Here is a 57,671-nt window from a genome sequence, read left to right as displayed (position 1 = left end):
CCTGTGGCAGGATCCCAAAGATCGCCATTGGAAAAGCTGCAACGGCAACAAGGATAAAGCCCTGTGCAGCTGCCGGAATCTTAAGCGCACTTCCCATTAAAGCAGTATAACCAAAACAACATGCAAAGATCATAAATGCCAGCAGCACTAATTTTTTCTTGCCTAACCGTTTTGTAAGCAGGTTGACCGGCACATAGAATACCAGTGATAATGCTGTCATTGCCACGAAAAAGATCGTAGACATATTTTCCGGCAGTTTTAAAAGAGAAGTTACAAAAAACGGCAGTCCTGTCTGGAACATCGTAAGACCGATCCAGTAAAAGATATCAGAAGCCACAAACAGTCGGAACTCCCTGTTTTTAAATGTCTTTATCAGGGAAGAAAATGCAGTCCCCTCTGCCGGCTGTGAATGTACGTAGTCTTTTTCCCTGATCGCAAAAACCGGAATCTGCATACAGATGAATGCGATCACTGCGAGTCCCGCAAAGGTGATCCGCATAGCTAAGATACGTCCAAATTGCGGTTCTAACATTCCCCAGATAACCGGTGCCACATATGCAAATGCCGTTCCTACGATAAATGTCAGTGAGATCGCAGTACTGATGGAAAGACGTTCCTGCTGGTTATGTCCTAATTCCGGTATCAATGCATTAAACGGTGTGCAGTATGCAGTGATCGCTAAATAGTAACACAAGATAAAGATCAAAAGCCATGTCACATTCCATGCGCTGATATGACCTACCGGTGCACAAAATACCATAACCGTTGATACTGCTAACGGTAACGATGACCATTTTAAAAATGGTATCCGTCGTCCTGATGCAGACTTGCACCGATCTGATAATGATGCGATCCACGGATCTGTTACTGCATCAAATATCCGTCCTAATGCGGTGATCGCCCCAATGATCGTAAATACAGATAACAATACCCTCCCCTGTGGAATGAATATCGTCTGTCCGGCTGCCTGTGCTGCCTCGTCCGGCTGGTAAAAATATACCAGCCAGTTCGAAATAAGACCTGAAAGCATTGCCCATCCTAACTGCCCCATCGCTAACAGCCATATCCTGCCTTTCGATAATGATTTCATATAAATCCCTCCTGATAATTATACATGATAGTTTCACTATCTTTGTGATAGTTGTACTATCATTATAGTTTGCAGGTGCATTTTATGCAAGTAAATAAGCGTCATCATTTCTCACAAAAATGATAACGCTTATTTGGCTATATTGCAGTGATATTTATTTCTTTATTTTTATTTTGACAGATTTGCTCCATGCACTGTAAAGTTTGCTGTTACCCGATGCTGCATATGCCCGCACACGGACATAATAGGTTTTCTTTTTCTTCAAACCTCTTATTATTTTTAATGACGATCCCCTTGATACATTGACCGTCTTTTTACTCTTGGTAAATTTCTTATTCTGTGCATACTGGATCTGATAACCGGATATCTTCTGCTGTCTGGACCAGGATACCTTGATCTTCCTGCCCCATAAATTAGAAACCTTTACCCTGGTTACTTTTGTGGGTTTCTGTACAGCCTGTGTACTGCTGTTTTTATTACTGCTTGAACTATTTCCGGTTTTATTCTTATTCGATGTGCTGCCGGTCTGGCTTTTATTCTGCGATGAACTGCTGCCCCACCATGACGGCTCCCGATATGGAGGTTCTTCATCTGCCGGCAGGATCGTATATGAAACGGTTTGTGTTCCCATAAAATAATCTTTACCTGTGACATCTACATAAGCAGTTCCCTCTGTATAATAATCTCTAAAATCGAAAGTATAGTCCTCTCCGTATACTAATTTTTTCCCATTATAATATACAGATACTTTCGGTGTGTAAGGCTGCATATGATTACTGTTGATGCATTTAAAGGTATACTGTGACAATCTGATATCAAAATCCTCTGCATAAACAGGTCCGCTATATTCATAATCATCAAGCCTGTTCAGATCAAGTGAATAAAATAACAGTGATTTATTATTTGCAGTTACATACCAGAGTAAACGATTATCCGATGTCACGATCGGCTTGCAGTCAGACAGTCTTGCCTTGATCCGATGGATTTTTCCCTCGATTGTTCCATCCGGTGTCATTTTTGCAATCCTTGTTGTATAAACCTCACTGCCACGTTCTGTGTAAAGTTCTTCCCACAGAATATAATATCCATCTGCCACTTTTACAATATGCGGCGTTCTGACTGTAATACCATCTTCTTTTGTATAATTGGTCAGGAACTTAAATTGAGGGGCAGTTTCCCAGTTTGTATCCTGCGTAATGACAAATATATTTCTATGGGTGGTTTCATCATTAGCATTTGTTACTGCTGCATCCTGAACCACAGAATTCCCAATCACAAGCAGTGTATCCCCCATCAATTCAAAGCCACCCAAAGATACACCTGTATAGGCTTGACCATAACCACCAATCATCTGCATAAGAAAAACCCTGTCATTGCTCATCCACCATGTATGCTCATCCTCCGGCTGTTTGTAAACAGAATTTCTCGCCACGACAACAGCCCTCGGAGCTCCATCACCTAAATCTAACCGATATATATAATCCCCATCCGTAAGGATATATTGATCAAGAGAATGGGAAACCCAGTCACCGCCTGCTGCATTCATCACACATTCCATACTTTCTTCATCGACTGCATAGGTAAGATTCGCCTGATGGTGTTTCACCATACCCGGATCCTTCGACTGATCCCAGTAGAGCAGACGCGAGGTATGGATATACAGAATGCCTTCATTCTCTGTCATACGCACAGCACCATTTTCAAAAGGATCATATACACCCAAGGTTAAATTTCCGGCGGTGATACTGCACTGCCCGAGTTTATTCCATTCATCATCATATTTTACAACACGTACTACTTCTTTTTTATCATCTTCCCCATAGTTAGGCTGTCCATATACGATATAACGAGCATTTTCTCCTTTGTAATAGCCACCAAACTTTTTTAATTCAAAATCAATCGTTTTCGTAGAAAGCAGCTTATAATCTACACTGTATGTTTCAATATAAACTTTATCATCAGCTGCCTCAATACGACGATAGCCGCCTTCTTCGGTTTCTTCTAAATAAGATATGATACCATGCGTCCATTTTTTATATGCATATTTTGATATGTTGGTTGATTTCAGCCCTTCTGTTACAGAAACCCTAAAACTTCTGTCTATCGGCGGTGTCCTTATCGTCCCGGAATCCGACGTTGCTGCCTAACCGAGTGGCTTCTCTGTCTGTGCGTACACGCTGATATCAGTAAAACATGTAAGTGTTACCGCAAGTGCTAGAAATATGCTGATATATTGTCTGATTTTCTTCATACCTTTCCTCCTTGTAATCTGCAGATAGTGTCTGTCAAATCAACTGCCTCTCTTTTCAACGAAATCTTAATTTCTTGAGCAAAAAAGCGTTACCTTGTAAATAAACAGCATCATTGAACCACCACAGCACAATCATCCGTATAAAATGATCAACACCTATGGATATTATACTGTATTTTATTCAATACATTCAATACCCAACATAAATAAATGTTATTACTCAAACTTCACATGTTACTGTACACACCTACGGTGCTACAGTAACGATTACAGCCCATTTCAAATGCATCTTCGATGCATGGGGCTGTAATCCGGCACAATTTCATGATTGGCACATAGCTTGACAGCAGGTGTCAAGCTTGCGTCTGTACAGTAACCTTCACATATTACAGTTCGCGCATCAGCTTGTAACGAAGAAACCGATGGTATAGACTTATTTCAGTCAAACCATCGATTTTTCTTACCTAAATATTTCAGCTGCTCTGTCGAATATATTTATATTTTCATCTCGTCGCATCATAATCAGCATGCTCATGCATTGACAGAGATAATCGATACTTGACCTTTTACGCCCTCATGCCCTTGGATATATTGAGTTTTCCACCTGTCTGTTCAGATAAAAACCTGCGGCTTTTATCAATGGATGTACAACAGTCATTGTTCTTGCTGCGCATCTGTCATCTTTCGTTCGATCAGTAAAAATACACTGGTAAATATAATTCCCTTCATCATAGTCGTTGTCGTAAGCGCCCACCATATTCCCAGAATTCCTAACGCACTGCTGCTTAAAATGATTGCAAGCGGAATGCGAAGCGATGTAAAGGCAATACTGATTCCACTACACAGACGCGTCCTTCCAAGTCCTGATAACGCACCTACCGTCATCATCTCCACACATAAAAACGCTTCACTGAATCCGACAATGATCAAATAATCAACCGCTGTTGCAATCGCTTGCTTCTCATGGAAAAACACTCTTGCGATCGGTGTCGGAACACACACAAACACAAGGGTGATCAAAAGTCCCCATATCCCAACAGTCCATAAAGATACCCGATATCCCTGCTTCACACGTTCGGTTTTACCTGCGCCATAGTTCTGACCGATAAAAGCATTCATGGCTGCGCCAAATCCTTCCGCCGTATTCCATGAGATTGATTCGATCTGACCGCCTACCCGCTGCGTGGCAATCGCCTCCGGACCAAAGCCGGCCACCATACGCGTCAATATCATGGAAATAAAGCAATACGCCATACCCTGAAGCGCCGTGGGAATTCCGATTTTACAGATTCCCTCCACATATTCCAGCGGAATTTTTACGAACAAACGGAGTCCTTTCAGCACATTTTCCTTCTTCTGCACGAAAATTCCCAGCAGCATGATCCCGGTAACAATTACCTGCGCTAAAACAGTTGCCATCGCTGCTCCTGCCGCCCCAAATCTTGGAAATGCTCCCGGTCCCAGAATCAAAACCGGATCTAGGATCATATTCGCCGCTAAACCAAAAAGATTTGCGACAAACGGCGTCTTGGAATCTCCCTGTGCCGTATATATTCCGGTTAACGTTACGGACAAAAACGAAAAAACGATAAATCCGCACGCAATCCTGATGTAATCCAATGCGGCACTCAATGTTTCCGCATCCTCCAGCCGGAAAAATCCTACCAGCGGATTGGCAGACAGCGCCACAATGATTCCATAAGCCAGTCCCATCAATAATGCCAATTGCATCGCTGTCTGTGCGAATCCATGCGCCTTTTGCCTCTCTCCGCGTCCGATACACTGTGCGACCTGTACCTGACCGCCCATCCTTGCCATCGAGGCAAGTCCCTGTGAGAGCCATGTAAACATACCTCCAACGCCTACTCCGGCAACCGCCTTGGCGCCAAGCAGCCCGATCCATGCCATGTCTGTAATATTATATAATGTTCCCAAAAACGACGATGCCATAATCGGTATCGCAAGTTTCGTTAACGTCTTTAAGATTGGTCCTCTTGTTAAATTTCCTTCCATTTAGTCCTTATTATTTCCTTTTTTCTTCGTTTTCTTGATATGAAAGCCTGTCTGCCCGTTGTTTCGATATAATGGATTGCATCTTCATTTCATACATCTTTGCCGACAAATTTCTTATTTTCTGCATCATAAACAAAATCTGTCACTCTATATTTTGCAGTACGCACATTCTTGAGAATAGTATGCAGCTACTCCTGTTGATCGATAAACACATCCGCCGCTGGTACTCCGATTTGAACCATCTCACCAAACAGTACATAGGATTCCCCTCCACAGACCGCCTGTATCAGAAAATTGACTTTGTCATCCATTGCCAGTTCCCCGTCTATTAGCTTATCCTTCGGCACAAAAGTCTAAACTGTCCATGCCACCAGCTTATCAAAAGCCAGAATCAGATATTCAAAACAAATCATATCCAAAATTATAATCTTCCCTTCTGCCTTATCTGCTGTTGATTTCAACATACGATACTTGTTACGAATATCCTGATTATCAACCACATAATCAAATGCAATATAATACCTGAATCCGTGAAGTTCATCCTTTAAGCGAACTAACCTGCCAAGGGCAAGTTGGTTTCATGATAAAAACATACTTCAATGTCTATTTTCAGTACCAATGTCGTGACAACTGAGCCACTATACCATTTTAGTACCACAAGGCAAAAAACTAGCTTGCAAATGCCCATTTTACTAGGCTTTGCGAGCTTTTGAAAATTATTCAAACGTAAGTAGGTAATAACCAGTACCTTGATTTTTGAAAAAGCCCCATAAATGGCTTGTTTACGCCATTTATGAAGCTCTGTTTACTACTCAAACTCGCAAAGTCTGGTTTGATTTTGATTATTTCAGTGCAGTTATCTATACCGCTTTGTATTGATAACTCATACTTTTTCCACACGTTATTCTTCGTTTCACATATTTTTAGTACCAATCCAGTACCATTGCTATATTGTCATTATTGTGTGTAGTTCCGGTGGCTTGCAGGTTTGTTTACTATTCACAGAATAAATTTCTGTCGGTTTGCAAGTCCACCTATGGAAATTATAATCTCCAAGCGATATTTCTGCAAGGAAAAATTTTGTGGTACTAATCGTTAGTACCACGATTGTTTTCTATGTACTGAGCGAAATCAATTACCTTTGCTGGCTTTCTCTTAGCAGCAATCCCTAGTCGTTCCATGTCTAATTTAAAAAGTTCACTCGGATATCCATACGCATCAAATCCCTCTGGCTGGCAGATATCTCTGTTCAGATGCTCACTAAATTCCCATTGATACTTTGCTTCTTTCTCCAGCTTCTTACCAAAATACTGTGCATCCATTACCATTCTGTTAATGCCACCAACCGATTTCCTACCATGAGTTTTTGTTACAGTTGTATCGCCTGACATTTTAAAATACTGCCCTATCTGTTCCTCGGAATATCCCATTTCCTGCATCACGCCATGAATCACACTGCGGATATACATTGTATAGTAATTCCAGTTTCTTGGTTCAATATCTGTCATTGCTATTGTATAACGATTACTGACATTCACAATAAACAAGACATTTCTTCCTTTTATTTTCGTCAAATGTGTGTCCCAGCAGAACACAAGTGAAGCACCTTTGCTTTCTTCAATCTTTGTTGTTTTTAGTCGATCTTGAACTGCTTTTGTTGCACCAATCTCCATATGTATCACCTGCTCATCTCAAGTATTCTTTTTACTTCATTCTGTAATTCATCACTAAAGTCTGATAAATCATTATATGTAATTACTTTCAGTCTAATAAGACGAACAATATCCCATATTACCTCTGATTTTTTCAGTTCCATGACAACTCCCGGATGACGTTTATCTTCTTTTATCCGTTTTTCAAGTTCTCAGAATTTCTCTGATGCAGGCTTTTTATCATCATTCAGAAAATTTGCATACTCTTTAACAAGACCTTCCATATAATTTTCCTGCCAGCCTGATAATCTTTCTCGAAATAGCTTCCAATCTTTTTTACTTATGTCCATGATTTTGAACCTCCTCAGTCTCATGTTAGTCTCAACAAACGATTTCAAAAATGAGACTGTCTTGAGACTACAACTTTATAATTTACCTGCAAATCCCGGTTTTATCGCATTTTGCTATATCATAGAGTCTCACTCAGTCTCAAATCTAGTGAGACTTCGTTGAGACTAACTTCGGAATATTCTTGAGTAAAAGTTTGGGTGTCACATTGAGTGCCACATTTACTGTCATTCACTTACTTAATTTTCCATTTACCACCATTATCTGGACCTTTTCGTTCTATGATACCTTTATCCTTTAATTCTGATATATATCTAGCAATTGTTCTATCTGTGACATCTAAGGCTATTCTTAATTCATCAATAGAAATATTCGGATTTTCGGAAATCATTTTTAGGATCTCACATGCTTTAGTAAGCTTCTTCTTAGAATACTCTGGCATTAACTGCTTCATTTTTTCTTCCGAAAATTCTATGACATTTTCTATGACATTTTCTATGACATTTTCATTCACCTGTGTTGCATAATTAGTGCCATAATTCAGATTATACAAAGTCAATGTAAAATTATCATTATCTGCATCAAAGACCGGCATCTTGGTCTCATCAAATTCTACTTGTCCCTCATAATCTGCCAATATCTTCTTAAATCCACTACCTCTACGCTCCATATATTTTAAACGGCTGAATATATCAGCTAATATCGGATTTCTTCGCTTTGACGGAATTTTCAATAAATTTTTCCCTTCAAGAGATATTCCACTTACCATTCCACCGGGTGAATATATTTCAATTCTGTCATCAAACATATCTATATGAACTTCACTACCTATCTCCATATAGTTTCTATGAATCAATGCATTTACTACACCTTCAAGCACTGCTCTATCCGGATAATCAGGCATTTCAATTCTTCCGTCACCTACCTTACGCCATGCTTTCTTGGAATTATTTCTGACAAAATCTGTTCCTGCCTGTAATAGTGTGACAAGACTGCCAGTATATTCCTTATCATCAAGTGCATCCACTATTCCTGAGGCTTTAGTAAGTCCATTCCATCTTGTACAAAACAATCTGGAATGACGTACCGGTGATTCATCTGCCAGAAGTGCTCCAGCATTCGTTAAATTTCCTTTTTCATCAATCAGTCCAAAAGATTCATAATCTGTATCTTCAAATGTATTACCTGTTCTCTGTTTATATACTGATTTTAATTTTGTAAAAGACATATTATCAAAATCATATCTTGATTTCAGACTATCGTAACTTTCGCCGCTACCACGAAGCACCAATTCTCTTAGCTGTGAGGGAGTTGCCGGAACGCTTTCATTTCCTATACGCATAAATGCAATGAGTTGTCCATCACCTTCATAATAGTATGGTGTCTGCTGCCCTTTCATAACTTCCACAATAACAAAAATTTTTTCGCCATCTTTTTCAAAATACAACTTAAACTCCGGTATTGGATTCAAATGTGTTTTTATTGCTTCGCTAATTTTCTCTGCATCACCTTCAGCATCTGCAAGCCCCACCAGCTCATTATCATTCGACACGCCAAATATCAACTTGCCACCAAAACAATTAGCAAATGCACTGATACTCTTGCACCAGCTTTTAGGTTTCTTTTCTTCAAGTGCAAGTTTTTTATCGTAATCTGTAGCTTCACCGATTAGTTGCTTTATGTCCATAAATATCACTTCCTTTCCGCCTTGGACTAATCTTAGACTATCTTGAGCTAAAATAAGATATTAATGGGATAAAAACCGTTGTATTGCAATAGTATCTTAGACTAAAAATATTATTTGTTATGAAATACAGCAATCCTACAGCTAACACATCTACCCAGTTCATAATCTTCTCTAAGTCTCCATCATTAATAATCTTTGTTTATAAACAGCTTTGCTATTTCATCATCTGTTCCATCCTTACCATTCTGTATTTTTAATAATAATTCACCTATCATTTTACGAAGTTGTTTTATATTCGTAGCCAGACTTCCGTCCATTTTAGATCCACCATTTTCATATACTCTGCCAGCCTCAAGCTGATTTAATTTATTACTGATTTCATTTAGTTCATAACCATATTTTTCTTTAATATCATATTCCAATCTATTACTCATCTGCAAAATCGCTCCTCCATGTTCTAATCTATTTACTCCTTTAACTTACTGTCAATCTTATACCAGTGTTTTTTCACTTGATTCCTAATATCGCTAACAAGCAGTTTACTCTGACTAAATATTTCATCTGCCTTATAAGCATATGTAAGAAAATTCCCATGGTCTTTGGAATACTTGCTTGCACCTAAATGTGTATATGAATGATAAATTGCTTTCTTTCCTGCATTAAAAGACTTTTCATCAGTATTCTCTTTTACTTTTTTTATTTTTCTATATGCTCTACAATAAAACTTAAACAAACTCTTATCTCTTATCCGAACAGTTTTTCCATCAAATGTAAAGCCAAGATAATTAATAAGATTACTTTTCCCCTTTATCTTTTCTATAATTCCATTATCGTAGAAAAAATGTTCAGTTTTATCCTCGTTTAATTCTAAATTAGGAATGCCATCTCTGGTACTGTAAATAAATTTAGCAATCTCCTCATTTTTTCCTTTTACATCTTCTTGTGTCATAGGAACAACAATTATAATATCATCACAATATCTTCTATACATCCCTTTCTGTGAAGTGATAAAGTCATTTATTTTTTTATCAAAATCTATCATATAAACATTAGCATATACAGCACTTATAGATGAACCTTGTGGAATCTGATAATCTTTAAGGTTCTTGCGAAGATGATTTTTCTTAAACTCATGAAATTCATCTGTTTCAAAATACTTATCCATACCTCGCATATCTCTTCTCAACAGACCCTTCTCAGACTCTATATCATCAGCTTCAATATATGTAAACTTCGTAATATTTTTGTAAATAGCATAATCAGCAGCATCTAATGACTCCTCGTTGATTACACATTTTATTTTTTCTTTTAAATATTTATGGTCAAGGTTATCAAAAAATTGGCTGAAGTCACCCACAAAAATGTAAGCCGATTCACATTTTACAATATATTCAAATACTTCTTTTGCAAAATCAATATTACATTTTCCTGGTGTACAATTTCTATAAGCTGTTGAAACACGGCTTATCCCATTTGATTTCATATACTCATTGTATTTGTTATTAAGACGGTTTCCATAATACTCATATATAAATCTGTCAATATGTGCAGCATAATATATATCTCTTTCCTTTGGCTTAATATCTTTTTTTCCATTTTCAATAAAAGTGTATTTACTGCAATCCATTTTAAAATGAATAAATGGATAAAAGCCATGTCTACTGACCCAATTAATATTCTGGACTCTTTGCTGATAGTCCTTATGATGTTTCTTCACATCTAAGTGCGTATAATATTTATCTTTATATATCTTTCTACTCATTTTTCTCCTAAAAGCTTACTGAGTAACGACCGGTAAATATCTAATATCAGTAAGCATTAAAATCAATTGGACCTTGTTTTCTCAAGGAACTCTACCATCCTCCACATACGATGTATTGTATAATAATATTAACAGCTACTATAATTCACTGGTAATAGGAGGTCATACAATGGACAATATAATTCTTAATATTATCAACTGTATACTATTAATTCTGGTCAAGAACGTTCTTGACATAGAATACATAATACCCTTATAGCCACTTCTATAAGGCAAAATAATATATTTTGCAACCTACAATAATCTCTTGGCAAAAAATTTCTATTCTGCCTGCATCCTATACGATTGCTCAATTATCTCCATAACATTATCTACATCTGATGTATGCTCCATAAATAACTCGACATCACCATTACCCCATCGTCCAAGACCAGTAATATCCTTGCAGATGCCTTTAGGATCATGAATTTCTGAGAACTTCATATTCACAGATATTCTTAATCTCTGCTTCTGTACAACCACATCCACAAAGTTTGTATCCAATTTATAAGCTATATACAATTTCTTATATTCCCTCTTTACATCTGAGGAAAGATTCATAATTCGCTTATCTAATACTTCAAATAATGTCTTCGTAAACACATTAATATCATATGTATCCAATGAATACTTCTGTGTTGGCTTTTCCTCCACACAGTATGGTGCAATTTCTTCTTCTGATATCTTAGGATACTCCCATACATCCTTTGCTTTATCCGATAATAATTTCGCTCTCTCTTTAATATGATTTTCATTCCATTCCGTCAATTTCACGAGATATGAATTTAATCGTAAGGCGCTTTCCTTAAATCCACCTTCCATCTCCATTTTTACCATAAATGGTTTATCGCTCATTTCAGAATTATAAGCCGTAAGCGTGAGATTTCCTATTGTATGAAGATATTTTTTTTGCACATCCTTCCAATTTGGTCCTAATTCTTGCTTCCATTCATCATTAGGATTAGCATTCTGTGGCATAATATGCTCAATGGTGTAATTCTCAATTATAATCGGAGCCTTATTATTATAATTTTCCAGATGGCTTAAAATATAGTTCCTTGAACGCATATTATAAATATCTCTTGAAACAAATGCAGCTTCAAATTTATCATCATCCGGGAACTGTTTATAATCATCTCGTAAAACAAAGAACGCTTTAATGGAATTCATATAATCATCTTGCTTTATCTCGTTCCGCAAAGTAGCAAATGTCTTATTTAAAGAATTTGTTGGAATATCACAGATATTTCTTCTAAAAACATAGCTTATGCACATCTTAAGTATTTCAATAAAATTATCTTCTGTAATAAGTCCCTCTGAACAATCATTATGTACTTTAAGTAAAAACGGGAATGCAACTTCCATTCGCAGATCATTCACATCCACATACAAATTTTTAATTACAGGATTTGAACTTCTAGCAAAAACCATATCTGTGTAATATTTTGCATATTTTAATAAATCTTCACACAAATCACGAACTGATGAGAATTCGCAGTTCACATGATACAATTTAAACTCTTCATATACCTTGTCTATTTTGGGAATTCTGGTTAATTTCATTGTAAGATAGTCACGGAAAAATTTATCCATAACAGAGTCTTGTTTTTCATACTCAAACATTAACTCCATTGGTCTCCAAAAATGTTCATATACATAACTCTGCTCATCGTTTTCCAATCCCATCAATATATAATTTCGGATCAAATCCGATTCTGACAGTTCTTTGCCTGTAGAATTCAGGCTTTCAAAAATTGCCTGTGCATCATCCACAGCTCTATCCAACGTTATATTTACTATCTGTAATTTTCCTATAGATTCATAAATTTCTGCCGGCATCAACTCGTTCTTCTCTATTTGCTCTACAAAAAATCTATGATTTGTCAACAAACGTGACACAGTATTCTCAGGTATCGGTTTTTTCTCTACCAATCTTATAAGAATATCTCTATCATTCTCTGTTAATAACAATTTGTATCTTTCATCGCCATTTTCATATTCATTTTTTAACAACATGTTATCTATTCGGCGAGAATTAATGCTGGTATCCTCTGGATGATTTATTGCATAATCTCTAAGTGCTATCAATAGCAAAGTCAATGTTGTTATTCTCTGCTGTCCATCAATAATCATATATTTCTGAACTCCTGTTGGCATCGCCTGTTCTGCGATATTAACAATGGAACCTACAAAATGTCCCTGCTTATTCTTTTTCTGCATGTCAACAATATCATTCCAAAGTCTTCTGCACTGTTCAATATCCCAGCTATAATAACGCTGATATACCGGAATCAGAAACTGCTTATTCCCATTTAGTATTGAATATATATTTCCCTTTGTCGCATCCAATGCTCATTCCTCCTATTCTTGTCCGTATTTCGTCTGTGACTCAGCTACCATCATCGTACTTCTATCCTCATTCACATAGGAGACACTGCTATGAAAATCCACTACATTTTCTTCTTGCCCCATGTCATTGTTATCCGTCCAAAGTTCACATTGAGTCATAACAGTCTGTACTGCGTCGTCCATACCTTCTGGTGGATATTTATGTTTTTTTAGTAGTTTCTTAATCATCATCCGCATCTTAGCCCGTGCTGAATCACGCTTTTGCCAGTCGATTGTTCGATTTTTACGAAGTGTGTCAGCTAGCTCCTTAGTAATTGCTATAAGTTCTTCATTTTCATAAAAGTCCTTAATAGCCTGCGGTTTTGTAAGGGCATCATAGAATGCCAATTCATCCGCTGTAAGCCCCAACTTGTCACCTTCTTGCTTTGCTGCTGCAATCTGCTTAGCCAAATTCAGAAGTTCTTCTATTACCTGTTCATTCGTAAGCATACCATTAAGATATCTATTCATGGCTTGCTGAATGATTTCACTAAACTTTTCAGACTTTACAACATTAGTTCTTCGATATATTTGAACCTGCTCTGCAATCAATTTTTTTAGTAATTCCACTGCGAGGTTTTTCTCTTTCATCTTTGATATTTCTTCTAAGAACTTTGGATCAAAGAGTGAAAAATTTTGCGATACATCAGAGAACAAATTAATTACACCATCACTCTTTATACTTGCCTTTAGCAATTCATTTATTCTGGCATTCATCTCTGGAAGTGATATTTTCTTTCCCTGCCCCTGATTCATAAGTCGCATTACAAGTACTCTGACAGATTCAAAAAAAGCTGCTTCGACGCGAAGTGATTCCTCTACCATTGATGAACATAATGACAGTGCCTGTTTTAAAAGCAGTGCTTCCTTTAAGAACTCTGTTCTCTCTTTTTCTTTATTAACACCAACTATAAAGTTTACGCCTCTGCTAATGAATTTTGATCTTTCCAAATCTGAGTCTGTCATAAACTTAGAATAATCATATCCATGGAAGAAATCCTGACATATTGAAAGTTTTTCTAAGAATTTCGGATATGCAACCTTCGCAACATCAGTATCTCCATAGTTTTTCTTATCACGTGAAGTATAATCATTCATTGCCTCTTTGAGTGCAGAAGCAATACCTACATAATCAACAACAAGTCCACCTTCCTTGTCTTTAAAGACTCGATTAACTTTGGCTATTGCTTGCATAAGATTATAACCCTTCATAGGCTTATAAACATACATTGTAGCAAGTGACGGCACATCAAATCCTGTAAGCCACATATCAACTACTATCGCAATTTTGAGTGGGCTATCATTGTCCTTGAACTTCTTTGCCATCTCATCCTTGTGACGTTTATTTCCAATAATCTCTTTCCATTCTTCTGGATCTTTGTTGCTATCAGTCATAACAACCCCGACTTTTTCTGTCCATGTCGGTCGAAGCTCCAAAATTCTTTTATATATTTTCATAGCAATAGATCTTGAATATGCAACAATCATAGCTTTTCCTGTAAGCAGATTAGCTCTATTGTTCTCATAATGTTCTAAAATATCACATACTAGCGAGTCTATTGTCTTGTCATTGCCAAGGATTGCCTCCATTTGTCCTAATTGTTTTTTACTCTTTTCTACAACCTCTGCATCTGCATTTGATGCCATTAAATCATATTCTGCATCAATTAATTTGAGTGTTGCTTCATCCAGCTTTAACTTGATAACTCTGCTTTCGTAATAAACTGGTCTTGTAGCTCCATCTTCAACCGCTTGCGTCATATCATATATATCAATATAGTCTCCAAAGACTTCTCTTGTACTCCTATCCTTCATAGATATAGGCGTACCAGTAAATCCCACATATGTAGCATTTGGAAGGCAATTTCTAATAATCCTGGCTGTTCCAGTTACAATCTTAGCCTCTTTTTCTCCATCTTCATTTTCTACCATTTTTATTTTCTCTTTTAAACCATATTGCCCACGATGAGCCTCATCCGCCATTACAATAATGTTACGTCTTTCCGATAACGGTTCTTCTGATTCTTCAAACTTCTGCATGGTAGTAAATATAATTCCATTAGCTTGTCTGCCATCCAGCCAGTCTTTTAATCCAATATCATCTTTCGTTGAATTTTGGCCAAGTTTTCTGCAGATTGCATGAACCGGAACCTGTCTTAAGAATGCACTGCATTTTGCAAACTGCCCAAAGAGCTGGTCATCCAAATCATTTCTATCCGTAATAACAACTATAGTCGGGCTGTCCAATGCCTCCTGCAATAAATGAGCATAAAATACCATTGATAAAGATTTTCCTGAACCTTGTGTGTGCCAAAACACACCACCTTTACCATCTGTAATTGTCGCTTTTTTTGCCATCTGAACAGCCTTATTTACCGCAAAATACTGATGATATCCCGCTAGTATCTTGTACTTCTTCAATCCCTCATCTGAAAAACAGATAAAGTTTTTGATAATATCGAGCAATCTTGCTCTGTCAAACATACCTTCAAAAAATGTATCAAACTGAGCATACTGCGTATTCTCATAATTCCCATCTTTCGTTTTCCATTCCATAAAACGGTCTTCACCTGAAGTAATTGTACCCGCCTTCGATGTCAACTGATCACTAATAACGCTAATACAATTATAGATAAACATAGAAGGAATCTCATGGATGTAATTTCTAATCTGCAAATAACCTTCTGACGCATCTGTTTCTTCTCTGGAAGGTGATTTCAATTCTATTAAAACAACCGGAAGTCCGTTTACAAACAAGATGATATCTGGTCTCTTGTTGCTATTTTCAATAAATGTCCATTGATTTGCTACGATAAAAGAATTATTGTCCACATTTTTATAATCTACAATGTATGCCAATGAAGAACACTGTTCTCCATCTGCTTATGTACTATTCATCTAACAAAGTCTTTTGACGATAAGCCTTCGCATCACCAAGCAATTTTACGGCTCTATTAAAATGCATAATAGTAGCACTCCCTGGTTCCTCAATACTTTCATCCATTGAGTCAAGCATTCCACATCCTGATTTATCGCTGTCTCCAAATGAGGAAAAAATCTTACCTTCAAATCCTTTGTATTTAACTATTTTTAACAAATTACTTGCAATCTTATTACTCAACTTTTGTTGTTTTCCTCTTCCACACTTATTAACAGTACACAAATCAATTCTGAAAACATCCGAATCAAGTTCATTCAAAATCTGCTCCAGCTTTTCTTCTGATAATGTGTATTCACTTTCCTTGTCTAAACGATAATGACTAAACATAAGCAATCCTATACTAATTTTCCTCTTTGTTATTTGATACAGCATTTTACACTGTTCTAGAAACTCGTGATAATCATGTGTTTTATTCATTGGCATCAATTTATTTCGTTCACTCCTTATAGCATTTAATGAAAAATGAACTGTAACCGGATGCACAAACACCCCTCTCTTTATATCTTCTGCAAGAGTAGGAATAAAATCAGTAACTCCACTAGTACATATTATATACCTAGAAACATTTTGTCCTATTCGTTCCATTACATAATCATTCAGTAGTATGGCTTCTCGAATGACTGTATAATTCATCCCAGGCTCACCTTGTCCCATAAATGCAAATTCTCGTTTATTATCCCTTACCTGTGGATAACTAGTACAATTACTATCATACTCCGCCATAAATATACACTGCAATGCAATCTCTTCTGCCTTCAAATTTGCATAAAAAGGACGCATTCCCGTTCCACAAAACAAACATTGTTCATTTGTTACAGCCAATTGACATCCGATACTAGTAGATATTGTATATGCAGAGGTTTTTATGTCATCTTCATTACCCGACGAAATTTTAAGTCTTTTGTTAAATGCTAATGATTCGACAAGTTCATTTGTTCTCTTCCAATAATACTTTATTCCATCCTCACCTAATGCCCCCAGTAAATGATACCCTTCAATAGAAAAAGGATAATTATCCTTTTTTATTACTTCTTTATCTGGTTTGATTTCAATTGACACATTTTCAACTGGCAGTGTTACAAGATTTTCTCTAACATTTGCTGGATCAATGACCCATTTTTGCTGTTTTACATCCCATTTATGAGTAGTTATATTAACATGTCCATCTGAAAACAATTCCCCTATAGCAAAACCTGCATAAACGTCACTATTATCTTGTACAAAACAACCTACATTTACTTGTTTTCCTTTTTCACCAAATGACGAAAACCAATGTTCATGCGAATGTCCACAAAGGTACAATGAAATATTATGATTATCCAAAAATTTGGTACATACATGATTTTCTTCGTCTCGTAGCCAATCAAATCCATGATGCCCCATAGCAATAATAGGCTTACCATCATTTACACGAGATACGCATGCATCAATAAAGACACTTCCAATCATTAATCTTTTATTATCAGCATTACTACAAGCAGTCAAAGCAGTATTAAGTATCAAAAGATAAAACGGACCTACATCAACAATAGTGTGCGGATTATCTTCTGTCCATATCGATTCATCGGAAAGTTGCTTGTTCATCTCCTTATAAAATATAAAATCTTTTTGTAATTGTCCAAGTACTTCTGAACTTATTATCCCATCACTTGAACTATAATTATTATAAACGCCATCTATTATCAGTTTTCTTACCTCACCTCGCGATAAATCATGATTACCAGGTGCTGTATATATTTCATTTTTAGTTAATCCCAATACTTCTGCACACTGTAAAATATACTCTACCACTTTTGTTGCATTCATCTCGTTTTCTGGTGCAAATCGATAATCACCTGTCAAAAACATCCCATTTATTTTCTCTTTAATCTCATTTTTTAAATACTCGGGAAGAGAATCTCGCAATTGCTTAGTATTAAAAGTTACTTTTTTATTTTGAAAATGAATATCAGACATTTGAATCCATCTATAAATACACTCCATATTCATGTTCACCTCAATTCATATATTTATTAACTAATTCAACAGCTCTCGCATTAAGTTCTTTCCATTTTTGTGATGCGATATTATCTGGTTCTTTTCCTCCAAGCATACCACAGGCAGATTTCTTTTCTTTACCAAAAGATGAAAAGTACTTGGCTTCAAATCCTCTTTCCTGAGCAATTTCAATAACTTCCCTTGCTTCATCATAACAATATGGAGCAGATTCACTAATTTCCTCAATTGGATTATACTCACAAAAGCTAAGTCGGTAATCCTCTGGATCTAATAAATCCAAAATCGGTAACACAGCATTGACATCATTTTTATAGTTACATATTCCCTTTTTTGAAGAAAAATTGTTAAATAGCATTATACCTATACAAGGCTTCTCGCCTGTTTTTTTTCTTATATCCTTCATTAATGAAATTGATTCTTGAATCGGATATATTCTATTAATAGGCATGAGCATATCTCGTCCATATAATGAATGTACTGATAAATGAAGCGTAACCTTTTCAGTAAAATAATTTTCCACATCATCTTTATAACATTTTATTGATTCTGGTATTCCACATGTAGCAAAAATATGCCTACATACTTTTTGACCTAATTCACGCATGACTTGGTTCGTTATTTCGATAGCCATGCGTACTTGCGCATAAGAAAACCCAGGCTCTCCCTGACCCATATAGGCAAATTCTCTTTCCTTATCTCTTAATTCTGGATGTTCTTCACACAACATATCCGCAAGTACCATAAACACATTTTGTTGAGCGATCTCTTTACATGTCAATAATCTACCATATGGTAAAACATTTCCGGTTCTACAAAAAGCGCACGGAAGTCCTTGTACTCTTAATATACATCCTGCACTTACTGAAGTTGTATATCCACAAATATTTTCACTTTTTCCTTTTGAACGGTTTGTGAAGGCTGCACTTTCTACATAATTAGCAATTTTATCACATTTCCATGCAAATCTTAAGCCATCTACAGTATCTTCTCCCAGTAAATCATATCCTATAATTTCCACTTATGTCCTCCCTTTAATAGCTAGAACCTTTGTATACTGGTTCTTTCATCTCAAGCAAATCAGAATTTCCACATTTTGCAGCACAAGTATCACAAAATGGACAAGCTGTAAAATATGGACGTAACCACTGTGATTCTTTTTCTTCCAAATTACAATCTGGTTTCTCTTGTAAACAAATTGACCTGCCGATATGCCAGTCAATTTGATTAATACAATTTACATTTAAACCACTATATGCACATATATCAAGCATTAGTTCAGCACACAAATGTCGAACTGCCGCAATCGTGCTTTCCTTTCTCTCTGCGGTTTGGTTCACAATATATTCTTTTGCATATTCTGTTTTTGCAAATAATAAACCTCTTCTTAAATAAGTACGTATAAGATGATAATCTATCGCCGGCTGACAATATCCAACTAAGCCCTCGAACGTTTTGTATGAAGACATTTTTTGAAGTAATAATTGCATTTTTTTCTCTTCAATATCCATTGCAAAAACATTGCATAACAATAGATTCTTTCGAACATTAATTTGGGACAACAAATTACCACTACTATCAAGAAAAATTGAAGATATATCACTAAATGCTTGTGCCCATTCTCCTATTTCTCTCAAAATTCTTGTCCGCTCTTTTGCACGAACTCTTTCTGGTTTATTATATGAACGAAACAACTCTGCAACTTCATTTTCCTCAATATGTACCAATCTATGTGGTAAAATCCAATTGTAATCCTCTTGCAACTTATTATATATTGCACTTCTAAGATAATCCCAATTCATCTGATGACAAATACCTGCACAAACAATTTCCGACATAATCAAGATATTCTGTCCAAATGAATCAAAAACTATTTGCTCTCTAGGTATTATTTCTGCCAATTTGGGATATATTGAATCAAAATTACATCCCAAAAAAGGTAATGCCATAATATCAAACTCGTTCTTTAACCTTTCAGATATAAACTGATTTTTTTCTTTTAAGTTTTTTTGTTTATTGTCCTCTATCTTTCCATTGTTCTCATCTCCCTCGACAGTTGGGAGAAAAGATAATTGTAAATATTCCATTAAGTCCTCCATAAATGAATAATAAATTACATACAGCTACTCATCACCATTGATTTTCAGATAAAACTATTATTTTGCCTCACAATTATACTAGCTTTATATTCCAATCTATTCGCTATTCCATTTCTTAATAACACATTATCAGTCTGCTGTATCCTCAAAAATTATTCTTTATCCATCTGCAATTTTCTCCAAAACAACTTATATTTACATTACTTTCTAAAATACACCTTATTCTTCGTCTTACATTCCCCATTAAGAATACTTAGCTTTTCCGCTTTTGACAGCAATCGGCTTGCCGTTTTCACCTCAACTCCCAACAATTTTTTTTCGTCGCTTTTTTCGTCGCTTTTTCAACGAAAAAAGCGACGAATTATTTTAGTCTATACAACTTACCTTTTGTTTTCCCATTATCAATGAGTTTATCAAGTGCAATTAATTCCTTTAACAATTCCTTTGTCCTAGTATCTTTTAATCCCAGATTATCAGCTATTTCAGCTGTTTTGTGCCATTCACCATCATTTAATAATTTTAAGATTTTTTCATATTGTTCTATCTTTTTCTTTGATGATTTTTTCGTCGCTTTCTCATAGCTATCTGGCAGCAAAACTTCACCATCCGCTTCCAAAAATGCCGGGTGAATTGGAATCCTTATTCTCATAGCTCGTCTATCTTCATCGGTAAAGAATTCCGCTCTAGGGGAACCATTCTTTTCAAGTTCTTCCTGTATTGTTGGTATGCCAGAAGAATGTCCCTCTGATAAATCCAGTTCTTTTAAAAACTCTCCAAGTCGTCTATTTCTATAATATCTCGAAACAAATCTCTTTCCCTCAGCTATCGTTTTTTCTGAAATAGATCTGTCTATCCCCGGAAAATTCATAATATTTATGCAATCCGGCTCTATCTCTATAGTTACTGGTTCAAAGGACATATAATCTCTGTGATAAAAAGCATTTACCACAGCCTCCTCTATTGCCTGATATGGATAATTGAATATCCTTAATGCCTCCATCTGATTTGGTACTTTAATTACCTTTTCTCGAATAATCAAATTACGAAATCTTTCCATTGTTGCCTGAATCATCTGAGGCACCGAACCTGTAATATTAGGGAAATCTTCACTAATACTTGGATTTTCAACGCTTCCTTCAGGAAAAGAGGTCATCTGTACATAAGTATATCCAAAGAATTTTTCTGGATGCTCACAGAACATCATAATTGCCACATTCTGAATATATCTGAGTTCTGGAGGACCAACCAATAGCTGCATATCATTAAGTATTTCCTCAACACCACGTTCCCTTACCTGTTTAGCAAGCTTACTACCAGTTTTTCTCAAATGATCTTCTAACAGCACCGGTGAAATATCCTCAAATGTTGCCTTATGGTTTGCTCTACAATCAAACGGGGTTTGATCTGACATATTAATCAGTTCTCGCTCCTGTTCACTATTTGCCTTAACAGAACTTGTCTGATAACGAATATAATAATTGTACTTCTTCTCTTTCTTACTTGTTACGTGCTCTGGTGATTTATAAGGTCGCTGCTGTCCTGTTCTGACAACAATTACAAGAATCCATTTCCCATCCACTTCTGCTGGTATTCCCTGTGGAAAGTAGGGAGGAGAAATCAAATTATTGTAACCCAACATATCTTTCTGTATTGAATCCAACATATATTCAGGTAAGCCCTTTACCGGACGCTTGGCAACACCATTCTCTTCCTCAACACCTACAACAATATAACCTCCGCCATCATTATTATAATCATTCGCAAATGCACAGACACTATGGTAGATATCATCAGGATTCCACCCAGTCTTAAACTCTATTCGGTCTGATTCTAATTTTCTTTTGTTTAATAAATCTTCTACATTCATTTCAAGTTCCATAGTGTCATCTCCATTCCTTTACAATTATTATCTTAAAACAATTTCATACTAATTTTCACTGACATATTATCTTTTCATAGCTTTTTCAGCATCATCTCTAGTTATTTTGTAAAAAGACAATAATTCTAACACTTTTGGATCTGAGATTGTTTCTTCATATGAATCAAAAATATTAGTATGAATTATTTCTTTTGCTTGTGTTAACTGATTTTCATTTAAACTACAAAAACACTCCCACCACTTTTGCGTAATACCTGTATCTTCAAAATACAAACGATATATAATCATTGCCTCTGGCATATATAATAATTTTTCAAATTCTTCTTCGTCAGCACCAAATGCCTTTTTAAAAAAAGACAATCCCTTACCCACTTTTCCTTTGGTTGAGTTCAAAACAGCTTGTATTGTTCTTATGAATTTTCTATTCCAATGTTCCCCAATATAATCTCTATTACTAAAATACTCTGGATCCTCAATAGGATGATATTTCATTGGAAATGAATAGATACTAACGCCCAATTCTTCACATAAATCAACATTTAATCGTAATCTCTTATAAAGTTCAACTGGCTTATCTTTGAAATTATATAGTACATAATTAGACAAATTAGTATGACCATGTTTAACTGCAGTTCTTATAGATTTTTCATATATTTCATGCAATTCCCAATGATCAAATGCTATTCTTACTGGTCTAATTGAAATTTCAAATAATTTTTCCATATTCTCGTCCGTAATCAGTCGAGAATCTATGCCTTGATTGAAATCAACATATCTCTTGCGCGGTCTTTTTTTACTATAAATTTCATCAAAATATGGTTTCAATGTTTCGTAAGTTGCTAAAATAGCCTCTTTTTTTGCCGTATATGTTTCCAAAAGATTATTACTTTCAAGAAGATCATATACGTCTTGAATTTTTGAGCCCATTTTTTCTATAAGCATTTTGTATTCACGTACCACTCTCTTTATATATGCCTTTTCATTATATCCATCACGCAAATTCTTAATGGCTACCTCAAACATATTGGGCTCTACAAAAGTGGCATCTGTAGTAAAGCCAGCGTTCTTAATCTCATCTATTATTTGTGTATATTGGCAGGATGCCAAAACATTGTTATCTAATAATAAAAGATCTTTTTTACCACCAAACCGTTCACTTGCCCATTTAACCTGTTCAGCAATTGGTAAATAACTCTTATATTCTGGTTCAAGTTTAGGTACCGCACAAAAAGCACACTTATTAATGCACCCTCTTGTCATATATGCCAAATATCCATCACTTGCTGGATACTTATAATCTATTTCTTCTAAAATTGAATAGTCCAATGGCAAAGTATCAATAATCATATCATTATCATCTAATACTCCTGGCTTACTTAAAGTTCCTTTGTAAGGCTTTATACCAGTTTCCTCCTCTACCCTATCTGCCAAAATAGTTGCCATTACTCCCCCAACCATTACTCCTTCTGGAGTCTTACAAAGTTGTTTTGCAAAATTAATGGTTTTGATTGTAATATCCCAATAAAAAGTAAACAAGGTTGTAATTCCAACCCTGTCATATTTTCTATTTTCCGGTTTAAAATATTCTTTTTTATAAAAATATTTTCTATAATATTCTAGCAAACTCTTAATTATCACATTTTCATTCGACAATGGAATCTGATCAAATTCATCCTTTAACCCCTTTTTCAAATACATACAAATATGTGGTTTATATTTTTCCCACATAATAGACGAATCATTAGCGTACAACTGTGTTTTTAAATCTTCATAAGTATCATCTAAAACTAAATCTCTTAAATCACCTTTAAAAAAGGTCACATCATCCCCAAGATTTCTGTAATATGTTGCAATTTTCATTAATCCCATTGGAGGGTATTTATTCTTGTAATTGGGTTCGACAAGTAATACTTTCCTGCTCATTTACTCAACTCTTCCTGTATTTTAGCTACAACCATATCAGCCATATCTTTCGGCAAAATAGCCTGTAGAATGGAATATACTTTTGATATAAGCTTCTGCTCTCTCTTATTATATTTTGATAAATTCTGTGTTAAATACTTTTTGTCTTCTTTCTTATTCTTTTCTTCCTGCTTAACAGAATCAACTGAAATCACTGTATTTGATATTTCAGGTCGATAGCTCTCTTTTATTTCATTAAATACTCTATTTAAGGTTATATTTTCATTTGCATCCTGTTCACGTAATTCAATGGTTCGAACACTTTTTTCTGCCTTTTCTTTTGCAGTTTCTAAATCTTTCTTTGCCTTTTCTTTGTCTTTTTCATCAACAAATCCTGCTTCACTTACCTTTTTATCATATTCTACGGCCTTTCTTTCATAATCTGTCTGAGACTGAAATGCCTTTTTTACTTGATTTGCATAATGATATGTTTTATACAACTCATTGTATAAAACTTTTCTTACTTCAACTTCAAACTCCTTTGTTGTTGCATTTGTCTTAAAATAATCTCTTCGGGCATTCGGAATCAATTCGCTATCTACAGCATAAACTTCGCCAACAAAATAGCAATTTCCTCTAGATTCCTTGAAAAACTTAGGAGATGCTCCTAATGTATTCTCATCGCCTATCTGAATATTTTCTTTTCGAAGCCTTATACCCCTCATTTTATTCATTGGCTTTATCTGTTGTTCAAATTTGGAAATTCCAAACCACATCCAAGCAAGTTTTCTTCCATCTGAAGCATAAAATTCTTTAAATTCAACATCTTTAATCTCGTCAACAACCTTTGTTGAACCTGATGTTCCATCATAAATTTTCGTTTTATATGGTTTAAATAATTGATTACCATTAACTTGAATCGTATATTCGTCGATTTTCAAGTTATTATTTCTACAAAATTCATAAATTTTTGACTTATATATAAACCATGATGCAAATGGAATTGGTGCTACTGATTCAAGATATTCAATAACAACCGCCTTATCTAAAAGGTCATCGCTTTCTGGAATTACTCCTTCCATTATTACTTCAAAGTAATGATCATCCACATTTGCTTTGTTCTGATAAGAATAAGTTATATCATCAACGAAATCTGCTGCTGAAGGATGTTGTGTTGTATCTGCTAGAACATCTCGTAATTTCTTTCCATCCCACTCAATAACCGATTCCACATTTTCACCTTTGTATGAAGACTTAAAGATTAATGTATCGCAATATCCAACTCCCGCCAGTCTACCTATTCCACGAAATCCTTTTTCCTTAGTTCTATCTTTTTGGGAATCCGCAATATCTGTCAATTTCTTAACAAACATTTCAGCTGGTATCCCCATAGCATTATCATTTATTGTAATTCGTCTTTTATTGTATTCAATATTAATATCTATAATTGCATCCTTTTCGTTAACAACGCCCGCTGCAATTGCTTTATCTATCGAATCAGCCGAATTCTGTATGTATTCACGATATACAGTATATGCATTCTCGTACATTGCTGTAGTCAAATTTTCAATTACATTCTTTCCAATCTCAGCCATAATGTTACCTCCTCTTCTTATTTATTGTTTATACTGCTTATATATTGGCTCAGGAAACTTAATGCTGAGAAGTGATCTAAAAATTGGATTCTGAACAATATATTCTCCCTGTTTTAATCGTGTCATCATATTCTTATAAACTGATGGGACAAACTTATAATCTGGCTTTGCGATTTCTATCGCATTAGTTCTTCCATATGCATGCGTAGAACAATTTCCTGTCACTCTTGAATGTATTGCACTTCTAAACTGCTCCGCTGAAAATAAAACAATCCCCAATGATCGACCACGTTCAGCTATATCAAGCACTTGATGTAAAATAGGCGAAGATTTTGGTGTATCTTGAGATGCATACTTATTTAATTCATCAATAAAAATCACTACCTTTTTTGGTGGGTTAACATCGTCCTCATCGCTATATTGTCCTAACTGTAAGTCATATATTGTTCTAATCGCATCACCAAAAACAAATCCCTGCATATCTTCATTTAACTTTGCTATATCTATAACATGAACCTCATTCTTCTTTATATGCTTTAACGAGTCCTCTAATCTTGTCTGTTCATTATCATCTGCAATTCGTCCAAACATTGGATTATTATAAATAGAATTTCTAATAATACGATTAAACTTTCTCCAACTTCCAACCGAAATCTCATCATTTTTCTTTCCTGCTTGGCAGTTCTCCTTTACCACTTCAAGAAAATCTGCCCAATCATCTAACCCTCTAAAATTTCCCTGTTCATTTGCAATATAATTGATTATAGAATCCATTGTCTGATTTGGATCCTCTATACTAGCAAATAGCATGTCCAATTTTTTCATATCATCTTCGCAATCATATTTATACAATTTTGCAGTTCCATTAATACACTGTTCATTGTATACCTCTGTAGAAAGGTATGTATTACCAACCTTTCTTTCAGAATATGGATAATAGTAATGAACATTTCTAAAAGGTAATGTAGTTAATCCAAGTTTTGTATATTGACCATATACCCGTTCCTTGTCACTCTCTTTATCAAATTCTGCTGGCTGATCAATTGCAAGTAAATCCTTTCCCTTAACATTAAAAAAAACAAATGCTACATCATCTTCTGAATCTGCTTCATAACACTTATCCTGAATAGCCTTAAGAAGGAACATTGCATAAGATGTCTTTGCCGCAAGTCCAGAAATACCTGAAATATTCAAATGTGCTCCTTCTGGTCCAATCAAAAATCTAGAATCCATTTTAACTGGAAGTGTAATTTTATCTTTATTGTTATACATTTCTAAATATCCACAAGTAACTGGATTTTTCACCTTATTTAATCCCAATGCCTCTGCAATCTCTTCTTCTTCAGCCAACTCAACTTTAGCATCATTAAGCAATGGTATATAAATATTTTTATTATTTCCAATTACACTAGACTTAACATAATTCATTCCAATTCTATGTGTCCTTTCAGTAGTATTAACTTGACCAAAATCATTTGAAATATAATCTGAAAGAAAATTCGCAGTATCGGTAATATGAGAGATTTCTTCTATAACTCCATATGATACACTATTCTCCAAATGTCCGATTTTCACCACATCAAAAGGATTTAAAATCATATCTTGCTTTGTCCAAAAATAAAAATTATCAATTGTTGAAGGATTTTTTTCTGTGGCTATAACTTTTCCGATTACTTTTCCCATCGTTTTATCTCCTAAAATAAGTTCATAAACATTGTTGTACTCATATATTTGCTTTTTGCATAACATTCTGTAATATATACTGGATATAAATGATTAGCCCACCTATTGTCCACTCCATAACAAACCGGATTCCTTTCATTTATAATATTGGCTGTAATAAGATCGACCTCTTCTGTATCCAATCCATTTTCCATCTGTTCCTCTGTAGTAAGAATCTTTTCTATCTTTAAAATCCCATCAAATGTATTTATTGTATATTTTTTATCTCTTATTCGCACATACCATACTGCATATGCCATGCCTGGTAATCGTTCTGATGTATACATGCTAACAGGCGTACGATGATATAATGGCAAATCCGCTACTACATTTGAATTATTTTTACCATTTTTATCCACACAGTTTTCTGGGTTAAAACTCTTAGATACTCCTACCACAAATGAAAAATATCCTGCAAATTTACGTTTTTCTCTCGCACTCTTTATCCCATCAACTTTATATTCAAGCGAACCATCTTTAAGCAAATAATTGGTCGCATTTAATATATGTTGTTCAACCATTTCACTCACCATCTTTACTTCCCGCTTAATCATCAAATCTTGAATAACTGCAATTGCTTTATTCTCTATACGTTCAAACTCATCTTTTTTGGTCGAATAAGGAATCACATCCGTAAATTCAATGTTATTATCTTTAAGCCTATACCCTTGCTCATTAATCTTCTTTTTAAGATTTGGAAAATATGTTGACGATTTCCAATCATCTTTATTTGCTGCCTTTGGTAGCGCAATCGCAAGTCTTCTTTCAAACTTGAACGCCCTCATCTCTCCATCGATTCTTGTGCAACAGCTAATTCCAACCTGTCCAGCAACTATTGGATATACTTGATTTTTATATGCAATATCATCAACCTTGTATGTATGCCTTGACCCATCTAAAAAATAAGAAAACAATGGAGCTTCTGACATCAACAAGTCGGCTTCTTCTCTCATGTCTTTAGTACCTTTAGGTGGAACCGTCTCGCCATATTTTTTCCAGGTTATCTGTTTATTATCATCGTAGTCAATGGGTGATGTCTCCGCACTATCAAAACAATACTTATATGTCTTATAACTTTTACCATTTGTCTCCGATGCAATAATATCTAAAATCTTGTTACTCATAGTTCAGCATCATCCTCTTGTATATTTACTAAGCAAATATCACTAATTTGGCATTTCAACACTTTGCACAACCTTACTAAAACATCAAGTGAAACCATTTCGTCTCTCGAAAGCTTTGCAAAAGTACTTGAACTCAAACCAGCTCTTTTCATTAACTCTGTCTTTGTTAGATTCCTACTTTTCATTAAATCCCATAAATTCTTATATGTAATCATCTTTTCTCCCATTATAATAATAGAAACACTTTCACATATTTTATATTATATGAAAATTTTGTACTATTTGCAACGAATATTTTCGTTTTCTCGAAACTCTAGTTGTGCATATTTTCTATATTATATTCAATTTCATTACTTTTGTTTATATCAATCTGTAAAATAACAGCAGAGAAATCACCTTCCTCTGCCCCTATTCCTTATCTTATCTCTTACCTTTTCTTTATCAGCATCTCTACCAACACTTTCATCATAAATCCTCTGGAACTCCTCATAAATCCCATCTCCATCCAGCTTTATCTCCAACCTTTTCATCACATCCGAGAACAACCTTATGCTACCGCCTACATCAGCAATATCAAATCCAAATACATCAGCCTTAACAGAATCACCGACATTCTCATAACCACCAAGTTCTGATATTCTCCTGACAATCCAGCCAGCTTTGTCCACAGGCTCAGTTTCTTTAGTTTCCACAAATTCACTTTTACCTGTTACATCAGTTGTACTTTCGTCCATTCTTGCCACATTCACATCAGACGAATTATGAACCTCTGGTATTCCTATACCCTCTAAACCAGTCTGTTGTTTTCTCGCACTATCTGTTTGCTCTTTCTGTCTGCCTATTTCATTCTGATTATTATTAGGATTCATTACCTCAACATTTGCATCAGGCTTAACAACTGCTGCCGCCACTTTCTCAACCTCAGTATTCTCTTCCATCCCCGGTATCTCAACATCCCTGTCTGCAACGATTTCTTCTTTCCCTGTCACCGCATAATAAGCCGTATACAAATCTTCTTTTATAATGTCATCAGCAAGCTGTATCTGCCTCTTAACATTTCTCTTCTCCTGCTTCAGCTCATCCAGTTCTTCTTGCACTTCCATGTGCCATATCTGATATTCCCGGTACTGCTCTTCATTCTTTATAATGCGTTTCCGACTAGAACTTTCTCTGTATATCTCCTTCTGCCTGTCCTCAATCTGCTGAATCCTATCTTCTTTCTCACTTATGAAATCCATAAGCTCCACAATACTTTTGATGTCATTATTCACAAGCAGCAGATATTCATCCTGTAACTGATGAAACCGCTTCAAATCCTCTGCATACTTTGCTCCACAAACTACAAAACGCTTCTGTTCTACAACCCTTAATCTGTATAGCTTTGCATAAAACTTCTTCTGGAATGGTGACAGCTTCGCCCTGTGTAGTCTCCTGATATCCGACGAATAAAAGTAAGGCTTTGCCATCCAAGGCATATCCACATAATGCCGTAACATATCTTCTGAAAACATCTCGTCCAGCTTTGCCAGTTTATGATAATACCGAAATCCCGGTGCCTGCACCTCCATCCATGCGTCTTTCTTAAATACATATCCAAGTCTTTTCATCATATATTTAAAATGCTCCACATTCCCGGCTGCATATGCACACATCTTGGCATCCCTTAGAATTATCTCTTTCATTGACATTTCCTTTTCCCACTTGTCCCTGCTGATATTTTTTGGATTCCTGCTGTACTCTGCCGGCATAATGGAAAGTCCAAGTTCATCACAATATTTATTTGTAATAGGCTGGAGATGGTTCTTCCAGTTGCTTTTAGGTGAATTGTATTTCTTGCCGGTTGTCATGCTGACACTGTTCCAGATCAGATGCCCATGCATATGTTCCCTGTCAGTATGGACTGCATACACAGCTTCATAATCATCGCCAAGCACAGCCTTCGCAAAGTGTTCCAGGACGTACATTGCCTGTTCCGCAGTTACTTTTTCTTCCGGCGAAAACGATATAATCACATGATAGCCTTGTCTTTTACCTGTCTTATGAAATATATTCTTTGTCTCTTCCATCTGCTCAAATGCTGTATCCGGCAGGCAGTTAATACCGCCCACCAGTACACATTCTTCTGTCTTATCCGGATTCTGGATATATTCCAAAGCATTCTTTAGGTGTGATGCTGGATTTCTACCTTCTGACTCTTTTATATTCAAGATCTTTGTAATCGCCATACTTCCAGCACCTCCCCGAATGTTTTCTTTACATCATCCAGACTGTTCTGCAATTTATCAATATCGCTGTAATACAATCTCCCCTGTGAATTGCCAAGCTTTACCGTCTGATTAATATTATTTGCAATACCTGCTATGATACGGATTGCTTTTGCCCTGTCCTCAGGATAACTTGTATCTATGTTGCCGCCCGTCCGGATCAATTCTCTTATATAGGCACTTGCTGTCATTCCCGTCCGGTTAAGTGCCGCTTTTAGAATATCCATATCTTTCTCCGACAGCTTCACAGATACCTTATGATCTTTCCTGTCAGACTTATATCTTCTCTTTCCATCTGCCATACGTTTTTCCCCTTTCGTAATTTTCAAATTCTGTATCAAACCAATCTCTTTTTATCTGTACCATTGCTTTTTTCATCCTTTCTAAAAGTAGTGTTCACTGGTTTTGCAAGATGCGGAAAAGGTCGGACCTTTTCCCGAAAAAATATAAACGCCATCAGCGTTTACATAATTTTTCGTCTTGGCAGGAGCACCTGCACCCTGTATATGATATGTGGTGGTTAATGTACCACCACAATTACTGATATGGTGGCTAAAGTTCCACCTGATTTAAAAGTGGTGGCGCTTTTTGCCATCACTTTACTGTTTTAGTGGCATTTTCCGCCACCACTTTTCCATTTTGACGGCACTTTCCGCCACCATAACTTTTTTCTCGCTTATCTGAGTGGTGGCGCTTTTTGCCGTCACTTTGCTGTTTTGACGGCGCTTTTTGCCCCCACTTTTGCATTTTGACAGCACTTTTTGCCTCCACACTTTTTCGGCTCTGATTTGTGCGGGGGCGCTTTCTGCCCCCACTTTGTGGTTTTGGGGGCGCTTTCTGCCCCCATTTGCACGTTTTGGGGGCGCTTTTTGCCCCCACTCGCTGGATTCACCTATTCAGTTGTCTCTTTCACCATTACATCTGCATCCAACATCACATTTTCTGCTATCTCAGCACCATCTTCCGACAATTCATTTGTTTCAGGCGGTATATCCACTTCATCCTGTTCACTTATCACAGAATCCCCAACTGCCGCTTCATAATCCATTTCTTCTGCAACATTGCTTCGGTTACGCTGTGGCTCATAATCCGGATTGTAATAATCTTCGTAACCATAGATTTTCTGTTCAAAGTACTTCCTTGGACATTTGCCCCGCATGGTGAAATAACCTTTTGCCTCAAGCTCTGCATTATATTCCTTTATAATTGCATATGCCTTTGTCATCCCGATACCAAGCATCTGGCTTATCTCACCTGCATCTATGAATGCTTCCTTTATACCCTTCATGCAGCTCCTCCTTTCATAAATTGTTATTTTAAATACGTGTTTTTACAAAACAGCTATCCTGTTCTTCATTTAATCCGTATTTCTAATTCGTGTTTGTTTTAATATCCTTTTCAAAATTTGTCAATAGAACTTTTTATAATTACGCACTTGCAATTCGTTTTTGTTTATGATAAAGTAATCGCACAATCATAAACAAGTCACTTATTGATACGTATTTCATTTAATATCAACCTAATACGTATCTTTACAGCGGACTATTTCATATAAAGGAAGGTGAACAGAATGGCTTACTCTGATTCCATTAAACTTACTATGTCCTCTTCAGAAGAAATCGGAAAGGCAATACAGAAGCAGCGCAGAGCACAAAAGATCACGCAAAAGGAGTTTGCACAGCGGCTTGGTAAATCAGAACGTACTATCCAGAAATATGAATCTGGTGAAATACTATTAAAGATAGATGTTTTAAAACAGATTGCTAATGAATTAAATGTTCCATGGCAGGAGCTTTTATTTGCAAAAGATACTAATACTCCAAAAGATAATACAACCGCTGAATATCCGTCATATGAATTCCACACTATGTCAAATGTAATCAATGCTCTCTTTGCCATAACTGAACTTACTGATTTTTCATTTGAGCTGACCAACACCAAACCTCCTGAAAGTCCTGAATGGACTGCCGGGATTAAGGTTAATGGCAAAGGCAATGGAAAATATGATGCAGACTTCTGTCTCTTTATGGAAAACTGGATAACAAAGAAGAATATGCTCCAGACAGGAAAAATTTCAAAAGAAAAGTTTGATTCATGGAAATCAGATATGTTGGCATATTATAAGGATTCCAGACTGGATAATGAAGCCGATTAAAAAACTGAATAATTACAGGCTTACACCTTTAGTAAAGAAAAAGCTCCGGCATACTCCTTCTCGCAAAAGGAATAACCGAAGCTATGTAAGTGATTAACCCGAAGGCTTTATAATCACCCTTAACAAGTAGATTATATCATAGCCTTTTGATGATTGCACAACAATTTTACAAAAAGGAGATGATATTTATGCCAGCTTACAAAGATGAAAAAACTGGTAAATGGTTCGCCAAGTTCTATTATACGAACTGGCAGGGAATCAAAAAACAGAAGTGGAAAAGAGGATTTGCCACCAAAAAGGAAGCCTTAGGATTTGAAAGGGATTTTCTGGAAAAGCAGTCTGCCAATCCTGACATGACATTTCAAAACCTTTATGAAATTTATATGGAGGATATGGCTGCAAGACTTAAGCAGTCAACTCTTCTGACAAAAAGGCGGTACTACAGACGCATATTCTTCCATTCTTCGGTAGCAAGCCGATAAATGAAATCAAAGCCTCTGATGTACGAAGATGGCAGGCGAAGCTTATGAGTTCGCCGAATAATTACTCCCAGACCTATCTGAAAAAGATTAACACGGAGCTTAACAGCATCATCAATTACGCCAAGCGTTTCTATGACCTTAACACCAATCCCTGTGGCAAGGCAGGCACCATTGGAAAAGCAAAGGCTGAGGAAATGGATTACTGGACTTACGATGAATATATTGCTTTCCGTGAGGGTGTAAAAGACAAGTCGCTATCGTATATATGCTTTGAAGTCCTGTACTGGACTGGTATGCGAGAAGGCGAACTGCTTGCTCTATCACCTGCTGATATTGACCTTGATAACAAGACAATATCCATCAACAGAACATATCAGCGGATAGAAGGAAAAGATGTATTTACATCACCTAAGACAAGAAAAAGTAAGCGAAAGATTCCGATTCCGGATTTTCTATGCCAGGAGCTATCAGACTATATCCAGTCAAGGTATATGCTTGACGCAGATGAAAGGCTGTTCCCGGTAACAAAATCATATCTCTCACACGAGATGATAAGAGGTTGCAAAAACACAGGTGTAAAGAAGATACGAATCCACGATATCAGGCATTCGCACGCCAGCTTACTTATTAATCAGGGCTGTGATGCGCTGATGTTAGCAGACAGGCTCGGACATGAGAAAGTATCCACAACACTTAACACATACTCTCATCTGTTTCCACATAAACAGCAGGAGCTTGTGCATAGTCTGGAATCATTGCAGGCGACAGATTCGCCAACACTTGAACCACCATCTGATAACCCTCTGCTTGAAGCAGCAGGTATCACATGTGAAGTGCCTCAGACTCAAGACAACGGCTCAGATGTAACAATCCGACCTCAGTTTGGACCTGCGTTAGTACCATCAAATACCGCATCAGGGAAAATCATCCAGATGCCACAAAGAAAGATCATATAAAAGAAATCCAGCAGTCATCAGGGTTTCTTGCTATTAAAGTTAATGACAACCAACTGAAAACGATAGAAAAAGAGTAGTTGCTATTAGTAGCAAATTAGTAGCAGAGCAAAAGAAAAAGTCTCGGAACCCGCTTGTTTAGCGGATTCCAAGACTTGTGGCTCTTACTCAAACTCTACAAAGACTAACGCTTTTTGTTTAGGAATTATTCTCTGTAATGTTTCTCGTTCTTTTGATTATTTGATATATCCATATTATCCTGCCTATACGAGCTAATGTTATCATTTTGTTATCGGCATTGATAACACCTACTCGATAACTGTGGATAATAACTATATGTAGCATGTCAAATTATAAGCTATTTTGCTTAGAGATTCAACACAAAACTGAAATTTTACTTTTCCTTATATTCATCTGGTATTGCTATTTGAAATGTTTCACACAACAGCATCACATCATGCACATCATTTTTATCGTGTTCATATCCCAAATGAAGCATTACCTGACTCAATGGTTCAATACAAGAAACAGTTATATCTCCAACTTTTCCAATACCGGAAAAAGTTTTTGATGGAAATATATCTCCCTCATAAACAATTCCGTCATCTGTAAATTCAAAACAATGTAAATCAATGATTCTTTGTTTATCATCTTTCCAGACAGTATGACCATCCGTTGTATAATCAGTATTTACTTCCTCAAATCCATGCTGCTTAATCACATAAATATAATCATGATAATGTTTCAGTTCAACAAACAAATCAATATCATTGTGTATTCTTGATTCTCTTTTAAGAAGTGCATCAACACCCCATCCGCCATCTAAATATACTTTAATTTCGTTTTGCAAAGCATATTTTATAATTTCACATGCATCTTCTGTACGTACCATAATCTATCCTCCAAATTCAAATCTTTGTATGCTTTCCAACTCACTAAAAGCCTGAAATTTGTCAGTCTTTCATCCTTTTTGTTATCAATCACCAATTAGCTGTAATCCATTAGGATTTAGCTGATATATTTTATCGCACACCTCTTCAATATACTTTCTATCGTGAGAAATGCTAATGACAGCCCCCGGAAATTCTCGGAGCATTTTTCTTATTACCGGACCGGACAATGGTGAAAAATTTCTTGTCGGTTCATCCAGAATAAGAACATTTGCACCACTTAAGCTCATCCTCAAGAGAAGCACTTTCGCCTTTTGTCCGCCTGATAACTCCCGAATCGGATGCTCCATTTCATCTGGTGTGTATTTAAGTGAACCAAGGTATGTTCTAATTCTTGTACGCTCTTCTTTATCTCCTGTTTTATCAAGGTAATCAACCGGTGTAACATCCAAATCCAGCAGGTCTTCATAAGTTTGAGGCATATATTCTGCTTTAATGTCATTCCGATTTAGGAGTTCTTCCGCTATCTTTTTTAGAAGAGTCGTTTTTCCTGCCCCGTTGGCTCCTATCATACAGATTTTTTCTGAACCTTTTATTTTTAAATGAATTCCTTCTGCTAAAATTCTTTTGCCATCCGGAGTCACAAGCTTTGAAAGTTCATATTCTATGACCGTTTTTCCTGCGGGAATGTGTGAGTTTTCATCCCCTAATTTGACAAAGATTGCTTCTTCCTGTTCCGGCATCTGAGTCATATTTTCATCTTCTTTTTCAAATCTTCGTTCCATTGCCTTAACCGTATGCATTTTGTCCTTTAAGTTTTTGGCAACAGACGGTGCTTGTCTGGTACAACTTCTTAATGCACCTTGTACACTCTGCATAACTCTTTGATATTTTTCATCGCGAATCTTTTTCTCCCTACGGTCACTCAGTGCCCGCTGTTTTTGGATTTCAAATTTATGAAGCCGTTCTTCCACATAGCGTCTATAGGGAAGCTTTGCCACGGTATATCTCGCCTTTGTTTTTCGTATAATCTGCTCGATATGTATCACCATGTTGGCAGTACGCTCTATCAGCGTTTCATCGTGTGAAATAAAAAGCACAATGTGCTTCCAGTCATTTATGATTTTTTCCAGTAATGTAAGCGTCGCAATGTCGATGTCATTGGAAGGTTCGTCCAACAACAGCACAGAAACATCGCGAATGAAAAGCCTCATAAGTTGTGTCTTGACTTTTTCGCCTCCTGAAAGACTACCCATTGTCTGGTTACTGTAGAAAAAATCATTTTTCATTCCAAATTTTCCCGCAATAACAGACAATTCTTTAGGCGTTTTCTCCCAGAATATTTCCTCTTCAGAAAAATATTCGTATATTGTTTTTTCCTTATCTTCATCGAGCATCTCCTGCGGAAGATAACCAAGACGTTCGTGTCCCATTATCCTTTCCCCATCTGCTTCTATATAGTTTTCTACAAGCGACGGATTGTATATCCACTTCATTAATGTCGATTTCCCATTTCCCTCTTCTCCAATAATAACTGCCTTATCTCCATCATTTAGCACAAGGTTGAAATCATTAAGAATTATTCTCAGGTCTTTTTTATGTGTTAAATTTAATTTTTTTATCTGCAACATTAAAGTTTCTCCTTTTCGAAGTCTGAGCCAATTATTATTTTGAACACACAAAAACGAGTCTTTTTTGCATACGCAAAAATAGACTCGCTAAATAGACCCTTATTTCTTTTCCAAAAGGAAAACAAAGGAAATGCCTCTTGCGATAATCCAACTTAAGCGTACACAAAACAAACCTATTCTCTACAGGCTCAATAACTATATGTGTCTTACTTAAATCAAATTATCTATTAATCATTTCCTCACCTTACACAAAATGTGCCTTTCTTTCTTCTAATGGCAATACTATCATACTGTATTTTTTGTGTCAATACATTTCACCTTATGGAAGTGCAAATTAAAATTTTCACTTCCTAATTATACATCCAACCATTACGAAATTCAATCTTTCACAACCTCTTTACAACCACAACCACAGCACTCCAGCAAACGCAGGAGCACCATACCGTAAAACGCTTATGTGTAAATCAACTCCGTTCCTACAACTTCCCTCACACAAGCCTGAATATTATTCATTCTTCCAATCCATTCGTAGGGATTATCTTTCTTTAATTGTTCCGTCACATCTTGTCTGTCGGCATATTCCTTTACCAGTCGAAGAAACATATCCTCTGCTTGCTTATCGACTTCTGCAAGATAACTATGCAGCTTTCCGCTTGTCAGCAGGTTCATATATAACACTTTATAGTGTTCCTTTAAATGCCTTGCATGTCGTTTCCCCCATAAACCAATCGGCTCTATTTCTTCTTCGGCTGGTACTGTGATGTTCGGCAATAAATAATCACCCACCTGTCTATAAGTTCCGCCCATTTCTTCAAAAATTGTCTTTGTCATTTTCCTTTTCCTCCTGTGATTTTTGTCTATCGTGATCGTGTATTATCACGCTTGCGACCTTTAACTGTTCTTGCCTGCTCCAACAAATCATCTATCTGTTTGCGACCAAAAACCTTACGGAGCAGGCTGTAATCTTTATTTTCTGCTTTTAGGATTTTGTTTTCTTCGGTCAATCTTTCATTGACTTTCTCCAAACGCTGATTGGTGCGGTATAACTGTGCATTCGCTGTATTCAGCCTATGATAGTTGTCCCACCCCTCAAAGCAGCGGGCAAGCACCGTTTTGACAAGTTGCTTCAATTTCCTTACAACCGGCTCTGCCATTTTGGTTTTATATGCCTTTGCAGTCATAAATTTCTCTGGTTCTGGCAACTGATATTTCGGTGCAGTATCAAGCTCTATTTCAAGATTTGACAGCTCGTCTTTTGCCTTATCATAGTTCAATACTCGTTCCGACAACACATCAAATTCAATCTGTTTCTGCTCGATTTTCGCACCTAATGCCGCCACTTCTTTTTCTCTTTCCTGCTTTTTATAATCCAAAACAGAAAGATGTTTTTCGTGTGTGCCTAAATGTTCCCACTCAATCCCATAACGTTCCATCACCGCCGCAAGCTGTTCTTTTTCGGACTGTATCCATTGCGACCACTCCGTATCGCCACGACTGCCGCCCTTAAAACCTTGCGTTGCAAGAGCCTGCTTTAGTGACACTCTTGTATCAAGTCCACGCTTGCTGCCTGTGGTAAAAGGTACAAAATCTATGTGCAGATGTGGTGTAGCTTCATCCATATGCAGATGAGCCGAGAACACCCGAAGCTGTGGATTTCGCTCCTGAAAACCCTGATAGTATTCATCTAAAATCTGCTTTGCCAGTTCTCCGTTTTCCGTATCGGCGTTCATATTTCCCTTACCGCCCACCTGTAAAATGATTTCGTGGAACGGTTTTTCCTGCTTGGAACTTCGGATTTTTTCATAATAATCTTTTATCTTTCGGTCTGACCTTATCTGCTTGGCATTGTATCTTTCCAATGCTTCATCAAACAATTCGTGATAAACTGTCTTTATATTTTCATTGCAGTAGTCGATATTGAGATGAGTACGAGTTCCGTCTACATTTTCTGCTCGGAACTTTCGGCTATTGTGATTGACCGAGCCTTTACCGACCATTGCACTTATCGTTCTCTGCATTTTTTCATCTCCCATCTGTAAATTTCAACATTCTCAGGTTTTGTTACTTTTGTCAAAAGTAACGCAAAAGCACTTTTGACGGGTACACCCATCAAAAATGCGACCTGTAAACAGGTTTTGCGTTCTCCGAAGGCTCTCCGAGGGGTGAGCGTGTGCCGGTGGCACACACGCCTGCGAACCGACCGAGCCAGCAGGCGAGACCAAAGAGCCGCCTTTGAAAAGGCACTCTCTGCACACTCCCCTAAACTTTATCCGGTGTCAAAGTGTGACGATGGTGACAATGTTTTTCACAGCGTGCTGCTCTCAAAAACATTGACACCTTTGACACCGTTTGTCACGCCGTCTGCTCGGTTTCTTTCCAAAGTGAAACCTTTCTTCCGTCGTGTGTGCGGCTGTTCTGATAACGGATACCGTAATCACGAAACAGCCTGCTTGCGTTGATACTGAGCCTTAAAGAAAGTACATTCGGCTTTATATCCACCGCAAGCCTTTCGCAAAGTTCCGAAGCAGTTCCTTCCCATCTGTCACTTTCCGAAAAGAGCGTATCCGCTATCTTCTCAAGCAGAGGTTCGGGCGGTTCTTTCCACATCTCCGTTTCCGATTTTGCAAAGTTCCACACCAATCGCTCGCTGTCCCTTACAAGATGGATTTTCATATCCTGCTGGTCTCTGCCAGCAACATCAAGTGTGGCATTGTTGGAAGTACGCTTGTCCTTACTGAGAACAAATGCACCGTCTGCCGCACCCATCAGACCATTCGTGCCTGAAATCATATCGAATATATCTTCCGATTTTTGTTTGCGTGTATGATGAACAATAAGCATTGAAACCTTGTAACTGTCTGCCAACGCTTTCAGCCTTGCCACAACATCATAATCACTTGCGTAGCTGTAATCTGCTCCGCCTGCTTCACGCACACGCTTTAAGGTGTCTATGATAATCAAGCCTGTGTCTGGGTGTTCCCTCATAAACCCTCTTATCTGTTCTTCCAGTCCGCCATTGACCGTTTTACATTCCGTTGCGAAATACAGATTGCCTGTCTCCTTTGCACCGAACATCTGAAACAATCGCTTCTGCAAACGTGGGTAATCATCTTCAAGGGCAAAATAAAGCACCGTTGCCTTACGCACCTTATACTCCCAAAGCGGTGTGCCTGTGCTGATATGATAGGCAAGCTGTGCCATCATAAAGCTCTTTCCCACTTTCGGGGAACCTACGAAAAGGTAAGTTCCCCTTTGGAGCAGACCGTCGATAAGTGGTGTCTGAACCTCAAACACCGTATCATACAGCGTTGTCATTGATACTGTTTTCAGATAGGAAGGGTCTAACTGTCTGAGTATTTCCCTTTGCATTTCTTCAAAAGATTGCTCGTACCCCTTGAAATCCGTATCCTGATTGACTATACTATTGTCAGTACATTTGGAAAGTGACTGTTCCGCATCTGTTGCCGCAGATACATTTGGAATAGTCATTTCTTTTTTATTCTCCATTCGCATCCTCTCCTTTCAAACCGCCGAGAATAATGGAAATCAGTTCTATTACACTCAGCAGTTCATCATCCACACCTTTTCCTGCTTCAATCCTTTTCAGTTCCGCAAGGACTGTGGCAAATTCCGTTTTCAACGCCTTATACACTCTCGGATTGCCCTGTACCACCACATCCTGATTTAAGCAACGGCGGTAACAATACTCCTGTTTTGGCAATCCTGATAGAGCTACAGCTCTGTTAATGAGTTCGTTTTCTTCGGGCGATACTCGAAACCCTACTGTGATATTCCTCCAACGATTTTTGTTATCTCTGTTCTTAGCTGACATTTTCAAAATCTCCTTTCCCTAAATCATCTAATTTTTCTGCCATCTCAATCTGCTTTGACGGAAAGAGGTGTGCGTACTGATAAGTAATATCAATACTTTCGTGACCAACTCGGTCAGCAATCGCCACCGCAGAAAAGCCCATATCAATCAAGAGTGAAATGTGGCTGTGACGGAGATCGTGAATGCGGATACGCTTCACGCCTGCCGCCTTTGCCCCTCTGTCCATCTCGTGATGAAGATAGCTTTTCGTCACCGTAAAGATACGGTCTTTCTTCTTCAATCCGTAAAGCATACCGAGATATTCTTTCATTTCCTCACACAGAAACTTCGGCATTTTAATCGTGCGGTTGCTCTTTTTCGTTTTCGGAGAAGTAATCACATCCTGCCCTTTCAAACGCTGATAGGATTTATTGATTGTGACTGTTTCCTTATCAAAGTTGAAATCTGCCGGAGTCAAAGCTAACAGCTCGCCCTCTCGGATACCGCACCAGTAAAGCATTTCAAACGCATAAAAGGAAACAGGCTTGTCCATCATCTCAAAAGAGAATTTCTTGTATTCTTCCTTTGTCCAGAACAGCATTTCCTTGTGTTCCTCACGTCCCATATTTCCCACCTTTGCCGCAGGATTGGAACGCAGTTCATAGTAGCGGACAGCGTGATTGAAAATGGCGGACAACTGATTGTGCAGCGTTTTCAGATACGTCTGTGAATAAGGCTTTTTCTTCTCATCACGATAGGCAAGCATTTCATTCTGCCAAGTAATAATCTCCTTTGTGGAAATCTCGCTGATTTTCAGTTTCCCGAAATACGGAAGTATCTTTGTGCGTATGATATGCTCTTTGGTAAGCCACGTGTTTTCCTTCAAACGGTTCTTCACATCATTGATATAAAGCTCCGTAAAGGCTTCAAAACTCATATCAAGGTCTGAAGAAGTCTGCAATTTGAACATTCTTTCCCATTCCTGTGCTTCTCGTTTGGTAGCAAAGCCACGCTTGCATTTCTGCTTGCGTTCCCCTTTCCAGTTCACATACCTTGCCATCACATACCAAGTACCGTTATCTTCATTCTTAAATACCGGCATTTACATTTCCCCCTTTCCTGCTCCGTAGAGCCTTTCGTAAAAATACTGGCGATTTACACGCCCTGCAATCGTAATAAAGCCCTTTGCTTTCAATTCCTCATTTAATTGTCTGATGAGTTTATATGCATAAGGTTTTGATACGTTTAGTTCCTGAGCCACATCTTCGGCTCGGATAAATCTGTTTTCCATATCCTTTTTCTTCCTTTCTTAAAATAATTTTTTGCTTGCCGCTTTCTCCGTGTTAAAGTTCCAACAGGCACTCCTGCTTGTCGGCAGGCGCTGTGCTGTCCCAATGCACCGCAGTACATCAGGCGCTCGCTCGTATAGGGGTTCCCGAAAAGTCGGAGACTTTTGGGGAAGAGGAGGAGCAGTGCAGCGAATGAGCTTTTGTGCTTGCACACAAGCGAACGATACGGAACTTGCTCCGACGAGGTCTTGGCGGTTTGGCTTTTCGGACGGTCATTCAGTTGTCGCATTAAGCATATTTGTTTAATTCGTAATTTATTTTACTAAACATATTTGCTATTGTCAAGTGGTTGCAAAGAAAATATTAAACATTTTTGTTTCGGTTTTTCTTGACTTCCACTAAACATTTCTGCTATACTTATTTCACTAAATATAAAAGGAGCGTATCATTATGGCTATCAGCGAAAGAATACATTTTTTCAGACTAATGCGTGGTATGACACAAAAGTATCTCGGTACAGCAATCGGTTTTCCAGAAAAGAGTGCTGATGTGCGTTTGGCACAGTACGAAACTGGTACACGCAAACCGAAAGCAGACCTTACAAATGCATTGGCACAGGTGCTTGATGTTTCTCCACAGGCTCTTGATGTTCCTGACATAGACAGCTATATCGGTCTTATGCACACTCTGTTTACCCTTGAAGATATTTACGGTCTTACTGTCAGTGAAGCAGACGGAGAGGTATGCTTAAAGGTCAACAAGGACAAAGGCAGAGAAGCATATGAACTCCTCAAAATGCTGTATGCTTGGAAAGAACAGGCAGACAAGCTATCTTCCGAAGAAATCAACAGAGAAGAATACGATAACTGGCGTTACCATTATCCAGAGTTCGACACCACACAGCGTTGGGCAAAAGTTCCATCACAGGAATTAAGTGACGCTCTCGTGGAAGCATTCAAAGACCACTTGAAAGATAAATAAGCACCTACAGGACCTGCCACTGGCAGCTCCCTACAGATGCTTTGGCAACGACAAAAAAGCCCTTAACTATGGTTATTAACCACAGCTAAGGGCTTAGTTTATAATATGGAATTTGTTCAGAGCCAAGCTCCGAACTTTAGTCTGCAAGCCACCTGTTAATTGTTCCGTTACCCATAAACCACTGGATAACAAGAATAATGGCACTTGCTATGACTGTTATCAATTTGTTATCAAAAGACTAATCGAAATCGCTGAAACCCGCATAAACACTGGCTTTTTTAAGCAACTCGATTTATTCAAACTCAATCGTCCCCGGCGGCTTACTCGTCAGATCATAAAATACCCGATTGACTCCCTTCACCTCATTGATGATCCTGCTCATAACTTTCTGCAGAACCTCAAACGGAATCTCTGCTGCCTCAGCTGTCATAAAATCAACCGTATTCACAGCTCTTAATGCAACAGCATAATCATAGGTTCTTTCATCGCCCATAACACCTACACTCCGCATGTTGGTAAGTGCTGCAAAATACTGTCCGATTGCCCGGTCAAGTCCGGCTTTTGCAATTTCTTCGCGGTAGATAGCATCTGCTTCCTGCACGATCTTGACCTTTTCAGCCGTTACTTCCCCGATGATTCTTATGCCAAGTCCCGGTCCCGGGAATGGCTGTCTGAATACAAGTGCTTCCGGTATTCCAAGTTCAAGTCCGGCTTTACGGACTTCATCTTTGAAAAGATCACGAAGCGGCTCAATGATTTCTTTAAAATCTACATAATCCGGCAGACCGCCAACGTTATGGTGTGATTTGATAACAGCGGACTCTCCACCAAGACCGCTTTCTACAACATCTGGATAAATGGTTCCCTGTGCAAGAAAATCTACTGCACCTATCTTCTTTGCTTCTTCTTCAAACACCCGGATAAATTCTTCTCCGATGATCTTACGCTTGCGTTCTGGTTCTTCTACTCCTGCAAGTTTTTTGTAATAACGTTCCTGTGCATTGACACGGATAAAATTCAGATCAAACTGTCCATTTGCTCCAAATACCTGCTCAACTTCATCGCCTTCATCTTTACGGAGCAGTCCATGGTCTACAAAAACGCAGGTAAGCTGTTTTCCAATGGCTTTTGACAATAGTCCTGCTGCAACGGAAGAATCCACTCCACCGGATAATGCTAACAGTACCTTTCCATCGCCAACTTTTTTACGGATCTCAAGTATGGAATTTTCTACAAAATGATCCATTCTCCATGTTCCTGCACATCCACAGACACTGCGGACAAAGTTATACAGCATCTTTGTTCCCTCCTGTGTATGGAGCACTTCTGGGTGGAACTGAATTGCATATAAATTCTTTTCTTTATTTTCTGCTGCTGCAACCGGACAGTCTGCCGTATGTGCCACGATTTTAAAATCCGGTGCTGTTTTCGATATATAATCAAAATGACTCATCCAGCAAATTGTTTTTTCTGACACATCTGTAAACAATGGTGAGGCTTGATCTACAACCACCTCTGTTTTTCCATATTCACGCACTGGTGCTTTTTCCACTTTGCCGCCTAATACATGCATCATCAGCTGTGCACCATAGCAAAGTCCGAGTACCGGAATGCCTAATTCAAATAATTCTCTGGTATAAGTCGGTGAATCTGCTTCATAACAGCTGTTTGGCCCGCCTGTCAAAATAATTCCCTTCGGCTGCATTGCCTTGATCGTTTCAATATCTGTACGATAGGAATAGATCTCACAATACACGTTGCACTCACGGACACGTCTTGCCACAAGCTGGTTATACTGACCACCAAAGTCAATGACGATTACCTTTTCCTGATCCATTCGTCCATTTCCTCCTCAAGTAATTTCCAACGTCTGCAGTAATTTTATCGTAACCGTCTGCATTCGTCTGGATTCATACATTCCATTATAAGTTAGGGTTTTTAGAAAGACAAGTAATATTTTTTAACTTCTCATCTCATTCATATCCGGATAAGATGCGATCACGCCCTGTTTCAGAACGCTTTTCCCACAATATGTATTGGAAAAATCCAGATACCGTTTCATCTGCTCCATAGAAATCTTATCTAAATCATTTACAGTGATTCCATCTTCATACAGCTGATACAAAAAAGATCCAATAAATGCATCTCCTGCTCCGGTTGTATCAATGGCTTCCACTTTTTCTGCTTTTGATACTGCCTTATCTGTTTTTGTATGTGCCTCGGCTCCGTCTGCTCCTTTGGTAAAGATCACAAGTCTGACATTTCCTGTAAACAGTTCTTCTAAAGCGTCTTCGATATTCTCTTTGCCGGTAACAAAGAACAGTTCTTCATCTGAGATTTTGATGATATCTGCTTTTGGAAGGAATTCTAAGACCGCCTGTCTTAATGCTTCTGTACTCTCCCACAATGCCGGTCTTAAGTTAATATCAAAACTGATGATTGCACCTGCATCTTTTGCGTATGCGATAGCTCTTTCATGTGCTCTTTTCATTGGAAAATCTCCAAGAGATACGGAACAGAAATGCAGAGCGTATGCATCTATAAACCAGTCTTTTTTAATGGTTTCCGGCTCTAATAACATATCTGCTCCCGGTTTCCGGTAAAAGGAAAATTCCCGGTTTCCATCTTCTTTTAATGCGACAAATGCCAATGAAGTATTTGCCTGATCTGTCCTTTTAATATATGCACAGTCAATCCCATAGGTCTGAAATTCTTCTACAATCTTATCTCCAAATGGATCATTTCCAAGCTGAGTGATCATTCCTGCTCCTCCGCCTAATTTTCGAAATGCCCCACAGACATTGGCCGGTGCTCCTCCTACAGATGGGTGAAAACTCTCTACTGACTTGATTGGTTTTTCTGTTTCTCCCGGAATAAAATCGATCAATGCCTCACCGATCGCAAGCAGTCTTTTCATACAATTATCCTCCATGAAAATTACTATTTTGATTCAGGTATCAAAAGGTGGTTTTAAGTTTTTTGATTGGCAGATTGCACATAACCGAGTCTAATTTGTTCCGTTGTACAAAAATAAGAAACTCTAAGCTATGAGCCATCTTTTGACACTCGAATCCTATTATTCGTTTCATATACGCCCTAAGTTTTTCACTTCAAAAATTCAAAACGCACATGATTCCATTCTTCTCTCAAATTATACTATAACTACCTCCTGCTCTGCAATTCCCTCGTATTCGATTCCACCCGCCGTTTTGATAATGGATAGAGAAAAATAAATACTAACGCAACTGCCGCATAGATCACTGCTGGAAATAATGTGGAAAGTCCATAGATCCCTGTCCGCACAGCATCTGTCTGTGCGGTTGCGATAGAATCATACCCGATCGCTGACAACGCAAATCCGCCTAACCCTCCGGCTAATGCCTGTCCTAATTTTCTTGCAAAGGAATATATGCCGTAGATCGTCCCATCATCACGCTGCATTGTCTGCACTTCTTTATCATCGATCACATCACTGATCATTGCCCAGACTGTCATATTAAACAGATACATGCCTCCGATACTTGCAATAAAATTGATCACGATATACACCCACACATTTGTAAGCCGCAACAGATACATGATAAAAAACAAAACTGCCGACACGATACATCCTGTCGATGTCAGCTCTTTTCTGCCAAACCGTTCCACTAATTTACCTGCGACGGCTGCTAAGATCAATGCCGCCGGTAGTCCAAGCAGATTATTGATGGATAGTGCTTTTGTATTTTTAAAATAATCTGCAAACAGATATGTGCTGATCGACTGTGCCATGATCGCTGCACAAAGTGTCAAAACGGAGATCAATATCATTGCCAACAATGCCTTGTTTGAAATGACATGCGCCAATGTTTTTGCAACGGAATCTTTTTTCTGTTTTCCCAGGTTCCGCTGCACGCTGACACGCTCTGTTACAAGTGCATAACAAAGCAGATAACAAACGACTGCTAATATGGAAAAAATTCCTGCTGCAAGGGTAAAACGGCTTCCTTCCACGACTTGATCACCGTTTGCATCTGTCTGGTAAATAAAAAGTGGTGCAACGACGCTGATGGCTGCGGATGCAAATGCAGAACCTAAGGAACGGTAAACGGACAAGGACTGTCTGTCTTTTGATTTTTCTGAAATTACAGATGCCATGGAACCGTATGGAATGTTGATCGATGTATAAAAAATGGAGCCCCAAAGCAGGTATGTCACGAACATATAGATTACTTTTACTAACATAGAAGCGTCAGCAATCGCACTCTGATACATCAAAAAACTAGAAACTGCCACCGGTATACACATTCTTATGATCCAGACACGGAATCTTCCTTTGCTGTTTTCTTTTGCGGAATCTGCAATTCTCCCCATTCCGATGTCTGTAAATGCATCCACGCATCTTGATACCAGAAACAGCACTCCGACCATGGCTGCATCAATACCAAATACTTTCGTATAAAATACCATCAGATAAGTGCTTGCAAAAATGAATGTAAAATCATTTCCAAAATCTCCAAACATATATCCGATCTTATCCCGAAAACCAAAACTCCTTTTTTCTGTATCTATCATTTTTCAGCCTCCAACGAGAAAATTTTCCATTTTTTTATGAACAGTAACGTATTTTCTCCAATATTTTGAAAATTATGTAAAAAACAAAGATTTTTCTTTCAATTTCTGTTATAATAGATGCAGACATTTGGATATACGTCATGCGATATCCATGGGATTTTTTTAACTAAAGGTAAAGGAGAAGAATTATTATGGCAAACAGAATCATGTTAAATCAGACTTCCTATCATGGAGCAGGAGCAATCGCAGAAATCGCAACGGAAGCAAAAGCGCAGGGTTTTTCCAAAGCATTTATATGCTCTGACCCTGATCTGATCAAATTTAATGTTACTTCAAAAGTAACGGATATCCTTGATAAAGAGGGGTTAGCTTATGAAATTTATTCGGATATCAAAGCCAATCCGACGATTGAAAATGTACAGCATGGTGTTGCTGCTTTCAAAGCCTCCAAAGCCGATTATATTATTGCGATCGGTGGCGGTTCTTCCATGGATACGGCAAAAGCGATCGGCATTATCATTGCCAATCCTGAATTTGAAGATGTCAGAAGCCTTGAAGGTGTCGCTCCAACAAAGAAGCCTTGTGTACCGATCATTGCAGTTCCTACTACTGCCGGAACTGCTGCTGAAGTAACAATCAACTATGTGATCACCGATGTAGAACGCAAACGTAAATTTGTCTGTGTTGATCCACACGATATGCCGATCATTGCAATCGTTGATCCTGATATGATGTCTTCAATGCCGAAGGGTCTGACCGCTTCTACCGGTATGGATGCATTGACACATGCCATTGAAGGCTATACCACAAAGGCTGCATGGGAAATGACTGATATGTTCCATTTAAAAGCGATTGAAATCATTTCGAAATCACTTCGCGGTGCTGTTGAAAATACCAAAGAAGGCAGGGAAGGCATGGCATTAGGTCAGTACATTGCCGGCATGGGATTTTCAAATGTAGGTCTTGGAATCGCACACTCCATGGCACATACCTTAGGTGCTGTCTATGACACTCCGCATGGTGTTGCCTGTGCAATGATGCTTCCGATCGTTATGGAATACAATCAGGACTGCACCGGCGAAAAATACCGCGAAATTGCAAGAGCCATGGGCGTTGCCAATGTTGATGCCATGTCTGTTGAAGAATATCGTAAAGCTGCGATCGATGCAGTCAGAAAACTTTCTGCTGATGTTGGTATCCCATCAAAACTTGAAGCGATCAAAGAATCTGACTTAGACTTCCTTGCAGAATCAGCTCATGCTGATGCCTGTGCACCGGGCAATCCAAAAGAAGCAAGCGTGGAGGATTTAAAAGATCTGTTCCGTAAGATCATGTAAATCCTTCGTAACTATCAAGATACGAAATCTTTACAGCTTATTTAAAAAAAGCGTAACTATTCAGAACCCCTTAGAATCGTAAAAATTGATACGTCATGCTTGCATGTAAGTAACAGTTTTTATGATTCGTAAGGTGGCTCGAATAGAGTCACCGCCCCATATATGAACAAAATAGCTGCAAAGCAGCGGTAAAGCACGATTTATCGTGCGGTTTTGCGAATATATGAGAGGGGTTCTGAATAGTTACAAAAAAGCCTGAAAAACCGCTTAGACCTTGTGATACCCACATAGTCCAGGCGGTTTTCTTCGTAAAAGATCATTTTGTTTTTACATATGCTGATGCAGATATTTTTCTCTTGTTGCAAGCCCGCCACGGATATGACGTTCTGACTTATTGACATCTAATACTTTCCTTGCGGTCTTTGCTAATGCTGGATTGATCTGTGGAAGTCGTTCTGTTACATCCTTATGTACGGTACTCTTGCTAATGCCAAACTGCTTTGCAGTCTGTCTTACAGTTGCATTGTTTTCAATAATATATTTTGCTATTTCCATAGCTCTTTCCTCAATATAGCCTTTCAAAAAAATCCCCTGCGATACTTGTTTTTACATTGTATGCAGAAGATTTTTTGTTTATGTTCGTTTCTTGTTATATGGTATTTAAGCCTCTAACAGATAGATCCTCGATTCAAAATCTGTACATGGGATATCATCACCTGTCACTTCACCTGCTGTCACATCAGATATGATCAGACCTAAATGCATCAGCTCATCTCCATAATTCTTCGTTCCATTCTGCTCATTCGTATAAAGAAGATCCGGTGCAAGTCCCATTAGCTGTATCCGGTCAAATGTGCCATTGACCTGATTTAAAGTACGATACCAGCCGACAAGGACTGTTTTCTTATCTTCACTGACAACCTCCCAGATCGTTTCATTTGTTTCAAACGGACTGCGCAGACGGTAAAAATTTCCAAACTGGATCACCTGCCGGTACTTTTTCATAAATGCAATCTGCTCTTTGACCTGTGATAGTTCTGTTTCATTTAATTTATTTAAGTCCAACTCATATCCAAATGTTCCAAAATAAGCCACGTTCGCCCTTGTATGCAGTGGAGTATTCCGAAATACCTGATGATTTGGTATCACAGATACATGACTGCCGATGCTGCTGATCGGATAACACAGCGATGTGCCATACTGTATTTTTAACCGTTCGATCGCATCGGTATCGTCACTTGCCCAGCATTGTGGTGCATAATAGAGCATTCCGGCATCGAACCGTCCACCGCCGCTTGCACAGGATTCAAACAGGATTTCCGAAAATTCACTTGTCAGACGTTCATACAGATCATATACCCCTAAAATATAACGATGGAATACTTCGCCCTGCTGCTCTGGCAATAATGTGTTTGAATAGCACTCGCTGATACTTCTGTTCATATCCCATTTAATATAAGAAATCTTAGATTTCCGTAGAATCTCAGTCATCATTTCATAGATATGATCTACCACTTCCTTTCGGGAAAAATCAAGAACATACTGATTTCTTCCATGGGAAACATTGCGCTCTGGCACCTGTAAAATCCAGTCGGGATGTGTGCGGTAAAGGTCTGAATCTTTATTGACCATCTCCGGCTCAAACCACAGACCGAATTTCATACCGAGTGCTTCTATTTTTTCAGACAGACCGGAAATTCCATTTTGCAGACGCTCTCTGTTTACTACCCAGTCACCAAGTCCTGCATGATCATTACTTCTTGCACCAAACCAGCCGTCATCTAATACAAATAATTCTACTCCACATTCATATGCTTTTTTTGCAATCTCAAGCAGACGTTCTTCTGTGAAGTCAAAATATGTTGCCTCCCAGTTGTTGATCAGTATCGGTCTTGTCTTATCCCGCCAGTATCCTCTTGCTAAACGTTTCCGGTACAATTTATGAAATGTCTGGCTCATGCCGTTTAGTCCCTTATCTGAATAAACAAGCACCGCCTCCGGTGTCTGGAAATGCTCTCCGGCATCTAATTTCCAGTCAAAACAGTCTGGATGGATACCCGCTGAAAGTCTTGTCACATTATGCGTATCAACTTCTGCCTGCATCAAAAAATTTCCACTGTATACCAGACTAACTCCGATCACTTCACCCTGATGTTCTGTAGTATATGGACGTTTTAATGTGACAAAAGGATTCTGCTGGTGGGAAGAATGACCACGCATACTTCCAATGGCTGTGATTCCCTGTTCTAAGCTGCGTGTTTTGATATGCCGTTCCCTTGCCCATGCACCGGAAAGCTGCAGCCACTCATAATCATGATCCGGCAGATCTAAATTCAGACTCATCGCCCTAGTCAGGTGTACCGGCTGTTTTCCTTTATTCTCATAACAGATACTGCGTGTTAGAATACCGCCCTTTGCATAGATACTATAAAGCATATTTGCACAGATACCTGTCACCGTATCTTTTAACGTGATGATCAATGTATCTGCTTCTTCGTCTGACTCTACATACGTTGCAGGCAGTCCTTCTAATCCGGGCTTTCCTTTTTGTATCTGATGTGACTCATAGGTAAATTCCGACAGACGGCTGCCATTTTCCTGTAAGATTTCTACTGCCGGCTGACGGTAATCTGTAGCACCAAATACCGGAAGTTCCTGCTTGATATGCTCCATCGAAAAAGTTCGGTCACCTTCATAAATATAAGATGCCATTGCCCGCTGTTTTAGCTCCAATAAATAAGAAAAATCTTCTTTATCCCGAATTTTCTTTCCAAAATATAACTGCCCCAACTGTCCGTTTCTCAGCACCATCATAAGATAGCTGATCGTATCATTATATAAATGAAAAATTTTTGTATCTGCATGATAAATAACCGGCATCTGATCCTCCTTTTATCTGTGAATGTATCACATTTACTATATTGTCATTTTTGTTTCACATTGAGTTTCTGGTTCTTTTCATTCTCTAAGAGTTTTCCACATCTTTTCTTAGCACATGATAGATATATTATACAGAATCTTATCCTGATATGGAAGTATCTGTTTCGTTTACAATGAAACCCTTTTGATCATCAGCTGTACCCGGTATTGTTCTTTTCCAAATAAAAAAAGAAACCTCAATCTCTCAAGGTTTCTTCACTTTCATGCCCGCGACCGGAATCGAACCGGTACTGTATCGCTACAACAGGATTTTAAGTCCTGCGCGTCTGCCAGTTCCGCCACGCGGGCAAATATGAAATTATGTATCAGTTTGTGATAGAAATGAAATGGGCAGAGGTGGATTCGAACCACCGAAGCAATATGCAGCAGATTTACAGTCTGTCCCCTTTGGCCACTCGGGAATCTGCCCATTTTTCAAAACGTATATCAACGCCCTGACAAGATGATATTATAGCATAGTCATTTTCAGTTTTCAAGATACTTTTAAAAATTTTTTTAATTTAACAACGGTTCAGCTCATGCTGAACTGTTGTTAAAATCACTGCCGATTTTTTTTGTATCGTAACAGATACAGTGCTTTCTTTTACCTGATAATACTGCGGCATCAGGGAATATCCTAAGTCTGTTGTTACGATCAACTGCCGTAGTGTGCATTTTAAAGGAACTCCGGCACCTAAAACATTTAACTTTTTCGTTTTTTCTTCGTTACTGTTATTTACGATAATGATAAACTGCTGTTCTCTGTTAAATCTTGCATAACAGAGCAGATCATCTTCACTGTCTAAAAATGTAAAGGAACCATTCCGGATTGCCGGATTGTCCTTATGGATCCGAATCAGTTCCCTGTGCAGATCGATCAGTTCCACGTTTTCATGTCCCCATGGATATGTCCTGCGGTTATCAGGATCCGTATATCCGCAGAGCCCCGCTTCATCTCCATAATAAAGCGTCGGTGCTCCCGGCCATGTCATCTGCACCAACACGGCTTCACGCATTACACCATAATCTACATTTTCTGAAGCCGATTCTTTTCCTAAAAATTCTGCCCGTCCTGCTTTGTGGTTCGTTCTTGTTAAAAAACGTGAATGATCATGGTTAGAAAGCTGGTTCATTGCACAGTAAAGTGATGGTGTCATAAAACTGGTCATATAATGCCGCATTGCCCCCTCGAAATCACTGATCTTTCCGATACGTTCCGGCTGATACTCATCACTATGCTTCTCCATACCGGTCAAAAACCATGTCAGAGGTTCCATAAATGCTGAATAATTCATGATCGTATCCCATTGATCCCCGGCTAACCATGCCTTTGGATCACCATAATGCTCTGCTAAGATAACGGCATTCGGATTGGCTTCTTTGACCGCATCCCTGAAATCTCTCCAGAACTGATGGTTAAATTCCTCACTGTGCCCTAAATCTGCCGCCACATCTAAACGCCAGCCGTCTGCACAATATGGCTCTGATACCCATTTTTTTCCGATCCTCAAAATATCCTCATATAAAGCCTTTGAACCTTCGTAGTTTAATTTTGGAAGTGTATCATGTCCCCACCAGCCCTCATAGGACTTATTGTGCGGCCATGCCGCATCATCTTTATTGGAAAATCCAAAATAATCCCGATACGGACTGTCTTTTGATACATATGCCCCCGGTGCGAATCCTTCCCTGCCGGCATAGATCTCTTCTCTGTCCATCCAGTGGTTGAATGATCCACAGTGGTTAAATACACCGTCTAAGATCACTTTCATTCCACGCTTATGCACTTCCTGCATAAATTCTGCAAAAAATGCATTGCCTGCCTCTAAATTCTTCTGGTTCGTGACACGGCAGCAGTAACGGGTAGCTTTTCTGTTATCGGTTTCTCCCTCGATCAGAAGCTCTCCTTCATCTTCGATGATCTTTCCGTAATGCGGATCAATGTGGTCATAATCCTGAATATCATATTTATGATTCGATGGCGAAACAAAGATCGGATTAAAATAAATCACTTCTACTCCAAGTTTTGCAAGATAATCTAATTTTTCCAAAACACCTGCAAGATCTCCGCCATAAAATTCAGCTACACCAAAATTTTCCGGACATTTGTCCCACTGTTCCCCCGGTACTCGGCTGCTCAATGTTTTGATATAGTAATATTCTCCGTCTAAAACATCATTCGAAGGATCTCCATTATAGAATCGGTCTACTAAGATCTGATACATTACAGCACCTTTTGCCCAGTCCGGTGTGGAAAATCCCGGAACGATCTCAAAGAAATACTGTTCCCTGACCTCTTTTGTCACACCATAACGGTCATAATAGCAGTTTAGCAATCCTGATGCGACTTCAAAATAGTATGAAAAACGTTCTGTTGTCAATGGTATTCTGACTGCATAATAATCAAAAGTATCATCACGCTCGACTAATTTCATCTGATAGCGTGTATCTTTGGTACATAACCAGACAACATCGACATTATCTTTTGCTGTCCGGAAACGGATCGTTACGATCTCGTTCTCTTTTGGTTCTGCAGGAATCCTGTAATCTTTTGTTCCATCTGAAAACAAGGCCTGTTTCCGCAGGACTGGACGCATCTGCATAATATACTGCTGTACTCTGTTTAACTCATAGACCGACTGATATTTCATAAATCATGTTCCCTCTTTTCTTAGAATTTCTCTATGATGATTCGAGTGTCAAAAGGTGGCTCACAACTTAGTGGCTGGCAGATTGCACAAAGCCGAAACTATTTTTGTGACTTTGGGAGAAAATTAGTAAATCTTAGTCTGCCTGTTCATGTATAGCGTTTTGCTGCCATGGACGGCAGCAAAAGTCTTAATGCCCATGGATGGGCGTTTAAGACGTACACGTCACTTTATCACAATCTAATTCAGGCAGGCTTAGATTTTCTTATTTTCGTACAACGGAACAAAATAGACTCGGCTTTGTGTAATCTGCCAATCAAAAAAATGAAAGCCATCTTTTGACACCCAAATCTTATGATAAAATAAAAAAGACAGCCATCGATCTGCTGTCTTTTTTAGGAGAAGGTATTTTTACTATGGGGTGTAGCAAAAACTATATATAATGTATTGGGGGGTTTTTACGGTTATTATAGTAACATCAAAGCCAAGATAAGTGTGCACAAACTTCACAAATTTTTGATGTTGTTTTTGTGAATAATGTATAGTACCTTAGTCCTAATTTTTGTGAATCGATTTAAAAAATGCACAATCACTATTTATATCTTTCCCAACTTTTTGTCTGCAGCTGTTTTCTGCCATTTTGTTACGAAAATAATGCCTCAAATTCCTCCCGGCTGATCTTCTCTTTTTCTAATAAAAGCTCTGCACACCGGTTCAATACGTCTTCATGCTCACGGATAATTGCTTTTGCTCTTGCATAGCACTCGTCAATGATCCGTTTTACTTCATCATCGATACGTGCTGCAACGCCTTCCCCATATCCTCTTGCATGTGCAAGATCTCTGCCGATAAATACTTCATCGTCTTCATTATCATAATTGATAAGACCTACGTTGTCTGACATGCCATATTTTGTTACCATGGCTTTTGCAAGCTGTGTCGCCTGTTTGATATCCTGTGAAGCGCCTGTTGTGATATCATCAAAGATCAATTCCTCTGCGACACGGCCACCAAGATCTACAACGATCTGCTGTAACATACGTCCCTTAGTATCAAACATTTCATCATGTTCCGGCAATGGCATCGTATATCCTGCTGCCCCTGCACCGGTTGGTATGATAGAAATCGAATATACCGGTCCCACATCCGGCAGTACATGGAATAAGATCGCATGACCTGCTTCATGGAATGCGGTGATACGTTTTTCTTTTTCTGAAATGATACGGCTCTTTTTCTCTGCACCAATGCCTACTTTGACAAAGGATTTCTTGATATCCTCCTGCATGATATAGGCACGGTCTTCTTTTGCTGCATTGATTGCAGCTTCATTTAACAGATTTTCAAGATCAGCTCCGGTAAATCCGGCTGTTGTCTGTGCAATCTGTTTTAAATCCACATCATCTGCTAACGGTTTATTCTTAACATGAACTTTTAAGATTTCTTCCCTGCCACCGATATCCGGTCTGCCGACATGGATCTTACGGTCAAAACGTCCCGGACGCATAATCGCCGGATCTAAGATATCGACACGGTTAGTAGCTGCCATGACAATAATTCCTTCATTGATACCAAATCCGTCCATTTCGACAAGCATCTGGTTCAATGTCTGCTCACGCTCATCATGTCCACCGCCCATTCCGGTTCCTCTGCGTCTTGCGACTGCATCGATCTCATCGATAAATACGATACAAGGTGCATTTTTCTTGGCTTCTTCAAACAAGTCACGGACACGGGATGCACCGACTCCGACAAACATCTCTACAAAATCTGAACCGGAAATACTAAAAAACGGAACTCCGGCTTCTCCTGCTACTGCCTTTGCAAGTAAGGTCTTACCGGTTCCCGGAGGGCCTACTAAAAGCACACCTTTTGGTATCCTTGCCCCAAGTCTTGTATATTTTCTTGGTGCTTTTAAGAAATCTACCAGTTCTTCTAACTCTGCTTTTTCTTCCTGAAGTCCTGCGACATTTCCAAAATTCATCTTATTTTCTTCAGTGGAAAGCTTTGCACGGCTCTTGCCAAAATTCATCATCTTGCTGCCACCGCCGCCTGCTGCCGCCTGATTGCTCATGATCATAAACAAAATGAACATCGTTGCCAATACGATCAGTAATGGGAGCAGGTTAAGCAGCCAGCTCTCCGGTGGAACATCTGACACATAATAATTGGTAAAATCATGTTCTGCCAGCAGATCCTGTATCTCATTGACATCTGTAACATAGAGTTCTTTCTCTACATTATCTTTCAGACGGATATTGAGTACACCCGTCGGTATTTCTCTGTTTTGTTCTATTTCTATATAGACAACATCTTCTTTTGTCAATGCAGTTTTAAATTCCGTCATCGTATACGCATTTGCTGCATTCTGCTTTGCATCTAACATCAGCCAGAGTACAACGACAACGATCACTAAGACCGCATAGAATCCAAATCCTCTGTAATTACGCTTTTTCAACGTAGGACCTCCTTCTAGCCTAATTCAACCACACCGATATATGGCAGATTCCGGTATTTCTGTGCATAGTCAAGACCATAGCCTACCACAAATTCATCCGGAATATCAAAACATGTATAATCTACATCCACTTCTACCACACGTCTTTCCGGCTTATCTAATAATGTGCAGAGTTTCAGGCTCTTTGGATTTCTGTTGCGCAGATATTCAAGCAGGTAGCTTAATGTTCTGCCAGAATCAATGATGTCTTCGACTACCAGCACATTTTTTCCTTCTATTCCTTCATCTAAATCTTTGACAATCTTTACGACACCGCTGGATTTTGTATCTGCACCATAACTTGATACGGACATAAAGTCCATGGAAACTGGGATCGTCAGACGTTTTGCAAGTTCACAGGTAAAAAATACTCCACCTTTTAATACACAGATCATGTGTACCTGCTCCCCATTATAATCTTCGCTGATCTTTGCTGCGATCTCTGCGATTCTCTTATCTACTTCTTCCTCTGATAATAATACACGTATTGTTTCACTCATGTGACATCCTCCATAAACTGTACTTCTAACACATACTCCGTATCTTCTGTAATCTTATAATATTCACTGATACGGTATCCAATGATCCATAAAATATGGGAACCATCTGCTAACAATGGTATGTTCTCCCGCTCTGCCTTTGGTATCTTTTCGTTGATCAGGTATTCTTTTAGTTTCTTCTTATGTCCATACCCATCTGTGATAAAATAATCCGCGGGCTCCCTGCCCCGAAAACAGAGTCCATTTTCTATTTTATCATAGTCAAACCATTTCGTA

42 protein-coding genes, 2 tRNA genes and 3 pseudogenes (2 of these 47 running past the window's edge) are annotated in these 57,671 nt (G+C 38.1%); 4 read left to right on the top strand and 43 right to left on the bottom strand.

What is annotated here, in order from left to right:
* The 24 genes and pseudogenes from H8S17_RS01845 to H8S17_RS01730 all read right to left on the bottom strand — a co-directional run.
* Positions 1 to 1,090: the 5' portion of an MFS transporter gene (locus tag H8S17_RS01845; RefSeq protein ID WP_186865979.1), read on the bottom strand. The gene continues 266 nt to the left of window position 1, outside the view; 1,090 of the gene's 1,356 nt are visible here — the first part of the coding sequence; it begins with the start codon at positions 1,088 to 1,090; its stop codon lies beyond the left edge, outside the window.
* Positions 1,091 to 1,244: 154 nt separating this feature from the next.
* Positions 1,245 to 2,813 (bottom strand): fibronectin type III domain-containing protein, encoded by a 1,569-nt coding sequence (locus H8S17_RS01840; protein WP_186865978.1) that lies wholly within the window; start codon positions 2,811 to 2,813, stop codon positions 1,245 to 1,247.
* A 1,182-nt stretch (positions 2,814 to 3,995) separates the two neighbouring features.
* Positions 3,996 to 5,354: an MATE family efflux transporter gene (locus H8S17_RS01835; protein WP_186865977.1), complete on the bottom strand. Its 1,359-nt coding sequence runs from the start codon at positions 5,352 to 5,354 to the stop codon at positions 3,996 to 3,998.
* Between the two features lie 188 nt (positions 5,355 to 5,542).
* On the bottom strand, positions 5,543 to 5,701 hold the full coding sequence (locus tag H8S17_RS01830) for a hypothetical protein (RefSeq protein WP_186865976.1): 159 nt from the start codon (positions 5,699 to 5,701) through the stop codon (positions 5,543 to 5,545).
* Positions 5,702 to 6,442: 741 nt separating this feature from the next.
* On the bottom strand, positions 6,443 to 7,027 hold the full coding sequence (locus H8S17_RS01825) for a DUF6933 domain-containing protein (RefSeq protein WP_186865975.1): 585 nt from the start codon (positions 7,025 to 7,027) through the stop codon (positions 6,443 to 6,445).
* Positions 7,028 to 7,032: 5 nt separating this feature from the next.
* Positions 7,033 to 7,356: pseudogene (locus tag H8S17_RS17050) on the bottom strand (hypothetical protein).
* A 233-nt stretch (positions 7,357 to 7,589) separates the two neighbouring features.
* Entirely contained in the window at positions 7,590 to 9,041 is a 1,452-nt protein-coding gene (locus H8S17_RS01815; RefSeq protein ID WP_186865974.1) for an AlbA family DNA-binding domain-containing protein, read from the bottom strand.
* 185 nt (positions 9,042 to 9,226) lie between these two features.
* Positions 9,227 to 9,475, bottom strand: coding sequence for a hypothetical protein (locus H8S17_RS01810; protein WP_186865973.1), 249 nt, complete (start codon positions 9,473 to 9,475; stop codon positions 9,227 to 9,229).
* Positions 9,476 to 9,507: 32 nt separating this feature from the next.
* On the bottom strand, positions 9,508 to 10,803 hold the full coding sequence (locus tag H8S17_RS01805; protein ID WP_186865972.1) for a reverse transcriptase/maturase family protein: 1,296 nt from the start codon (positions 10,801 to 10,803) through the stop codon (positions 9,508 to 9,510).
* 321 nt (positions 10,804 to 11,124) lie between these two features.
* Positions 11,125 to 13,191, bottom strand: coding sequence for a DUF262 and DUF1524 domain-containing protein (locus H8S17_RS01800; protein ID WP_186865971.1), 2,067 nt, complete (start codon positions 13,189 to 13,191; stop codon positions 11,125 to 11,127).
* 12 nt (positions 13,192 to 13,203) lie between these two features.
* A pseudogene (locus tag H8S17_RS17045) lies at positions 13,204 to 16,107 on the bottom strand (type I restriction endonuclease subunit R); the annotation flags it as partial.
* Between the two features lie 13 nt (positions 16,108 to 16,120).
* On the bottom strand, positions 16,121 to 18,154 hold the full coding sequence (locus H8S17_RS01790) for a metallophosphoesterase (RefSeq protein WP_186865970.1): 2,034 nt from the start codon (positions 18,152 to 18,154) through the stop codon (positions 16,121 to 16,123).
* 13 nt (positions 18,155 to 18,167) lie between these two features.
* Positions 18,168 to 19,187, bottom strand: a complete 1,020-nt coding sequence (locus tag H8S17_RS01785; RefSeq protein ID WP_186865969.1) for a hypothetical protein — start codon at positions 19,185 to 19,187, stop codon at positions 18,168 to 18,170.
* Between the two features lie 13 nt (positions 19,188 to 19,200).
* Positions 19,201 to 20,253 carry a hypothetical protein gene (locus H8S17_RS01780; protein WP_186865968.1) on the bottom strand — a complete coding sequence of 351 codons (1,053 nt, stop codon included), beginning with the start codon at positions 20,251 to 20,253 and terminating at the stop codon, positions 19,201 to 19,203.
* 373 nt (positions 20,254 to 20,626) lie between these two features.
* Entirely contained in the window at positions 20,627 to 22,144 is a 1,518-nt protein-coding gene (locus H8S17_RS01775) for an RNA-binding domain-containing protein (protein WP_186865967.1), read from the bottom strand.
* 66 nt (positions 22,145 to 22,210) lie between these two features.
* Positions 22,211 to 24,067 (bottom strand): hypothetical protein, encoded by a 1,857-nt coding sequence (locus H8S17_RS01770; protein WP_186865966.1) that lies wholly within the window; start codon positions 24,065 to 24,067, stop codon positions 22,211 to 22,213.
* A complete protein-coding gene (locus H8S17_RS01765; RefSeq protein ID WP_186865965.1) occupies positions 24,064 to 25,641 on the bottom strand; it encodes an ATP-binding protein in 1,578 nt (525 codons plus the stop codon). The genes H8S17_RS01770 and H8S17_RS01765 overlap by 4 nt, the downstream gene beginning before the upstream one ends.
* A gap of 21 nt (positions 25,642 to 25,662) precedes the next feature.
* A complete protein-coding gene (locus H8S17_RS01760; RefSeq protein ID WP_186865964.1) occupies positions 25,663 to 27,324 on the bottom strand; it encodes an ATP-binding protein in 1,662 nt (553 codons plus the stop codon).
* Positions 27,325 to 27,335: 11 nt separating this feature from the next.
* Positions 27,336 to 28,487: a hypothetical protein gene (locus tag H8S17_RS01755; RefSeq protein WP_186865963.1), complete on the bottom strand. Its 1,152-nt coding sequence runs from the start codon at positions 28,485 to 28,487 to the stop codon at positions 27,336 to 27,338.
* Positions 28,484 to 28,702 (bottom strand): helix-turn-helix domain-containing protein, encoded by a 219-nt coding sequence (locus H8S17_RS01750; protein WP_186865962.1) that lies wholly within the window; start codon positions 28,700 to 28,702, stop codon positions 28,484 to 28,486. Before H8S17_RS01750 ends, H8S17_RS01755 begins: the two co-directional genes overlap by 4 nt.
* 177 nt (positions 28,703 to 28,879) lie before the next feature.
* The gene (locus H8S17_RS01745; RefSeq protein WP_186865961.1) at positions 28,880 to 30,712 is read right to left on the bottom strand and encodes a relaxase/mobilization nuclease domain-containing protein; all 1,833 of its coding nucleotides are present in this window, start codon (positions 30,710 to 30,712) and stop codon (positions 28,880 to 28,882) included.
* Positions 30,691 to 31,053: a plasmid mobilization protein gene (locus H8S17_RS01740; RefSeq protein WP_118149106.1), complete on the bottom strand. Its 363-nt coding sequence runs from the start codon at positions 31,051 to 31,053 to the stop codon at positions 30,691 to 30,693. The genes H8S17_RS01745 and H8S17_RS01740 overlap by 22 nt, the downstream gene beginning before the upstream one ends.
* A gap of 292 nt (positions 31,054 to 31,345) precedes the next feature.
* Positions 31,346 to 31,522, bottom strand: coding sequence for a hypothetical protein (locus tag H8S17_RS01735; RefSeq protein WP_186865960.1), 177 nt, complete (start codon positions 31,520 to 31,522; stop codon positions 31,346 to 31,348).
* Positions 31,523 to 31,643: 121 nt separating this feature from the next.
* Complete coding sequence (locus H8S17_RS01730) at positions 31,644 to 32,039, bottom strand: hypothetical protein (RefSeq protein ID WP_186865959.1); 396 nt, start codon at positions 32,037 to 32,039, stop codon at positions 31,644 to 31,646.
* Positions 32,040 to 32,321: 282 nt separating this feature from the next.
* On the opposite strand from H8S17_RS01730, the gene H8S17_RS01725 reads away from it, so the two are divergent.
* Together H8S17_RS01725 and H8S17_RS16820 are read left to right on the top strand one after the other, a co-directional pair.
* Positions 32,322 to 32,906 carry a helix-turn-helix domain-containing protein gene (locus tag H8S17_RS01725; RefSeq protein WP_186865958.1) on the top strand — a complete coding sequence of 195 codons (585 nt, stop codon included), beginning with the start codon at positions 32,322 to 32,324 and terminating at the stop codon, positions 32,904 to 32,906.
* A gap of 188 nt (positions 32,907 to 33,094) precedes the next feature.
* Positions 33,095 to 34,140, top strand: a pseudogene (locus tag H8S17_RS16820) (site-specific integrase); the annotation flags it as partial.
* A gap of 595 nt (positions 34,141 to 34,735) precedes the next feature.
* Here H8S17_RS16820 and H8S17_RS01715 read toward each other — a convergent pair.
* The 8 genes from H8S17_RS01715 to H8S17_RS01680 all read right to left on the bottom strand — a co-directional run bounded on the left by H8S17_RS01715 (position 34,736) and on the right by H8S17_RS01680 (position 41,964).
* Positions 34,736 to 35,233, bottom strand: a complete 498-nt coding sequence (locus H8S17_RS01715) for a nucleotidyltransferase domain-containing protein (protein WP_009247521.1) — start codon at positions 35,231 to 35,233, stop codon at positions 34,736 to 34,738.
* 84 nt (positions 35,234 to 35,317) lie between these two features.
* On the bottom strand, positions 35,318 to 36,862 hold the full coding sequence (locus tag H8S17_RS01710; RefSeq protein ID WP_009247522.1) for an ATP-binding cassette domain-containing protein: 1,545 nt from the start codon (positions 36,860 to 36,862) through the stop codon (positions 35,318 to 35,320).
* Between the two features lie 453 nt (positions 36,863 to 37,315).
* Entirely contained in the window at positions 37,316 to 37,693 is a 378-nt protein-coding gene (locus H8S17_RS01705) for a TnpV protein (RefSeq protein ID WP_009247523.1), read from the bottom strand.
* Between the two features lie 26 nt (positions 37,694 to 37,719).
* The gene (locus H8S17_RS01700; protein ID WP_019190307.1) at positions 37,720 to 38,859 is read right to left on the bottom strand and encodes a plasmid recombination protein; all 1,140 of its coding nucleotides are present in this window, start codon (positions 38,857 to 38,859) and stop codon (positions 37,720 to 37,722) included.
* A gap of 355 nt (positions 38,860 to 39,214) precedes the next feature.
* Positions 39,215 to 40,369, bottom strand: a complete 1,155-nt coding sequence (locus H8S17_RS01695) for an AAA family ATPase (protein ID WP_009247525.1) — start codon at positions 40,367 to 40,369, stop codon at positions 39,215 to 39,217.
* Entirely contained in the window at positions 40,359 to 40,694 is a 336-nt protein-coding gene (locus tag H8S17_RS01690; protein WP_009247526.1) for a plasmid mobilization protein, read from the bottom strand. The genes H8S17_RS01695 and H8S17_RS01690 overlap by 11 nt, the downstream gene beginning before the upstream one ends.
* Positions 40,684 to 41,775 (bottom strand): site-specific integrase, encoded by a 1,092-nt coding sequence (locus tag H8S17_RS01685; RefSeq protein ID WP_009247527.1) that lies wholly within the window; start codon positions 41,773 to 41,775, stop codon positions 40,684 to 40,686. The genes H8S17_RS01690 and H8S17_RS01685 overlap by 11 nt, the downstream gene beginning before the upstream one ends.
* Positions 41,776 to 41,964, bottom strand: a complete 189-nt coding sequence (locus H8S17_RS01680; protein WP_009247528.1) for a helix-turn-helix domain-containing protein — start codon at positions 41,962 to 41,964, stop codon at positions 41,776 to 41,778.
* Between the two features lie 448 nt (positions 41,965 to 42,412).
* On the opposite strand from H8S17_RS01680, the gene H8S17_RS01675 reads away from it, so the two are divergent.
* Positions 42,413 to 42,943, top strand: coding sequence for a helix-turn-helix domain-containing protein (locus H8S17_RS01675; protein WP_009247529.1), 531 nt, complete (start codon positions 42,413 to 42,415; stop codon positions 42,941 to 42,943).
* A 292-nt stretch (positions 42,944 to 43,235) separates the two neighbouring features.
* On the opposite strand, the gene guaA is transcribed toward H8S17_RS01675, so the two are convergent.
* From guaA to H8S17_RS01660, 3 genes are all read right to left on the bottom strand, one after another.
* Positions 43,236 to 44,780 carry a glutamine-hydrolyzing GMP synthase gene (gene guaA / locus H8S17_RS01670; protein WP_186865957.1) on the bottom strand — a complete coding sequence of 515 codons (1,545 nt, stop codon included), beginning with the start codon at positions 44,778 to 44,780 and terminating at the stop codon, positions 43,236 to 43,238.
* Positions 44,781 to 44,903: 123 nt separating this feature from the next.
* Positions 44,904 to 45,860, bottom strand: a complete 957-nt coding sequence (locus tag H8S17_RS01665) for a carbohydrate kinase family protein (RefSeq protein ID WP_186865956.1) — start codon at positions 45,858 to 45,860, stop codon at positions 44,904 to 44,906.
* 245 nt (positions 45,861 to 46,105) lie between these two features.
* The gene (locus tag H8S17_RS01660) at positions 46,106 to 47,497 is read right to left on the bottom strand and encodes an MFS transporter (RefSeq protein ID WP_186865955.1); all 1,392 of its coding nucleotides are present in this window, start codon (positions 47,495 to 47,497) and stop codon (positions 46,106 to 46,108) included.
* Positions 47,498 to 47,688: 191 nt separating this feature from the next.
* Between H8S17_RS01660 and fucO the strand changes: the two genes are divergently transcribed.
* Positions 47,689 to 48,834 (top strand): lactaldehyde reductase, encoded by a 1,146-nt coding sequence (gene fucO, locus H8S17_RS01655; protein WP_186865954.1) that lies wholly within the window; start codon positions 47,689 to 47,691, stop codon positions 48,832 to 48,834.
* 327 nt (positions 48,835 to 49,161) lie between these two features.
* On the opposite strand, the gene spoIIID is transcribed toward fucO, so the two are convergent.
* The 8 genes from spoIIID to tilS form a co-directional block, all read right to left on the bottom strand.
* Entirely contained in the window at positions 49,162 to 49,416 is a 255-nt protein-coding gene (gene spoIIID / locus H8S17_RS01650) for a sporulation transcriptional regulator SpoIIID (RefSeq protein ID WP_186865953.1), read from the bottom strand.
* A gap of 78 nt (positions 49,417 to 49,494) precedes the next feature.
* The gene (locus H8S17_RS01645; RefSeq protein WP_186865952.1) at positions 49,495 to 51,714 is read right to left on the bottom strand and encodes an alpha-galactosidase; all 2,220 of its coding nucleotides are present in this window, start codon (positions 51,712 to 51,714) and stop codon (positions 49,495 to 49,497) included.
* A 264-nt stretch (positions 51,715 to 51,978) separates the two neighbouring features.
* Positions 51,979 to 52,062, bottom strand: a tRNA-Leu gene (locus H8S17_RS01640).
* 39 nt (positions 52,063 to 52,101) lie between these two features.
* Positions 52,102 to 52,183, bottom strand: a tRNA-Tyr gene (locus tag H8S17_RS01635).
* Between the two features lie 91 nt (positions 52,184 to 52,274).
* Complete coding sequence (locus H8S17_RS01630; RefSeq protein ID WP_186865951.1) at positions 52,275 to 54,404, bottom strand: glycoside hydrolase family 13 protein; 2,130 nt, start codon at positions 54,402 to 54,404, stop codon at positions 52,275 to 52,277.
* Positions 54,405 to 55,044: 640 nt separating this feature from the next.
* Positions 55,045 to 56,856: an ATP-dependent zinc metalloprotease FtsH gene (gene ftsH / locus H8S17_RS01625; protein WP_279287787.1), complete on the bottom strand. Its 1,812-nt coding sequence runs from the start codon at positions 56,854 to 56,856 to the stop codon at positions 55,045 to 55,047.
* 14 nt (positions 56,857 to 56,870) lie between these two features.
* Positions 56,871 to 57,395, bottom strand: a complete 525-nt coding sequence (hpt, locus tag H8S17_RS01620) for a hypoxanthine phosphoribosyltransferase (protein WP_186865950.1) — start codon at positions 57,393 to 57,395, stop codon at positions 56,871 to 56,873.
* Positions 57,392 to 57,671 carry the 3' portion of a tRNA lysidine(34) synthetase TilS gene (tilS, locus tag H8S17_RS01615; RefSeq protein WP_186865949.1) on the bottom strand. 1,172 nt of this gene lie beyond the right edge of the window, so the window shows 280 of its 1,452 coding nt (coding positions 1,173-1,452); its start codon lies off the right edge, out of view; its stop codon occupies positions 57,392 to 57,394. The genes hpt and tilS overlap by 4 nt, the downstream gene beginning before the upstream one ends.

Source organism: Roseburia zhanii, assembly GCF_014287635.1.
In the GTDB taxonomy this organism is placed as follows: domain Bacteria; phylum Bacillota; class Clostridia; order Lachnospirales; family Lachnospiraceae; genus Roseburia_B; species Roseburia_B zhanii.
This window is presented reverse-complemented; position numbering and strand designations above follow the sequence as displayed.

Bases quoted from the DNA above. Each gene is read 5' to 3' on its own strand.
- H8S17_RS01835 (WP_186865977.1), bottom strand. From the start codon at position 5,354: ATGGAAGGAAATTTAACAAGAGGACCAATCTTAAAGACGTTAACGAAA.
- H8S17_RS01775 (WP_186865967.1), bottom strand. From the start codon at position 22,144: ATGGAACTTGAAATGAATGTAGAAGATTTATTAAACAAAAGAAAATTA.
- guaA (WP_186865957.1), bottom strand. From the start codon at position 44,780: ATGGATCAGGAAAAGGTAATCGTCATTGACTTTGGTGGTCAGTATAAC.
- H8S17_RS01700 (WP_019190307.1), bottom strand. From the start codon at position 38,859: ATGGTCGGTAAAGGCTCGGTCAATCACAATAGCCGAAAGTTCCGAGCA.
- H8S17_RS01705 (WP_009247523.1), bottom strand. From the start codon at position 37,693: ATGACAAAGACAATTTTTGAAGAAATGGGCGGAACTTATAGACAGGTG.
- H8S17_RS01680 (WP_009247528.1), bottom strand. From the start codon at position 41,964: ATGGAAAACAGATTTATCCGAGCCGAAGATGTGGCTCAGGAACTAAAC.
- H8S17_RS01730 (WP_186865959.1), bottom strand. From the start codon at position 32,039: ATGAAGGGTATAAAGGAAGCATTCATAGATGCAGGTGAGATAAGCCAG.
- H8S17_RS01645 (WP_186865952.1), bottom strand. From the start codon at position 51,714: ATGCCGGTTATTTATCATGCAGATACAAAAATTTTTCATTTATATAAT.
- H8S17_RS01810 (WP_186865973.1), bottom strand. From the start codon at position 9,475: ATGAGTAATAGATTGGAATATGATATTAAAGAAAAATATGGTTATGAA.
- H8S17_RS01695 (WP_009247525.1), bottom strand. From the start codon at position 40,369: ATGGAGAATAAAAAAGAAATGACTATTCCAAATGTATCTGCGGCAACA.
- H8S17_RS01770 (WP_186865966.1), bottom strand. From the start codon at position 24,067: ATGAGCAGGAAAGTATTACTTGTCGAACCCAATTACAAGAATAAATAC.
- hpt (WP_186865950.1), bottom strand. From the start codon at position 57,395: ATGAGTGAAACAATACGTGTATTATTATCAGAGGAAGAAGTAGATAAG.
- H8S17_RS01690 (WP_009247526.1), bottom strand. From the start codon at position 40,694: ATGTCAGCTAAGAACAGAGATAACAAAAATCGTTGGAGGAATATCACA.
- H8S17_RS01660 (WP_186865955.1), bottom strand. From the start codon at position 47,497: ATGATAGATACAGAAAAAAGGAGTTTTGGTTTTCGGGATAAGATCGGA.
- fucO (WP_186865954.1), top strand. From the start codon at position 47,689: ATGGCAAACAGAATCATGTTAAATCAGACTTCCTATCATGGAGCAGGA.
- H8S17_RS01805 (WP_186865972.1), bottom strand. From the start codon at position 10,803: ATGAGTAGAAAGATATATAAAGATAAATATTATACGCACTTAGATGTG.
- H8S17_RS01750 (WP_186865962.1), bottom strand. From the start codon at position 28,702: ATGATTACATATAAGAATTTATGGGATTTAATGAAAAGTAGGAATCTA.
- H8S17_RS01780 (WP_186865968.1), bottom strand. From the start codon at position 20,253: ATGGAATATTTACAATTATCTTTTCTCCCAACTGTCGAGGGAGATGAG.
- H8S17_RS01725 (WP_186865958.1), top strand. From the start codon at position 32,322: ATGGCTTACTCTGATTCCATTAAACTTACTATGTCCTCTTCAGAAGAA.
- H8S17_RS01755 (WP_186865963.1), bottom strand. From the start codon at position 28,487: ATGAGTAACAAGATTTTAGATATTATTGCATCGGAGACAAATGGTAAA.
- H8S17_RS01675 (WP_009247529.1), top strand. From the start codon at position 42,413: ATGGCTATCAGCGAAAGAATACATTTTTTCAGACTAATGCGTGGTATG.
- H8S17_RS01760 (WP_186865964.1), bottom strand. From the start codon at position 27,324: ATGGGAAAAGTAATCGGAAAAGTTATAGCCACAGAAAAAAATCCTTCA.
- H8S17_RS01815 (WP_186865974.1), bottom strand. From the start codon at position 9,041: ATGGACATAAAGCAACTAATCGGTGAAGCTACAGATTACGATAAAAAA.
- H8S17_RS01740 (WP_118149106.1), bottom strand. From the start codon at position 31,053: ATGGCAGATGGAAAGAGAAGATATAAGTCTGACAGGAAAGATCATAAG.
- H8S17_RS01745 (WP_186865961.1), bottom strand. From the start codon at position 30,712: ATGGCGATTACAAAGATCTTGAATATAAAAGAGTCAGAAGGTAGAAAT.
- H8S17_RS01665 (WP_186865956.1), bottom strand. From the start codon at position 45,860: ATGAAAAGACTGCTTGCGATCGGTGAGGCATTGATCGATTTTATTCCG.
- H8S17_RS01710 (WP_009247522.1), bottom strand. From the start codon at position 36,862: ATGTTGCAGATAAAAAAATTAAATTTAACACATAAAAAAGACCTGAGA.
- H8S17_RS01630 (WP_186865951.1), bottom strand. From the start codon at position 54,404: ATGAAATATCAGTCGGTCTATGAGTTAAACAGAGTACAGCAGTATATT.
- H8S17_RS01765 (WP_186865965.1), bottom strand. From the start codon at position 25,641: ATGGCTGAGATTGGAAAGAATGTAATTGAAAATTTGACTACAGCAATG.
- H8S17_RS01715 (WP_009247521.1), bottom strand. From the start codon at position 35,233: ATGGTACGTACAGAAGATGCATGTGAAATTATAAAATATGCTTTGCAA.
- H8S17_RS01825 (WP_186865975.1), bottom strand. From the start codon at position 7,027: ATGGAGATTGGTGCAACAAAAGCAGTTCAAGATCGACTAAAAACAACA.
- H8S17_RS01790 (WP_186865970.1), bottom strand. From the start codon at position 18,154: ATGGAGTGTATTTATAGATGGATTCAAATGTCTGATATTCATTTTCAA.
- H8S17_RS01685 (WP_009247527.1), bottom strand. From the start codon at position 41,775: ATGCCGGTATTTAAGAATGAAGATAACGGTACTTGGTATGTGATGGCA.